The 52511-nt window shown below is 35.8% G+C and carries 47 protein-coding genes, 1 pseudogene and 3 riboswitches; of the genes and pseudogenes, 10 read left to right on the forward strand and 38 right to left on the reverse strand.

What is annotated here, in order from left to right; genetic code table 11:
- Positions 1-94 precede the first annotated feature (94 nt).
- From galE to AB8S09_RS04180, 5 genes are all read right to left on the reverse strand, one after another.
- The gene (gene galE / locus AB8S09_RS04160; RefSeq protein WP_294182548.1) at positions 95-1081 is read right to left on the reverse strand and encodes a UDP-glucose 4-epimerase GalE; all 987 of its coding nucleotides are present in this window, start codon (positions 1079-1081) and stop codon (positions 95-97) included.
- A gap of 79 nt (positions 1082-1160) precedes the next feature.
- A complete protein-coding gene (locus tag AB8S09_RS04165) occupies positions 1161-2240 on the reverse strand; it encodes a polyamine ABC transporter substrate-binding protein (RefSeq protein ID WP_294182546.1) in 1080 nt (359 codons plus the stop codon).
- Positions 2240-3034: an ABC transporter permease gene (locus AB8S09_RS04170; protein ID WP_294182544.1), complete on the reverse strand. Its 795-nt coding sequence runs from the start codon at positions 3032-3034 to the stop codon at positions 2240-2242. Before AB8S09_RS04170 ends, AB8S09_RS04165 begins: the two co-directional genes overlap by 1 nt.
- Positions 3034-3822, reverse strand: coding sequence for an ABC transporter permease (locus tag AB8S09_RS04175; protein ID WP_367112687.1), 789 nt, complete (start codon positions 3820-3822; stop codon positions 3034-3036). The genes AB8S09_RS04170 and AB8S09_RS04175 overlap by 1 nt, the downstream gene beginning before the upstream one ends.
- Before the next feature lie 59 nt (positions 3823-3881).
- Complete coding sequence (locus AB8S09_RS04180) at positions 3882-4991, reverse strand: ABC transporter ATP-binding protein (RefSeq protein ID WP_294182542.1); 1110 nt, start codon at positions 4989-4991, stop codon at positions 3882-3884.
- Positions 4992-5384: 393 nt separating this feature from the next.
- On the opposite strand from AB8S09_RS04180, the gene AB8S09_RS04185 reads away from it, so the two are divergent.
- Entirely contained in the window at positions 5385-5639 is a 255-nt protein-coding gene (locus AB8S09_RS04185; RefSeq protein WP_294182540.1) for a FeoA family protein, read from the forward strand.
- 1 nt (position 5640) lies between these two features.
- A complete protein-coding gene (gene feoB, locus AB8S09_RS04190; protein ID WP_294182538.1) occupies positions 5641-7755 on the forward strand; it encodes a ferrous iron transport protein B in 2115 nt (704 codons plus the stop codon).
- 81 nt (positions 7756-7836) lie between these two features.
- Here feoB and AB8S09_RS04195 read toward each other — a convergent pair whose 3' ends face one another.
- Positions 7837-9309, reverse strand: a complete 1473-nt coding sequence (locus tag AB8S09_RS04195) for an amino acid permease (protein ID WP_369868522.1) — start codon at positions 9307-9309, stop codon at positions 7837-7839.
- 117 nt (positions 9310-9426) lie between these two features.
- Positions 9427-9602, reverse strand: a riboswitch (Lysine riboswitch).
- A gap of 157 nt (positions 9603-9759) precedes the next feature.
- Here AB8S09_RS04195 and rbr point away from each other — a divergent pair.
- Entirely contained in the window at positions 9760-10347 is a 588-nt protein-coding gene (gene rbr / locus AB8S09_RS04200; protein ID WP_294182535.1) for a rubrerythrin, read from the forward strand.
- Between the two features lie 21 nt (positions 10348-10368).
- Here rbr and AB8S09_RS04205 read toward each other — a convergent pair whose 3' ends face one another.
- From AB8S09_RS04205 to AB8S09_RS04220, 4 genes are all read right to left on the reverse strand, one after another.
- Positions 10369-12192: a MutS-related protein gene (locus AB8S09_RS04205; protein ID WP_294182533.1), complete on the reverse strand. Its 1824-nt coding sequence runs from the start codon at positions 12190-12192 to the stop codon at positions 10369-10371.
- Positions 12193-12196: 4 nt separating this feature from the next.
- Positions 12197-12634 (reverse strand): bacteriohemerythrin, encoded by a 438-nt coding sequence (locus AB8S09_RS04210; protein ID WP_294182531.1) that lies wholly within the window; start codon positions 12632-12634, stop codon positions 12197-12199.
- 138 nt (positions 12635-12772) lie between these two features.
- Positions 12773-13132, reverse strand: coding sequence for a phage holin family protein (locus AB8S09_RS04215; protein WP_369868536.1), 360 nt, complete (start codon positions 13130-13132; stop codon positions 12773-12775).
- Positions 13133-13281: 149 nt separating this feature from the next.
- Positions 13282-13482: an alpha/beta-type small acid-soluble spore protein gene (locus AB8S09_RS04220; protein ID WP_294182527.1), complete on the reverse strand. Its 201-nt coding sequence runs from the start codon at positions 13480-13482 to the stop codon at positions 13282-13284.
- 202 nt (positions 13483-13684) lie between these two features.
- On the opposite strand from AB8S09_RS04220, the gene AB8S09_RS04225 reads away from it, so the two are divergent.
- On the forward strand, positions 13685-14536 hold the full coding sequence (locus AB8S09_RS04225) for a PHP domain-containing protein (RefSeq protein WP_294182525.1): 852 nt from the start codon (positions 13685-13687) through the stop codon (positions 14534-14536).
- A 43-nt stretch (positions 14537-14579) separates the two neighbouring features.
- Here AB8S09_RS04225 and AB8S09_RS04230 read toward each other — a convergent pair whose 3' ends face one another.
- The 4 genes from AB8S09_RS04230 to hprK all read right to left on the reverse strand — a co-directional run bounded on the left by AB8S09_RS04230 (position 14580) and on the right by hprK (position 18592).
- On the reverse strand, positions 14580-15980 hold the full coding sequence (locus AB8S09_RS04230; protein ID WP_294182523.1) for an aminopeptidase: 1401 nt from the start codon (positions 15978-15980) through the stop codon (positions 14580-14582).
- A gap of 104 nt (positions 15981-16084) precedes the next feature.
- Positions 16085-17023 carry a magnesium transporter CorA family protein gene (locus AB8S09_RS04235; protein ID WP_294182520.1) on the reverse strand — a complete coding sequence of 313 codons (939 nt, stop codon included), beginning with the start codon at positions 17021-17023 and terminating at the stop codon, positions 16085-16087.
- A 103-nt stretch (positions 17024-17126) separates the two neighbouring features.
- Positions 17127-17678, reverse strand: a complete 552-nt coding sequence (locus tag AB8S09_RS04240; protein ID WP_294182508.1) for a 5-formyltetrahydrofolate cyclo-ligase — start codon at positions 17676-17678, stop codon at positions 17127-17129.
- The gene (gene hprK / locus AB8S09_RS04245) at positions 17669-18592 is read right to left on the reverse strand and encodes an HPr(Ser) kinase/phosphatase (RefSeq protein WP_294182503.1); all 924 of its coding nucleotides are present in this window, start codon (positions 18590-18592) and stop codon (positions 17669-17671) included. Before hprK ends, AB8S09_RS04240 begins: the two co-directional genes overlap by 10 nt.
- A 397-nt stretch (positions 18593-18989) precedes the next feature.
- Between hprK and AB8S09_RS04250 the strand changes: the two genes are divergently transcribed.
- The gene (locus AB8S09_RS04250; protein WP_294182501.1) at positions 18990-19154 is read left to right on the forward strand and encodes an aspartyl-phosphate phosphatase Spo0E family protein; all 165 of its coding nucleotides are present in this window, start codon (positions 18990-18992) and stop codon (positions 19152-19154) included.
- Positions 19155-19219: 65 nt separating this feature from the next.
- Here the strand turns inward: AB8S09_RS04250 and helD are convergent, their stop codons facing one another.
- The gene (helD, locus tag AB8S09_RS04255) at positions 19220-21541 is read right to left on the reverse strand and encodes an RNA polymerase recycling motor HelD (protein WP_294182498.1); all 2322 of its coding nucleotides are present in this window, start codon (positions 21539-21541) and stop codon (positions 19220-19222) included.
- A gap of 84 nt (positions 21542-21625) precedes the next feature.
- Here helD and def point away from each other — a divergent pair, with 84 nt between their 5' ends.
- Entirely contained in the window at positions 21626-22147 is a 522-nt protein-coding gene (gene def, locus AB8S09_RS04260) for a peptide deformylase (RefSeq protein WP_294182496.1), read from the forward strand.
- A gap of 62 nt (positions 22148-22209) precedes the next feature.
- Here the strand turns inward: def and AB8S09_RS04265 are convergent, their stop codons facing one another.
- The 13 genes from AB8S09_RS04265 to AB8S09_RS04325 form a co-directional block, all read right to left on the reverse strand.
- Positions 22210-22515 (reverse strand): CC/Se motif containing family, encoded by a 306-nt coding sequence (locus AB8S09_RS04265; RefSeq protein ID WP_294182492.1) that lies wholly within the window; start codon positions 22513-22515, stop codon positions 22210-22212.
- A 23-nt stretch (positions 22516-22538) separates the two neighbouring features.
- Positions 22539-24248, reverse strand: a complete 1710-nt coding sequence (locus AB8S09_RS04270) for a B12-binding domain-containing radical SAM protein (RefSeq protein WP_369868523.1) — start codon at positions 24246-24248, stop codon at positions 22539-22541.
- Positions 24249-24256: 8 nt separating this feature from the next.
- On the reverse strand, positions 24257-24796 hold the full coding sequence (locus AB8S09_RS04275; protein ID WP_294182487.1) for a class I SAM-dependent methyltransferase: 540 nt from the start codon (positions 24794-24796) through the stop codon (positions 24257-24259).
- Positions 24797-24889: 93 nt separating this feature from the next.
- Complete coding sequence (locus AB8S09_RS04280; protein WP_294182485.1) at positions 24890-25606, reverse strand: zinc dependent phospholipase C family protein; 717 nt, start codon at positions 25604-25606, stop codon at positions 24890-24892.
- 38 nt (positions 25607-25644) lie between these two features.
- Positions 25645-26952 (reverse strand): PQQ-dependent sugar dehydrogenase family protein, encoded by a 1308-nt coding sequence (locus AB8S09_RS04285; protein WP_369868525.1) that lies wholly within the window; start codon positions 26950-26952, stop codon positions 25645-25647.
- 69 nt (positions 26953-27021) lie between these two features.
- Entirely contained in the window at positions 27022-27591 is a 570-nt protein-coding gene (locus tag AB8S09_RS04290; RefSeq protein WP_294182478.1) for a GDSL-type esterase/lipase family protein, read from the reverse strand.
- A 79-nt stretch (positions 27592-27670) separates the two neighbouring features.
- Positions 27671-29158 carry a dihydrolipoyl dehydrogenase gene (gene lpdA / locus AB8S09_RS04295; protein WP_294182477.1) on the reverse strand — a complete coding sequence of 496 codons (1488 nt, stop codon included), beginning with the start codon at positions 29156-29158 and terminating at the stop codon, positions 27671-27673.
- Between the two features lie 40 nt (positions 29159-29198).
- A complete protein-coding gene (locus tag AB8S09_RS04300; protein WP_294182474.1) occupies positions 29199-30386 on the reverse strand; it encodes a dihydrolipoamide acetyltransferase family protein in 1188 nt (395 codons plus the stop codon).
- Positions 30387-30428: 42 nt separating this feature from the next.
- The gene (locus tag AB8S09_RS04305) at positions 30429-31400 is read right to left on the reverse strand and encodes an alpha-ketoacid dehydrogenase subunit beta (protein ID WP_369868526.1); all 972 of its coding nucleotides are present in this window, start codon (positions 31398-31400) and stop codon (positions 30429-30431) included.
- Positions 31401-31405: 5 nt separating this feature from the next.
- On the reverse strand, positions 31406-32341 hold the full coding sequence (locus tag AB8S09_RS04310) for a thiamine pyrophosphate-dependent dehydrogenase E1 component subunit alpha (RefSeq protein WP_369868537.1): 936 nt from the start codon (positions 32339-32341) through the stop codon (positions 31406-31408).
- A gap of 262 nt (positions 32342-32603) precedes the next feature.
- Positions 32604-34547, reverse strand: coding sequence for a sigma-54-dependent Fis family transcriptional regulator (locus AB8S09_RS04315; RefSeq protein ID WP_369868527.1), 1944 nt, complete (start codon positions 34545-34547; stop codon positions 32604-32606).
- Between the two features lie 133 nt (positions 34548-34680).
- Positions 34681-35547, reverse strand: coding sequence for a lipoyl synthase (lipA, locus tag AB8S09_RS04320; protein WP_369868528.1), 867 nt, complete (start codon positions 35545-35547; stop codon positions 34681-34683).
- 33 nt (positions 35548-35580) lie between these two features.
- Positions 35581-35877, reverse strand: coding sequence for a DUF6506 family protein (locus tag AB8S09_RS04325; RefSeq protein ID WP_294182462.1), 297 nt, complete (start codon positions 35875-35877; stop codon positions 35581-35583).
- 427 nt (positions 35878-36304) lie between these two features.
- Here AB8S09_RS04325 and AB8S09_RS04330 point away from each other — a divergent pair, with 427 nt between their 5' ends.
- The 3 genes and pseudogenes from AB8S09_RS04330 (at position 36305) to spoVB (ending at position 38048) form a co-directional block, all read left to right on the forward strand.
- Positions 36305-36481, forward strand: a complete 177-nt coding sequence (locus tag AB8S09_RS04330) for a hypothetical protein (RefSeq protein WP_294182609.1) — start codon at positions 36305-36307, stop codon at positions 36479-36481.
- Positions 36477-36581: pseudogene (locus AB8S09_RS04335) on the forward strand (MerR family transcriptional regulator); the annotation flags it as partial. The gene AB8S09_RS04330 and the pseudogene AB8S09_RS04335, both read left to right, overlap by 5 nt.
- A gap of 135 nt (positions 36582-36716) precedes the next feature.
- Complete coding sequence (gene spoVB / locus AB8S09_RS04340; RefSeq protein ID WP_294182460.1) at positions 36717-38048, forward strand: stage V sporulation protein B; 1332 nt, start codon at positions 36717-36719, stop codon at positions 38046-38048.
- An 8-nt stretch (positions 38049-38056) separates the two neighbouring features.
- Here spoVB and AB8S09_RS04345 read toward each other — a convergent pair whose 3' ends face one another.
- From AB8S09_RS04345 to AB8S09_RS04380, 8 genes are all read right to left on the reverse strand, one after another.
- The gene (locus tag AB8S09_RS04345; protein ID WP_294182458.1) at positions 38057-39664 is read right to left on the reverse strand and encodes a putative polysaccharide biosynthesis protein; all 1608 of its coding nucleotides are present in this window, start codon (positions 39662-39664) and stop codon (positions 38057-38059) included.
- A 24-nt stretch (positions 39665-39688) separates the two neighbouring features.
- A complete protein-coding gene (locus tag AB8S09_RS04350; RefSeq protein ID WP_369868529.1) occupies positions 39689-40648 on the reverse strand; it encodes an RluA family pseudouridine synthase in 960 nt (319 codons plus the stop codon).
- A gap of 141 nt (positions 40649-40789) precedes the next feature.
- A complete protein-coding gene (locus AB8S09_RS04355) occupies positions 40790-41737 on the reverse strand; it encodes a 3'-5' exoribonuclease YhaM family protein (protein ID WP_369868530.1) in 948 nt (315 codons plus the stop codon).
- A gap of 98 nt (positions 41738-41835) precedes the next feature.
- Positions 41836-43008, reverse strand: a complete 1173-nt coding sequence (locus tag AB8S09_RS04360) for a M20 metallopeptidase family protein (RefSeq protein WP_369868531.1) — start codon at positions 43006-43008, stop codon at positions 41836-41838.
- A gap of 32 nt (positions 43009-43040) precedes the next feature.
- The gene (locus tag AB8S09_RS04365; protein ID WP_369868538.1) at positions 43041-45050 is read right to left on the reverse strand and encodes a cell division protein FtsA; all 2010 of its coding nucleotides are present in this window, start codon (positions 45048-45050) and stop codon (positions 43041-43043) included.
- A gap of 209 nt (positions 45051-45259) precedes the next feature.
- Positions 45260-46090, reverse strand: a complete 831-nt coding sequence (locus tag AB8S09_RS04370) for a MetQ/NlpA family ABC transporter substrate-binding protein (protein WP_294182447.1) — start codon at positions 46088-46090, stop codon at positions 45260-45262.
- Between the two features lie 28 nt (positions 46091-46118).
- The gene (locus AB8S09_RS04375; RefSeq protein WP_369868532.1) at positions 46119-46799 is read right to left on the reverse strand and encodes a methionine ABC transporter permease; all 681 of its coding nucleotides are present in this window, start codon (positions 46797-46799) and stop codon (positions 46119-46121) included.
- Between the two features lie 16 nt (positions 46800-46815).
- Positions 46816-47892: a methionine ABC transporter ATP-binding protein gene (locus AB8S09_RS04380; protein ID WP_369868533.1), complete on the reverse strand. Its 1077-nt coding sequence runs from the start codon at positions 47890-47892 to the stop codon at positions 46816-46818.
- Between the two features lie 171 nt (positions 47893-48063).
- A riboswitch (SAM riboswitch) is annotated at positions 48064-48172 on the reverse strand.
- A 143-nt stretch (positions 48173-48315) separates the two neighbouring features.
- Positions 48316-48432: riboswitch (SAM riboswitch) on the forward strand.
- A gap of 68 nt (positions 48433-48500) precedes the next feature.
- On the opposite strand from AB8S09_RS04380, the gene AB8S09_RS04385 reads away from it, so the two are divergent.
- Complete coding sequence (locus AB8S09_RS04385) at positions 48501-49700, forward strand: M20 family metallopeptidase (RefSeq protein ID WP_369868534.1); 1200 nt, start codon at positions 48501-48503, stop codon at positions 49698-49700.
- A gap of 83 nt (positions 49701-49783) precedes the next feature.
- Here the strand turns inward: AB8S09_RS04385 and AB8S09_RS04390 are convergent, their stop codons facing one another.
- Both AB8S09_RS04390 and AB8S09_RS04395 read right to left on the reverse strand, forming a co-directional pair.
- Complete coding sequence (locus tag AB8S09_RS04390; RefSeq protein WP_369868535.1) at positions 49784-51391, reverse strand: gamma-glutamyltransferase family protein; 1608 nt, start codon at positions 51389-51391, stop codon at positions 49784-49786.
- A 91-nt stretch (positions 51392-51482) separates the two neighbouring features.
- A complete protein-coding gene (locus tag AB8S09_RS04395; RefSeq protein WP_294182439.1) occupies positions 51483-52235 on the reverse strand; it encodes a prepilin peptidase in 753 nt (250 codons plus the stop codon).
- Positions 52236-52511 lie beyond the last annotated feature (276 nt).

A 52511-nucleotide genomic window follows, 5' to 3' on the forward strand; every position in this document is an offset into this window, starting at 1 on the left:
ATGCTAAATAAACACGAATTTATTTAACACTTTTCAACTCCTTCCATATTAATTAACATTCCTCGGTTTCAATTCTGGATTTATGTATTTTCAATTATTTTTTATATCCATAAGGGTGGTTTTTATGCCAGTTCCATGCAGTTTCAATAATTGTTTCAAGAGAGTTATACTTTGGATTCCAACCCAGCTCCTCTCTGGCTTTTCTGGAGGAAGCTACCAATACGGCAGGATCTCCAGCCCTCCTTGGTGCAACTTCTGCTTCTATTTTTTCACCAGTTACCTGCCTTGAAGTCTCAATTACTTCTTTTACAGAAAATCCCCTTCCATTTCCAAGGTTATATGTTTTGCTCTCGCCGTCTTCCATTATCTTTTTCAATGCCAGAATATGGGCATCTGCCAAATCGGTAACATGTACGTAGTCTCTTACACAGGTTCCATCCTGGGTATTGTAATCATCTCCAAATACAAATATTTTATCTCTTTTTTTCAAAGCTACCTGAAGTATTATCGGAATCAGATGGGATTCAGGCCTGTGATCCTCTCCAATAACCCCATCTACCTGTGCACCCGCAGCATTAAAGTACCTAAGTGCGGCATATTTTATTCCATATGCCCTGTCGCTCCACTTCAATATCTTTTCAACCGTAAGTTTGGACTCACCATAGGGATTTGTAGGGTCAGTTTGTGCATTCTCTAAAATGGGAATACTCTTTGGCTCCCCGTAGGTGGCCGCCGTTGAAGAAAATACTATGTATTTTACACCGTATTTTTTCATTGTATCTATCAAATTCAAAGTACCCCCTACATTGTTTTGAAAGTACCTTATGGGTTCATTTACACTTTCTCCAACCAGAGAATAGGCTGCAAAATCTATCACCGCCTCAATTTCATTTTCCTTAAAAACCTTATCCAATGAATTTTCTTCTCTCAGATCACCATTATAGACCCTACCGCCCAATATGGCATCTCTGTGACCCTTTTCGAAGTTGTCAAATACTATGACTTCTTTTCCATTTTCCAGCAGCCTTGCCACTATATGGCTGCCTATATATCCTGCTCCACCGCAAACCAGAATCGGCATTATAAAACCTCCTAAAAAATATATAATAATATATATTTTATATCTAAAATCAGTTCATTTCAATTGATATTCCAGTCGTTTACTTCTGCTTGAATTCTGACCATATAAGGTCATAAGTTTTTGTAGCATTTCCCACGTCTCTGAATCTTTCAGCCCTTTTCAGCTCTGAGTCAGGTATAAATACCGCCTTGTTATTGAGATATTTCTTTGACATATATTTTTTAGCTGCTTTGTTTGTATTTATATATTCGTTAGCCGTAGTAGCCTCGTTGCTTATTTTACCGTCCAGCATGAAGTTTATAAATTTTCCCGCATTTTCTTTATGGGGCGCCTTTGACGGTATTATAAAATTATCTTCCTCTGCATTCATTCCCTCTTCAGGGTACACTATCTTGAATTTAGGGTTTGACTTAACTGCTGCCGATGCCTGTGAACCATACATAAATCCTACTGTGGTATCGCCGTTTATAAGGCTGTTATGTGGAGTATCCGCATCGAGAACCTTGACGTTGGGTTTTAATTTAAGCAATTCCTGTTTGGCCTGTGCCAGCTTTTTAGGATCTGTTTCATTCATTGAATATCCTAATTTTTTAAGTGTCATTCCAATTACTATTCTCGGATCATCCACAAGCACCAGTGAATTTTTAAGTGCAGGGTTCCACAGGTCTTTATAACTTTTTATCGGGAAATTCACCTTTTCCGAATTATAAACTATCATTTGACTCCCCAGAGTATACGGTATGGAATACCTATTGCCTTTGTCATAAGGTTGGTTTAAAAACTGCGGATCCACATTTTTGTAGTTAGGTACTTTTGATTTATCTATAGGCTGCATTAATATATTTTTTTGTTTCCCCATGACTTCAATAATGTAGTCGCTACAAATTACTACATCATATTCAGAGCCCTTGGAAGCCTGAAGTTTTGCAAGCATCTCCTCATTGGTGGAAAAATTATTATAATTCACTTTTATACCGGTTTGTTTCTGAAATTCATTTACTACTGAATTAGGTACATAATTGGCCCAGGTAAATAAATTTACTACTTTTTCATCACTGCTGGATGTAGGCTGACTTTGAATACTACAGGCAGACATGGTAAAGGCCAGACAACTGCTTATTATACCCAAAGCTAAAACTTTTAACAATTTTCCTTTCATCAATTAGATTCCTCCTTGATTCTATTTATTTTAATAAATTGCATCATGATCAGAATTCCAAAAGTAATTAAAAGCATCAAAGTGCAAAGTGCATTGATTTCCGGTGACAATCCGAACCTGAGCATGGAAAATATTTTTATAGGTAAAGTAGTGCTTTCCGGACCGGATACAAAAAAGTTTATAATAACATCATCAAAAGACAGGATAAAGGCAATCATAGCTCCCGCCAGTATTCCAGGTAATATAAGCGGAAAAGTGATACTTGTAAATACTTTAAATCTATTTGCCCCAAGATCCATTGCGGCATCTTCAATACTGTGATCGAATCCTGCCAATCTTGACTTTACTATTATATATACGAAAGGCATGCTAAAGGTTGCATGGGATAAAATCAAAGCACCTATGCCAAGAGGCAGTCTTATCTGGGAAAAATACATAAGAAGGGCTATCCCCATGATTACTTCGGGAATAACGATAGTTACATTTAAAAGTCCCTCTACCAAACCCTTCCCTCTAAAACTATATTTATATAGTCCAATGGCACCTGTGGCACCAACTACAGAAGAAATTACCGTGCTTGCAACTGCTATAACCAGACTGTTTTTGAACGCAATTATCACGTTTAAATCCTGAAACAGCTTTCTATACCAGTCCATGGTAATCCCCATCCATGCAGTTCCTGCAGATGATTTATTAAATGAATAGACAACAACTATAAGTATAGGCAAATACAGATATATAAATATCATTCCAATATATATTTTAGAAATCCATCTGAAAATTTTAGATTTCATTAGAAAACCTCCAAGTCAATTTTCTTTCCCAACAATTTTATACCGACACCTACAATAATTAATATACCAACCATCATTGCCACGGATACAGCTGCCCCGAAAGGCCAGTCCCTTGAAACTAAGAATTGATTCTTGATGAGATTTCCTATAAGCATTACCTTACTTCCACCCATGAGATCACATATGTAAAAAAGCCCGAGAGAAGGTATAAAGACCAGAATGCATCCTGCAACTATTCCAGGCATGGTAAGAGGTAGAGTTACCGTTAAAAAAGCCTTAATGGAATTTGCCCCCAGATCTTTAGCTGCATCTATATAGCCTTTATTTACTTTTTCTATGGACGTGTAAAGAGGAAGTACCATAAATGGGAAAAGTGCATATATCATGGCCACAAGTACTGCACCATACGTATACAGCATTTTTAGCGGCTCAGTAATAAGTCCCATTTTGATAAGGACATTATTTATAAGTCCTTCTGTACTCATGAGTATCATCCATGCATAAGTTCTTATAAGAGAGTTCGTCCAAAACGGAATGATTATCAGCATTATAGCAAGCACACGGAACCTCTTTGGTATCTTTGCCACTAAGTAGGCAAAAGGATATCCTAAAATTAGCGTAAACAAAGTGGTTATAAATGCAATGGAAATGGAATCAAGAAAAATTTTGAAGTACAGCGGAGAAAAGATTCTCCTGTAATTATCAAATGAAAATACTACATCGATCCCACCATTTACACCTCTTTGAAGAAAACTTATAAAAATTATATATACAATCGGTACTGCCATAAAAAATATCATCCATATAGAAATTGGAAATATAAAAAAGTTCTTTTCAATTTTTTTAATCAACTTGCCATCACCTTTTCCCGACAGTGATATCCATTGTTTTCTTCAGAGTTTATTATTACTGCATCCTCCGGGTTCCAATATATCCATACTGATTCATTTATTTTCGGTGTTTTCAGAGATCTGTTATAATTGGTTGAAATTATTTTTCTCCCGTCTTCCGACATAAAGATAGTTTTTATACTAGATCCCAGATATACATTTTCCCTGGTCACTGCTTTGATATTAAAATGTTCAACAGCCTTCAGGGAATATTTTACATTTTCTGGTCTGACAAGTACGCATACATTGTCTCCAACTTCCAGCGATCTATTGTCTGCAGCTATCTGCAAATTTCCTGCCTTTAATGTGACCTTATCCTCCCAAATACTGTCCACTGTGGAATCAAATAAATTGGATTCACCTATAAAAGCAGCTACGAACTTGGTCCGTGGTCTTTCGTATATGTCTCTGGAATCGCCCAATTGTTCTATAGAGCCCGCATTCATGACAACTATTCTGTCGGAGATATAAAGAGCCTCTTCCTGATCATGAGTTACATAAATAAAAGTTATCCCCAGCCTCTGCTGGAGAGATTTCAATTCACTCTGCATTTTTTTCCTGAGTTTAAAATCCAATGCACTTAAGGGTTCATCCAATAACAATATTTTGGGATTATTTATAAGCGACCTTGCAATTGCAACTCTCTGCTTTTGCCCGCCGCTTAATTGATCCGGCATTCTTTTCTCATAACCACCGAGCTGTACCAACTCCAGCATTTTAGTCACACGTTCTCTTATTTCCGGTTTTGAAACCTTTTTGACTTTCAAACCGTAAGCTATGTTTTTATAGACATTCATATGGGGAAAAAGAGCATAATTTTGAAATACCGTATTGATATTGAGCTCATAGGGCTCCTTATTTTCTATATGCCTGCCGTTTAGCAATATATTCCCACTAGTGGGTTTTTCCAGACCTGCAATCATTCTCAAAATAGTAGTCTTTCCACATCCGCTTGGACCAAGTATAGTTAAAAATTCACCTTTTCTGATATCCAGGGATATATTTTTTATCACTTTCTGGTTATTAAAAACTTTTACTAGATCAACTAGCCTAAGTATGTTGTCCAATTTTTCCACCTCCAGATTATAATATAATTATTAAGAGATTTTCTCTTATTATTATATTATTTTATTTCCCTAAGTCAAAAAGCTTCTGCCTCTGTACAGAGGCAGAAGCTTTTTTCTGCAGTCCCTACACACCTTGCGGTCATTAAAGCTTCCTTTAACATCAATTCCTAGTTTTTCACTCAAGTTTAACTAAAAATAATAATATCACATTACTATTCTCAAGTCAATTATGTATATGCAGCATTAATTTACATCAATTTAAAATTTATGGAAATTTATAATCACATTTATTTCTATACGTCATAAATTAATATTGAACAAATCTTAATCTAAGCTAATATTTTTAGCTTAGGGAAATAATATTAGAACAGTTACATTAGGGGGAAAATCAATATGGAAAAACTTTGTCATGTAAATGTAGGCAAAACAGTAATTGTAAAACAGCTTTTTTCAAAAAACTTACTTAGAGAGAGAATGATGGCATTGGGCATCACCAAGGGAACTTTAATAAAAGTGGTGTTAAAAGGCCCCGGTGATAATTTGACTTTATATAAAATAAGAGATACTTTAATTGCCCTTAGAAAAGAGGAAGCATCTCTAATAGCAATTCAACAGGTAAATTTTAATCAATGCTGTAAAGGAGAATGATATGGGTTTAACTTTTGAATCTACAAGAAATAAATCTCTCAGAGATACCTTCAACATCAAAATTAGAGAAAAGACCTTTGTAGTAGCACTGGCCGGAAATCCGAACACCGGCAAGAGTACTATATTCAACTCCCTTACCGGCCTTCACCAGCACACTGGCAATTGGCCCGGCAAGACCGTGGTAAATGCCCGGGGAAGCTATAAGTACAAAGACTCGGATTTTTTAGTTGTTGATCTGCCAGGCACTTATTCAATATTTGCATCCTCCAGCGAAGAAATAGTGGCAAGAGATTTCATATGTTTTGGAAATCCCGACGTCATAGCTGTAGTTACAGATGCTACCTGCCTTGAACGAAATCTAAACCTGGTATTTCAAATAATGGAAGTTACAAACAATGTAGTACTGTGTATAAACCTGATAGACGAAGCGAAGAAAAAGGGAATATTTATAGATGGAAAATCCATAGGAGAAAAACTGGGCATACCTGTAATTCTGTCTTCTGCCAGGAATAACATAGGTATAGATGAATTAAAGGAAAGTATCTACAATATTGCATCCAATAAAATAAAAATAAGATATAACCCGATAATATATAAAAACATAGAAGACAAAATAGATAAAATAAAGAAAACCGTGGAAAAAAATTTCTCAAACATAAATTCAAGGTGGCTTTCTATAAGACTTATGGACGGTGATGAAGATTTTCTCAATTCCATGTCAAAATATCTTGACAAAGACAGCCTCCACCATGTAAAAGAATTTACGGACGAATTGTGTGAAAGTATGGACAGAGAAGCTTTAAGAGACTATATAACCGGGGAAAATTACAAATTGGCAGAATTCGTAAAATTGAATTATATTAAAGCATCAAATAAAAATAACAGCAGAAGAATCAACCCTGATCTCATAATCACTTCAAAAAGATTTGGAATACCGATTATGCTGATAATGTTATGCGGGATTCTATGGATAACAATAAAAGGGGCAAATGTACCTTCTGAATTCCTGTCCAGCGTGCTGTTTGGCTTCGAAGATACACTTTCAGGCTGGTTCATCGGGTTAAATGCCCCGAAATGGCTGTATGATATATTGGTCTTGGGAATTTACAGAACCGTAGCTTGGGTTGTATCCGTAATGCTCCCGCCCATGGCAATATTTTTCCCGCTGTTCACATTGCTTGAGGACATCGGATATCTGCCCAGAGTTGCCTTCAATATGGATCATCTTTTTAAAAAAGCCTGTGCCCATGGAAAACAGTGCCTTACCATGTGCATGGGACTTGGATGCAATGCGGCCGGAGTAATAGGCTGCAGAATAATAGACTCCCCCAGGGAAAAACTTGTAGCCACTGTAACAAACAATTTTGTTCCCTGTAACGGAAGGTTTCCCACACTGATAATAATATCTTCCATGTTCTTTGCCGCAAATGCCGGTTCCTCCAAAATAATACCTTCCGTTGTCATAACTCTCATCATATTGTTTGGCATATGTATGACACTGCTCATATCATATTTATTGTCCAAAACTCTATTAAAAGGTGTCTCATCCACATTCACCCTCGAACTTCCACCTTACAGAAAGCCCCAAATCGGAAGGATAATATATACTTCTATAATAGATAGAACCATATTCGTACTTTGGAGGGCAGTAATAGTAGCAGCTCCTGCCGGGGCGGCCATATGGATATTTTCCAATATATACGTTGGAAATATGAATATAATAAACCATATAGTCGTATTTCTGGATCCATTGGGAAAATTCATAGGTATAGACGGATGCATATTGGCGGCTTTTCTATTCGGCCTTCCGGCAAATGAAATAGTGCTTCCCATACTTCTTATGCTGTATCTGTCCACAAATACAATGGTAGATGTTGAAAGCATAGTATCATTAAAACAGGTATTTTTAAACCACGGATGGACATATCTTACAGCCCTAAACACAATGCTCTTCAGTTTGCTTCACTGGCCCTGTGCCACTACTCTTCTCACTATAAAAAAGGAAACTGGAAGCATAAAATGGACATTGCTGTCAGTGCTCATACCGCTGATAACTGCTTTTGCGGTATGCTCATGTACAACACTGATATATAAAAGTATTCATATACTTGTATAATTTAACTACATTAAAAGTCGGGTGGATTTTCTAGACCAGCTGAAAATCCACCCGACTTTTAATGTAATATATACTTAAATCCTATTTTAAATATTTCATCTCTTCTTCAATACTGTCGAAATCCACTTCTTCCGGTTTTATTACGGAAGTGTGATGTTTCTTCTTGTACCAAAGCCACAATCCTATAAACAGTGGAAGACCTATATAGGATGAAATCACTCCGCTCCAGTCTATCTTAGCAGCTCCAAAGTAGGTGATTCCCTGACCTAATATAACTATAATGCACAGCGTAAGAGCTATAACCGGCCCAAGCGGGAATAATTTAGCCTTGTATTTCAGCTTACCAAAATCCCTTTTTTGTACTGTATAGGCTTTTCTAAAACGATAGTGGCAAAGTGCTATCCCGAGCCAGGCTACAAACCCTGCCAGACCTGAAGCTGCCACCAGCCATACATAAACTGTAGATTCTGCATAAAGCCCTGTAAGAAAACAAGCAGATGCCACTATCGTGGTAAGTATCAATGAATTTACCGGTACTCCCCTTGAATTAACCTTTGCCAGCCATGCAGGGGCTTTCTTACCTTTGGCCAGAGAATATAACATCCTAGTAGAAGCATACATTCCAGAATTTCCTGCAGATAACACCGAAGTCAATATAACAGCATTCATAAGAGAAGCTGCACCAGCTATTCCCGCTCTTTTGAATACCAACGTGAAGGGACTTGTTTTAACACCTGCATCCATATAGGGTATTAGAGCCCCGACTACAAATATGGTACCTACATAAAACAAAATTATTCTCCAAAATATAGTATTTATTGCCCTTGGTATATTTTTTTCAGGGTTTTCACTTTCACCTGCTGCTATACCTACAAGTTCAGTACCTTGAAATGAAAAACCCGCAATCAGGAATACCATGAAAATTGATTTAAAGCCTCCAACAAACGGAGCTTCTCCAACGGTAAAATTTTTCAATCCAACCGGTTTCCCGTTGAATATGCCAAATATAGTTGCTATCCCAATTATTAAAAATACGATAACCGTAAAAACTTTGATCCCTGCAAACCAGAATTCAGATTCTCCATAAGCCCTTGCGGACAGTAAATTAAGACCTACAATCAATGCTAGAAAAGATATGCTCCATATAATGGCAGGTGTATTTGGAAACCAGTACTTCATTATGAGAGCTCCAGCTACCATCTCTGCTGCCACGGTTATGGACCAGTTGTACCAGTAATTCCAACCCAGTGCAAAACCTAAAGCCGGATCTACAAATTTTGTGGCATAAGTTTCAAAAGAACCTGAATCCGGCATATATGTGGCCATTTCTCCCAGGCTAGTCATCAAAAAATATACCATGACTCCTATACAGCCATAAGCTATCAGTGCTCCTCCTGGACCTGCCTGTTTTATAGTAGCTCCCAGTGCCAAAAATATGCCTGTTCCTATGGCTCCGCCCATAGCAATCATGTTTAAATGTCGTGCCTTGAGTCCTCTCTTTAGTTTATAAGTATTTTTTTCAGTTAATCTTTTCGCTGTATTTGCATTTTGCATTTTTATTCCTCCCTATGGGTTTCTTAAAATTCCCATAAGTGAATTAACCAAGATGAGCATTAAAAAATACCTTGAGAGTACACCCAAGGCAATTAAACATAAAATATTAATTCCACAATGAATGATAGCTCTCCACAATAAACTCTTGTGACAGTCCTGTACATATTCTATACAAGCCCAGCTATTCAGCCTTAAAGCATCGGTTAAATACTTCGGCAAAATTTCCTTTCAAATTGCTTCAATGTGCTTAACTCCACAATCCTACTCTTAAATTTTGCACCTCTATCCCAGCTATTCACTTACAATAAGTACATTATGAACTAAAAGTAAAGTTTAGTCAACATATTTTAACGATTTTTTAAATTAAATATTGAATATATCTCTGAATTAATATATTATATTATATAGAACAAAGTATTAAATTATATTATTTATCAGGAGGTAATTTTTATGACATCTTTAAAAGGTACAAAAACTGCTGAAAACCTAATGAAAGCTTTTGCAGGAGAATCTCAAGCAAGAAACAGATATACTTATTATTCCTCTATTGCAAAAAAAGAAGGGTATGTTCAGATTTCCAATATATTCTTGGAAACTGCCGGAAACGAAAGAGAACATGCCAAGAGATTCTTTAAATTTCTAGACAGGGATTTGCACTGCGAGGCCGTAGAAATAAACAATGCATCTTATCCGGTCGCACTTGGAGATACCAAGACTGTTTTGAAAGCAGCTGCCAATGGAGAACATGAAGAAGCCTATGAACTATATCCTTCCTTTGCCGATACAGCAGACAAAGAGGGTTTTCCTGCTATAGCAACTGTTTTTAGAAAAATACTGGAAGTTGAAAAACATCATGAGCAGAGATATCTGGCACTGCTTAAGAATGTGGAAAACGGCACTGTGTTTAAGAAAGATAAACCTTGTAAGTGGATATGTACCAACTGCGGATATATTTATGAAGGTACATCTGCCCCCCAGTTTTGTCCTGCCTGTGCTCATCCTCAATCATACTTTCAGCTGTTTGTTGAACAATTTTAATAATACTTATCAGGGGAATCACTATTTAGATGATTCCCCTATATCTATTCCTGCCATTTTCATTAAATAAAGTGCATTCCTTGTAGTCGAAACTCCTCTTCTGAGCTTATAGTCAAATTTAATCTTACCATCTTCATAATACTCTGCAAAATGATAGTTTTTTACCCTGCTGCCGTTCTCTTTCTCCATGTCGGCAAGCTCTAGATCGTGTGTGGATACCATTCCGCATGTTTTACCAGCTGCAAGGTTTTTTATCAAAATTTTAGCCCCCAAATGCCTGTCGATGGAATTTGTCCCCTTAAATATCTCATCTAAGAGAAAGAATACCTGTTCACCCCTCTTACAGGCCTCCACAATTTTTTTTATTCTAAGTATCTCCCCATAAAATGAAGAGATATTTTCTTCTAGGTTATCACTTATTCTCATGCAGGTGTAAATTTTCATTATGGAACAGCTAAATTTTTTTGCACGAACCGGAGCCCCTGCATATGCAAGTACTAAGTTTATGCCTGCAGTTCTGAGGAGAGTGCTCTTTCCCGACATATTGGATCCCGTAATCAATAATATATTGGAGGGCTTTTTCAAGGTTAGATTGTTACACACGGCTCTCCTTCCCAAAAGTGGGTGTGCCATGGAATTCGCCTCAAATACAAGCGGTGTATCCAAGATTTTGGGAATGACCCAGCTGGGATGGTCAAAAGCTATGATTGAAAGGCTGTTTAACATCTCAAATTGACCTACTGTTTCAATCCAGCTATAAATTAGCCCGCCATTTTCCACTCTCCAGTTTTCAAAGGCAAACATGCACTGATAATCCCACAGTAAAAAAATATCAAGAAGTATGTATAAAATATTTCTTCTCTGGGATACATTTTCTGAAATTCTATTTAAATCATGCAGTTTTTTTACAGCATCAATTGATGGTTCACCTTTTTTATAAAGCACTTCTTTTAAGGAATTCAAATAGGTACTCTGAAATTTTTCATTTGATATGAGAGATATGATTTCTCCATATACCACAAGGCTGTTTCTGATTTCAGCCACATTGCCTAAAATATTGAATCTATTTTTTGCACCGGGTATGAGCAGAGCTATCTGCACTGTAACTGCCGCATAGCTTATATAGTTCCCAAACAAATGAAACGCAAAGCTCATGATTATAAATGATATAGTCACAATGGGCATTATTTTGAATAAAATCTTTATATATTTATTTCTGTAAAGTGGATTCTCCATTTTCAATATATCCCTTATTTTCAATATATCTTTTCCACCATTTTTTATAAAAGAAGCTTTCGCCTGGAAATGCTGCCTCCATTTCAATTTATGCTGCAATTCCGACACTGCTTCCTGCCGTTTTCTTACATCTTCTTTACTTCCAATATGTCCTAGAAGTATGTCCTTTAATTTTCTTTCTCCAAAATACGTCTCACAACAGCTTATCCATTGAAACAATGAGTCTTTACCAAATAAATCCAGATCTTCTGAATAGCTGTGATCTCTGTTCCTGAATTCATCACCCCTCTTGTCAAATTTTGTCCAATTATCTCTTATTCTGTTCAATGAATCGTCATTTATACTCCACAGCTTTTTCACAAAACTTATATTTTCCTTCACTTTGTAATGATTCTTTACAACAAATATAAAAAGTATTAGAAAAGCTATAAAAACGCTGCAGCTCATATAATAAAGTTTTTTTGTGTAAAAAACTATAGTAAGAGACATTCCCACAAGAAATATTAAAAACCTCAGTCTGCTTATACAGAGTACATTATTTTTCTGCCTTTTCATGAGATTATAATAATGCTTTTTTCTCCCGGAGTAAATTTTTTCTATGTAATTCAAACCATTACCTCTCTTTCTTCCTCAAAAGCTCACTTGGTTTTAAGCTTTCAAAATAATCTTTAATTTTCAAATCCATACCTAGTATATGATTTGTTATCCAATTATATATGAAATTCAATAGTTTCAATACTGCGTCCTGCTGATTTTCATCAATTTCTTCTAGATCCAGATTTTGAATTTTATTGATGAATCTATCATGTACCCTTTTTTGTTCTTCATATCCCGGGTAATCATACATGCTCATTACTTTTTCTTCATCTTTAAAATGATAGGCGGTATAGTCTTTCAGATCATCGACCAAATCCAGTATTCTATCAAAATAATCCAAGCGGTTTTCATCTGTAGCCAATTTATATATGGAATTCCCTATTCCAAAGAGCTTCTTGTGTTCATCATCTATCCTTTTTATCCCACAGCTGTATTCATCTTTCCAATCAAACATCCTTAAAGTCTGCCTCCTTTAAAAATTAATGTTATAAGCTTGTCCACATCATACTGTAATTATAGCAAATTTTGAAATTACAAACCAGTTGAAAGTTTAACAGCTGCTGGTAATTCACCAGCAGCCTACTTAAAATTGCTACATAACCCTTCCCGGAATAACGGCATCCAATATTCCAATAACTACTGCAGCTAAAATAGCTCCTAATATTGACACTCTCATATTTGGAACCAGAAATTGAGTTATATAGAGAATTATGGCTGCAATTACAAATCCCTTTATTCCTTTTCCAAAAGGAGATGCATCCACTCCCATAAATCTTTCAACTATATAGTCTATTATACTTATAACAACTGCTGCACCCAGATAAGACCATAATCCCGCTATTCTAAAACCAGGTGTCAAAAAAGATGTTATTGCAAGCACGATCAGTGTTAAAATAAATCTCAATATATAACTGCCTACAGTAGATTTTGAATCTTCTGATTTCCTCTTCATATCGTCGGCCATAGAAGTCACTCCTTTTTAATAAAATATTATTTGTGCAAATATAGTTTTACCTAATATGCAAAAAATATTTAAGAATAATAAAATTTTAATTATAAAGCCAGATGAATATCCATCTGGCCTTTAGATATATATTTATTTTATTTTAAGCCCTGTTCATAAGCTTCAATCATTTTCTTGACCATGTTTCCGCCTACTGAGCCTACTTCCCTTGATGTAAGATCTCCATTATATCCTTCTTTTAGGTTTACTCCCACTTCTCTGGCTGACTCCATTTTAAACCTATTTAAAGCCTCTTTAGCTTGGGGAACTAAAACCCTATTCCCTCTGTTGTTTGCCATGATTGAATTCCTCCTAACTTATATATTATTATTTTGTATTACATATATAAGTTTGCTCCATATGAGAATTATTACTCTATAGAATTACATGAAATTGAGATATGTTATGTCATAAATAGAAATTACTTTCAAAATCCAATTTACAATTAAATTTTATTTAGAGTATAATATAGTATAAACTAAAAACAGGCAGGTGATGACATTGTATAAAAAAGGAGATTTTCATTTGCATACAACAGCTTCCGATGGAAGATTATCCCCTGAAAAATTGGTCGAAATGGCTTCCCAAAACAGCATGGATATAATTGCAATAACAGATCATGATACTGTATCCGGCGTCAATGAAGCTTTAGATGCAGGTAAAAAAGCAAAAATTAAAATCATTCCGGGAATAGAATTGTCTACTCTATATCAGAATAAAAGTGTTCACGTATTGGGATATTTTAAAAGTATTTCCGATATATCTTCGGAATTTAAAAATTTTCTAAAAGAAATGAGTATATACAGAGAGAAAAGGGCAAAAAAAATAGTGGATAATTTATATAAATTCTTCAATATAAAATTGGACTATGAAAATATTCTCAAAAATGCCCATAATATCGTGACAAGGCCGCATATAGCACAGGAAATAATAAACGCAGGCTACAATTACAGTTTCAATTATATATTTACAAATTTTATAGGCGATGACTGTCCTGCTTTTGTCCCCAACAAGAAATTGACCACTGAAGAGGGGATAAAACTACTTAAATCCTTAAATTCCCTGGTGGTTTTGGCCCACCCTGTCCTTATAAAAGGTGTCAATATGGATGATCTGCTAAAGCTTCCATTTGACGGTATAGAAGCAATCTATTCCATGAACAGCCCCTCTGATACCAAACTGTTCACAAGATATGCAAAAAAGTACAATAAGATAATAACTGCAGGATCTGATTTTCATGGTATGCCCAGAAAGGGCAGAGATGATCCGGAACATTCCCACGTTATAGGTGAAGTCTATCTGGATGCAAAGGGAATAGAAATATTTTTAAATAAGCTAAACAGTATAAAATAATCCATGCAACTGCCTCTGGCAATTGCACGAATTATTGAGCCTGTTATATTTCATTTAAAAAAGCCGTATACCCTTTTACAGCTTCATATATATCCGCTTTACTTGCCACTTCCCAGGGAGCATGCATGTTTTGAAGTGCTATACCGCAGTCTATAACCTGCATATTGTATTCTGCCAATATATAAGCTATTGTTCCGCCGCCGCCCTGGTCAACTTTTCCAAGTTCTGCAGTTTGCCAGTACACGTCATTCTTTCCCATTACATTTCTAATTTCTGCTATATATTCGGGGTTTGCATCATTACATCCCGATTTGCCCTTGGCACCGGTATACTTGTTAAAAACTATACCTTTCCCCAGATAAGCCGCGTTGTTTTTATCCATGACAGAAGGATAATTTGGATCAAAAGCCGCACTTACATCTGAAGAAAGCATTTTGGAATTGGTCAGAGCTCTTCTGACTTTTAAATCGCTGTATTTGCCGCAGAGGGCTGCAACTTCTGCCACGGTATTTTCAAAAAATCTAGACTGCATTCCAGTAGCTCCTACGCTTCCTATCTCCTCTTTATCTACCAGAAGGGTCACACATGTCTTTTCAGGCTTTTCTACTTTCATCATCGCATCAAAAGATGTATATGCACAAATTTTATCATCATGTCCATAAGCCATGACCATGCTTCTGTCCAGTCCAAGATCTCTCGCTGCCCCTGCAGGAACAACTTCCAATTCTGCAGATACAAAATCTTCTTCTTCAATGCCGTATTTTTCATTCAACAGTTTCAGTATATTTTGCTTCACTCTATTTTTGGCTTCCTTATCCTTGATTGGAATGCTTCCCACCAACAGGTTCAGATCTTCACCCTCCACCACTTTAGAGCCTTTTTTATCCATTTGTTCACCAGCCAGATGTATCAGAAGATCAGATACTCCAAATACAGGATCATCCTTTTTTTCTCCTATCACAACTTTGACTTTGGTGCCGTCTTTCTTCACGACAACTCCGTGAATAGCTAGCGGCAGTGTAACCCATTGATACTTCTTTATCCCGCCGTAATAATGTGTGTCAAATAGAGCTAAATCAGTATCTTCATAAAGCGGGTTCTGTTTTAAATCAAGTCTTGGGGAATCTATGTGCGCCCCAAGTATCCTCATGCCTTTTTCTATATCTTTGTTTCCAATTACGAAGAGTGCTAAAGTCTTTCCTTTGTTATTGGCATAGATCTTATCTCCCGGTTTCAATACAGCCTTTTTATCTATAAGATCCTCTATGTTTTTGTAACCGTTTTTTTCAGCTCTGGATACAAATTCCGATACACATTCCCTCTCAGTCTTACATTTGGATAAAAAGTTTTTGTATTCATCTGATAACTTAAAAAGAGATTCAAAATCTTTTTTTGAATACTTATCCCAGGCATATTTATACTCTTTAATCAAATCCTTTGACACTTAAATCTCCCCTATCTATAATTTATTTATTATCAACTATATTTTATCACAAAACATAGGAATCAACTTATTTTTTGTATTTTTTATTAAAATATTTAAAGATCTCAGAGCCATTTTTTCCTTTTGAATATACATATCAGAATTATAGCTATAAAGGTCATAATTATAATTACATAATGGCACCCGTTTTCCACCTCCATAAACGGTACACCCTTCAAATTAGTGCCATAAATGCTGCTTATAAGATTTAAAGGCAAAAATATAGTCGCTATTACAGTAAATATTTTCATGAGTTCGTTTGTCTTATTGGCTATTTCCGATTCAAAAGCCTCCCTTACCATGGCCAGATCTTGAACCAGGCTTTCGAGGGAAATCATAAGTTTCTCTATCTTCTTACTCAGGCTCACAAAATACTTTAAACTTTCTTTTTCAATGACCAGGTTATCATTTATAGTCAAGCTATCCCCTATATAGATCAGGGGGCTTAGATATTTTCTTATTTTATAGACCTGTCTTCTTAAAGTTATCAGATTGTCTATTTGATCCTGCCTCGGATCTTTCAATATATTTATCTCAATTTTATCTGCCTCCACTTCAAGTGCAGAAATTATATCGTAGTTTTTCATAACTATTCTGTCCAGTATACAGTAAAGAAGTATTGATGGCCTGGGATTGTCTTTCAGCACAAAACAATTTCTCCAGCCATTTATATCCTCTATCAAATTTTCAAGTATGTCAATTCTGTATTTATACACTGTTATTATGTACTTCCTGCTTAAAAAAACGTCCAATTCCCTGGGAGCAACTATTCTCTCCATGTAATTCAATACGTTGAACACTATAAATATATATCCGTTAAAAAAATTTATTTTTGATTCCTGAGAAAGACTCTTGCACTCATCTATGGTATTCTCGTCTACGGTTAAGAAATCATTTAGTTTTTGAACCTCATCTATATGAAGTAGTATCCAATAATGCCCATGTACAGTATCAAAGGATTTGCCAATCTCCTTGAAGTTATTATCTATATCCAGTACCTTCATAAAAAACACCACCAGATATTAGTTTGTTAATTTAATTAAGAAATAATTCACTGCATGAAAAAAAAGGGTGTAAAAAACCCTTTCACCGCCATATTTTTAAAATTCAATCCGAAATAATACCGTCCACAAGTATATCATGTTCTTCTCTGGGAACTTTATCCAAAATCTGAAAGCTGTAGGCCAGAGCTATCTTCTTAGAATCACTTCCTGTCAGTTTGAGAAATCTGTCATAATATCCTCCACCGTATCCAACTCTTCCTCCACTTCTGTCAAAAGCGATACCTGGAACATAACACAGATCTATCGCGGATTCCTTTACCCTTGAATCCATATTTTCCGGCTCAAGTATCCTATATGCACCAATTTTGAGTTCGTCAAAGCGGCGTATTCTTACCGCAGCCATTCCCCTCTCCCTGGATATGGTTTTGGGAACAGAAACATTCTTGCCGTCCTTCAAGGCTCTCTTTATAATCCTGTGGGTATCAACTTCCGTTCCAAAGCTTACAAATATGAATAAATTTCTGGCCTCCCTGTACTCCCTGCTCGACAGAACTTTTTGTGATATTATATCATCCAATGCTTTCCTTTCAATATTGGACAAACTGTTCCTTTTCATCTTGATCTTTTCCCTGATATAGTTCTTGTCTATTTGCATGATCTTCTTTTCTCCATTTCCTGTATTCTTCCGCTTATAACGTCAACAGGACTTATACTTGATATAAGGCTGTATCTGTAATTTGCTGCCGCAGCTTCAATTATAACAGCAAGATTTCTGCCGGGCCTTATGGGAATTTTTATTTTTCTCACCGGAACACTCAGAATATTCATGTACTCCTTATCTATTCCAAGCCTGTCATAATTCTCATCCTCTTTCCACTGCTCCAAACATATTACAAGACTGATCTTTTTGGTTTTAAGCACGGAACTCAACCCATAAAGTGCCGGAATATCAATTATTCCCATGCCTCTAACTTCTATCATGCCGGATGTAATATATGGCGAGGTACCGTGAAGTATTCCATCTATGCGCTTTATATCCACGGCATCATCAGCTACCAGCCTATGTCCCCTCTTTATAAGTTCCAGTGCGGTTTCACTTTTGCCTATGCCACTTTCACCTGTTATAAGTATACCTATTCCATATACGTCAACTAGAACTCCATGGAGTCTCGTTTCAGGTGCAAGTTTATCGTCTAGATAATTCATAAGCTTATTTATAAACCTTGTCGATATATTATCAGTTCTAAGTATCCACCTTTTATTGGAAATCGCACTTTCCAGAAATTCTTTATGCGGTTTTAAATTTCTGGTAATTATGGTACAGGGATTGTAAAATTCAAAATACTTTTCAAGCCTCTTTTTTCTGAGTTCCGGCTGCATTGCATCCAGAAAACTCCATTCAGCTTTACCCACTATCTGAACTCTTTTATTTGCATAATAATTGTAAAATCCGCTAAACTGAAGTCCCGGCCTGTTTATATCACTTTCAGTTATTTTATTCACTTTGTCTCCTCTGGCTATAACTTCTAAATCTAAATCCTTTATAATATCTTTTACCGTTACCGGCATCTTATCACCCCTTGTGATTCATCTCATAAATTAATTATATCAAAAGGCATTGAGGGTATCAATCTCGGACAGATTTGCCTAATTGAACAAACTGCCTATCATAGAGCTTCATATTGACATTTATTATTAAAATTTATTATTTTTATTAAAATATACAAAAAACTTTTAGACATTATTTTGTTTTAGAAAAATTTTCCATAGCATTTTATATCAGTATATACAGACACATTTTTCTTTTTTTCCACATTTTTTCCACAGAATAATCCACACCTTATCTACAGAAATTATGTTTATTTTTGTAATTTGCTGTATTTTAGTGACTAATAAAAGATATGTTTATTTTTTTATTATCTGGTAAAATATAAGAGTAATAAAGTTACCTTGTGGGGGAATAACGATGAAAAATGATTTAGCAAATTTGGATACTAAAATAAATGATCTAAAAGAAACTTTGTATCTATTGATAAAAAATGGCAGCCTTACAGATGAAACAGTAGTTAAGTGCAGTGAGAAACTGGACAAGCTAATTTTAGAATATCAAAAAAGGGATACCGTTAGTTAAATTTTTTAACATAGTTAAAATAAGGGGCCGAAGCCCCCTGTTTTCAAAATGTTTTTTAAATTTTTTCACCTGGCACAGGATTTAATAATATTTGATATTTTACCCGAATAAAATATATATTCCATGTGGAGGGCTCTCGTAAGGGCTACATAAAGTATCTTCTTATCCAATTCACTTTCAGTATAATTTTCTTCGTTACAATTGTATATTACACTGCAGTCAAATTCCAGACCCTTTGTCATATAAGATGGAATTATCATCTTTTCTTCTTCCAATACATTGTCGTTTTCCCTGATTAACTTCCAGCTGTAAGCACTGTATTTCTTTAAATAATTCCTGATTTTTCTACATTGAGTGGAAGTTTTTCCTATAACTGCTATGGTACTCTTACCATTTTCTTGGACTCTCTTTACTATTTTATCCAGTTTTCCACTAAAATCCCTGTTGTTTGTAAATTCAAATATCCTAGGTTTATCACCATGCCTCAAAGTAGGTTTTACAGAGCTGAGATTGTTTTTCTGAAGTCTAAGCACTTTGTTGGCAAATTCCATTATCTCCACTGTAGAACGGTAGCTCTGGGTCAGCTGAAAAAATTTTGTACTTTCCTTAAAAATATTTTTTGAAATGTCATTCCAATCGGATATGCCCCTATAATCATATATGCCTTGGGCAATATCCCCCACTATGGTCATAGAAGCATTTGTGCTTATTTTCCTTAAAACTGCCATTTCAAAATTACTGTAATCCTGTGCTTCATCCACAACAAGATATTTATATTTGAATTTTTTAGGCACTCCCTCTATTTTAAATTTCAAATAGCAGAGAGCTGCCAGATCGTCGCTGTCTACAATATTATTTTCAACATTCAATTTTGTTTCTCTTACCAGGTTGTTCCAGCATGTTTTAGAAAGTCTTTTTGCTATGATCTTTTCAAATACTTCTTCTTCTGTCAGAAAATTTTCATAGAGTCTAGATGTGTCCACCTCAATCCAGCTATGAAAATAATCATCAAAATTTTTTCTGGCCTGGGTCATTATATGTACCCTCTTCCTATCCCTTTTATCATATATGTTTCTAATCTCTTTTCTTTTATCCGGGCCGTCTTTCACAGTTCTTTTCAATCTGGCAATTTGATAATCATAAAGAAAATCTACCTTATTTATGACCTTTCTTATTTTATCGTCTATTTTCAGTTCAAAATATTTTTTTATTTTGTACTTTTTTTGATTGGCAGGCAGATACTTCATATCCTCCGAATACAGCCTGCATATTTCACTTTTGTCAAATAGAATATAATTGTCTACCTTTATATCATCTATGTTTAAATCTTTTTTTTCAATATATTCTATGTACTCGTCTATCAATTCCCTATATAAAATACTTCCCTTTATGCGGCTGTTCAATGTTATGTTCTTGATGGAAGAATACTGCTTGTTTTCAAGTATATCCGACAGCTTCTTACCCTTTGAATATATTTTGCCTTTAATGTGTAATATTTTACTGCACATGCCTTCAAAAGTCATCTGTTTTACCTCATCTATCCCCAAATCCGGGAGTATATCCGATATGTAATTCAGGAAAAGCTTATTTGGTGCTATGATCAAAACATCTTTCCCATTTAACCTGCCCTTATATCTATAAAGCAAATAAGCCAGTCTATATAAGGCTACCGTAGTTTTTCCAGAACCGGCGGCACCTTGAAACATAAGAGTCATGTTCTTTTCAGCTCTTATTATATTGTTTTGCTCTTTTTGAATAGTTGCAACTACATTTTTAAGCCTGTTGTTTACACTCTGGTTTAAATTTATCTTTAGAAATTCATCTACTAGTGGATTCCCCTCTTCCCTATTGGATTTTAGAACTATCTCATTTATGCCCTCGTCAAAGGCATCTTTCAATTCTCCGTTTTCAATCAAAAATTTCCTTTTCAGGCTCAGTTCCCCGTTTACTATGCCAACGGGAGATCTGTAAAAAGTTTTCCCCTCCACGCCACTATAGTATAAATCCGCTATGGGAGCTCTCCAGTCAATTACTTTTTCATCTCCATTTTGTATATCTCCAAGCCCAAATTTACCTATATAAAAAGTTTCCTTTTCATTTTTATATTCTCTAAAATCAATTCTTCCAAAATAAGGTTTTTTTCTGCTCTCTTCATACTTTTCAAGACTTTTATGGGTAATGCCATAAAGTTTTTCTTTTGTATCGAGTTCCTCATTATATTTCCCTTTGGCCTGCTTTCTCAATTTGTCTATAATTATCTCCAATTTTTGATCATTTTGCCTCATATCTTTTATTTCTGATTCTACCCATTTTAAAGTGTCCTTTAAATGTGTCCTTTCTATTTTCATTTCACCAGAATCTATGGACAATATTATCCCTTCTCTCATTCATTATACTCAAAGATAATTTTATATTTAACATTATAGCATTTTTAAAACCGGGAGATCTAAATTGATCCTTTAATGAAATAAATGTATAATTTATTTATCGATGGATACAGGAAGGAGATAATATACTTGGCAGTAAAAGAGATATTACAATTTGGAAATAAATTATTGAAAAGAGTCAGCAGACCGGTAAAAGAAATAAATGATGAAACTTTAAAAGTTGTAGAAGATCTCAAAGACACGCTGGATAATAACCCCGGTGGTGTCGGACTTGCTGCTCCTCAAATAGGAGTACTCAAGAAAATTATAGTCATAGATTTAAAGGAAAAAGATTTCAAGCCTATAATTTTAATAAACCCCAAAATAATCAAAAAAATAGGAAAGCAGGAAAGTGTAGAGGGCTGTTTAAGTTATCCAGGCTACGAGGGGATTGTAATAAGGCCAAAAAAAATCCTGGTAACATATCAGGATATAAAAGGCAGTGAGATGACCTATAAGGTAGATGGTATTTTATCCAACGTATTTTGCCATGAAATAGATCATCTATTTGGCATCTTGTATACAGATAAAGCAAAAAAAATATATAAGGTAAAAGACTCCAACTGAAAATAAAATAGAATTGTCCTGAAATGGGCAATTCTATTTGACGTTCAACTTAAAAAAACAATTCATAGATACTTTACATAGATACCTTTTGAACCAAATCGTTTGCCAATCAAAGGCAATTCTACCTTTTCATATATGAGTACCTCCTCCTCCATTTCAAGTCCTCTTTCCACATATACATTTACACCTTTGTAGCTGTACTTGTTGAATATCTTTCTGCTTCCCTTGAATTCCTCTGAAAATTCTATAATTATATCCCGCACTTCCATAGAACAGCACCCTCCACCTGCAGAAATAGTTTTAACTACAAAATCTCCGCCTTTTTCTTTCGCATAATCAAGAGCCCTGTCATCGATAGTCAGTTTCACGATACCAACTCCTTTACTGTAATTTAAAAGTGATCAAAAAAATACAATTCTCTTTTTCCGTCAAATATCACATATCCGTCTTTTTTCTCTATGCGAGAGTCTCTTAAAAGTTTTTCTATATTTATAGAAAACTTTTCTATATGATAATTTTTTGACAGCACTGTGCCTTTATCCTTTATTTTTTGTTTTAAAAGTTTCTCTTCATTTTTATTTTTATATCTCACAAGAAAATCAGGGAGCCACCTTTTTTTGTTGAATTTAAGATAATCATATTTTATTATTTCATTTAATTCAATGCTTTTTTCATTTAGGAACTGTTTTTCAAATTCTATAAATACCCTGTAATATTCCACAGATGATATATTTCTGCTAAGATATCCATTTTTATAAAAAAACATGCCGAGTTCATAATAAAAATCAAAAGCCGTTTCAAATCTGGCCACAAAATAGTCCACTATATGTATAAATTTTCCAGAATTATAGTATTTATCTACTACCTTTTCCACCCTTTTCAATATAACAAGCTCCCTGTAACTTATGCTGTCAGTTCTCAAGATTTCATAAGGGGCATAGGGGGAATACACCATACCCCAATTTTTTGCCTCCTCCCTCATTGAAGAACCTTTTAAAAGTTTCAGAAAACCAAGCTGAATTTCATCCGGCCTTAAAGAATACACGTCATTGAAGGATTTTTTGAATGATTTAAAATCTTCTCCTGGAAGCCCTGCTATTAAATCGAGATGCTGTCTTACATTGTGATATTTTTCAACCTTTTTAACTTTCTCTTCTATTTCCTTAAATTTAACATACCTGTCTATATTGCTCAAAATCTCATCATTTGTAGTCTGAACTCCTACTTCAAGCTGAATTCTCCCTTTAGGGGCTTTTTGAAGTAGTTCTATTTCATCGCTGGTAAGGACATCTGCTGAAATTTCAAAGTGAAATGTAATATCCGTATCCAAATCTATTATAAATTTCCAGAGTTCAACAGTAAACTCATGATTGCAGTTAAATGTTCTATCTACAAACTTTATAAGACTTATATTTTTTGTTATCAAAAACTCAAGTTCTTTTTTCACTCTTTCGACGTTGAGAAATCTGACACCTTTGATAGTGGAAGAAAGGCAGTATTTGCAGTTAAACGGACATCCTCTGCTGGATTCATAGTAAATTATCTTGTGCCGGAAATCTTCTTCTAGATCATAGGGAAATGCTATTTTATCCCTATCCATTAATTTTCTTGGTTCATTTAAAATTATCCCGTCCTGCCACCTAAAACAAAGGCCCTTTATATTCCTGAGATTTGAAAAAACACTCTCATTTGTCATTTCCTTTGAATTTTGAAAATATTCTATCAGAAATTTTACAAATTCACTGTAAGTTTCTTCTCCTTCCCCTATTATTACATAATCTCCCGCAGTACTTTTCAAAAATTCACGGCTGTCATAGGATACTTCCGGTCCGCCGTACAAAATTTTGATTTTGGGGTTTACAAGTTTAATGAGTACAGCCAGGGATTTGACATACTCTATATTCCATATGTAGCAGGAAAAAGCCACTATATCAGGATTTTCACCCATAATTTCCTCCAGTACCCTTTCCAGTATGTCATTTATGGTAAATTCTCTTATAGTGCAGTTATAATCAAGCTTTTCAGTATAAGCCCTTAAATATCTTATTGCTAAATTGCTGTGAATATATTTTGAATTTAATGCAGTCAATAATATCTTCATATAATATTTTAGTTTGCCTCCAAATCATCATGATTTTTAACCAGCGGATTTTTTTTCCTGGCTTTTATATAATAAATTCCATCTGAATTTCTAGAATCCAGAATTTCAAAATATCCGTCCAGCAGTTTCAAGGTATTCTCCTTAGAACTGTTTTTTAAAATATTAAAATCTCTTATTTTTATCTTTTTAAGCTTTCCGCCCGGTATTGCTATCTTTATATCACCATAGAAAATTTTATTATAGCCCTTGTCTATATCCCATATGTGTAAAAGTCCATTTTTATTTAAATATCTATGTATGTCCATTATAAAATTTTTCTTTTTAAAATTAAAGCACATACGGTCAAAAGAAAAAAGCATTATGCAATTATCATAATAGTTCTCCCTTATGTTTTCCTGTTCATCCTTCCCATTTATATATTCAACATTTATGTCATCGTTAAACTGCTTATATATATTATATACTATACCCTGATTGCTAAGTCCTATGTCCAGTAAACTTCCCTTAAATATCTCGTTTTCCATATTTATAAATATACTTTTATTCAATTAAATCACTGTCCCCCGTAATATTCGGATAAAATACATAATATGTTATTATCTACTGTATATGTTCTGTAAAAGAAAAAAAAATCCTCCAATCTATGGAAGAATTTTAGAATTTTTGATCTCGTTAAAGTATTTTACCATAAACCCTGCCGTAGTTCTCTCAGCTTCTCTTATAATAACCGTGGATATTTTACTATATCTTTCCTCTCTAGATTCTATATTCCTATTTTTTATATAAGTGCTATTTGCCATTATGGCATTATTTTTTATGAAATCATCCACCTTTTCATACACTATAGGTGATTCATTCGTAGTAAAGGAGTAATCCGTCAAAAGCCTGCCTATTATCCAGAGTTCAAATTTTCTATGGCTGTTTAAAAGTTTGTTATTCACATGCTGCGGCACTGTAACATCCTGGACAAGGTGGCAGGATGCTCCAAAGTAGAACAATGCCCTTTGAATTTCTCCGCCTTTTAAAAACTGCATTGATTTGCTGTAATATTTTTTGCATTCTGTAAGTGCATCCGAGAAGCCATATAATCCTCTGCCCCTGGTTATATGATAAAAATGATTTGAACTTTTAAAATCCTGATCCGCCCAGGTGACTCCAATATTCAAAGCTCTTACATATTTTCTAAAAAAATCATACTCTTTCGAATATCCATTGATTTTCAATATCTCTATAGCCTGTATAATTATAAATTTATGCACAGTGCAGTTGGTCTTCATAATCCTCTTCTTAAGTGGGTTTACCGCAAAGAATATACCTTTAACAGCACTTCCATAAGTTTTTTCAATTCCATGTTTCATCCAAAAATAATCTCCTCTTTAAATATAATATTATAATTCTAGGAATTTTGATTTTTTAAAATCAATATAATGCTGAGTATTACTGTTAAAAGTAAGTATAAATAAATATTCCTGCCAATTTCCGTCCCTGCGTTGACCTTACCTCTTTTTATACTATATAGGTAACCTTCTTTCTCGTCAAGTATCATCAGTGATTCATCGCATATCTTCATGCTGGATATTATTGAATTTTTTCCAAGCTCAATTTCTGCCAATGGAGAACCTGCACCGCGGGAACTATAGATCATATTATCCGAATTATCGTAAAAAAATATACAGTCCTTTGATTTCAAGTTTCCACTTGAATCCACAGCTATGGACCCAAGTGTTCCGACATTCTTGTGCTGATACAGCGGAGCCGGCGGATTCGTACTCGGATGATTGTCGAGTACGAATTGCAGCGGTGATCCCTTCACACTTTTAAACTTCGGAGAAATAACAGGGTCTCCGCCGCTGTAGTCCGGCCACCCATACCATATTCCTTTTTTTATCTCATATATGTAATCCGTGTCTCCTACAACAGGCCTGCTGCCTCTATTTTCCATGCCTCCCACGCTGCATATGAGCTTATTTGTGCTGGTAAAATCCATTCCGTTTATATTTCTTATTCCCCAAGCAAAGGTTTCACTGTTTCCATTATTTATATCATAGGTTATAACAGAAGCGTTTCCTGGAAAATGTTTTGGCACTATCTGGCCTTTCAGACTCCTTGTATTGTAGCTTTGAAATGCCCCTCTCCTGTATTTTCCAAAATTGATTCCCCCTAAAGTTATATCCTCCGGAGTTACATCATGGGCATAGAAATTTTCCTTAACCCATTTATTATCATCCCCAACTACAGCAGAATTAGTTGCAGACCCTATGGAAATATATATACAATCTCCATTTATTCTCAGCAGGCTGTCCTTATAGTCACCGTAATTGGGTATATTCTTTAAAAGGACCGTATTTTTACCCTGCTTTAAATTATAACGATATATTTTATCCCCTGAAGAATAATATAGATTATCTTTAGAGTAATCTATACTGTGAATATCCAATACAGGGTCTTTCATTATATCACAGCTCTTTCCGTTCTTCCCTATAACCTGTATTCTGTCCTTATAAGCTATATAATAATTGTTTTTCTCATCTTTGGTGAAATCAACCGAGCCCTCTAATCCACTGTATTTCAAATTGCAGCTCAGAGCATTATCTTTCAGCTCAACCTGAATTTTAGGATGTGTTTTATTGAAGTAAAATTGAATTGTAAAAGCTGCTGCGGATATAAATATAAGTATTGATAAGACTTTTAACAATTTTTTCATAAATATAATACTCTCCCCAAATAAAGATCCTAGAGTATTATATTAAAAAAAATTTACTCATATGAATGTTTAGACCAATGAAAATAAAATAATATCTGTCATTTTTAAATTCCCGGCAGCATTTAAATGCACTCCGTCAATATAATACCTTCTCTGTCCTTCTCCATTTACATCGATAAAATTTGAATAAAAATCTATTATACCGATATTATAACCTCTGGAAAATTTTATTATACCGTCATTTAACTTCTTCAAATTTTCATTTATATTGATAAAGTCAGACATAAATCCCCATTTTTTTCTTGCCCATCCGGTACAAACTGGTATTGACAATCCAAATACAGGTTTTACGCAATTTTGCATAAGCTGAAATGCCATGGAAGCAAGATTTGATGTAATTTGCTTTATGTCCAAGCCCCATAAAAGATCGTTTATCCCGCCCATGATCACGGCTTCATCGGGCCTGTTTAAAATAACATCATTGTAAAGTCGTGAAAGCATGCCATTTGAAGTATCCCCTGATATTCCTTTATTTATAACTTCAATTCCAATTTTATCTTTTAGAACATTAGTCCAGGACTGCTCTCTCTTAATTCCATATCCATAAGTTAGACTGTCCCCTATACATACAAGTTTCATTCATACCATCCCCTATATTAATAATTCTAAGCCTTGATGTTTTTATTAAAGCTTAGAATTATCAAAATTGTATTCAATTTTAATTAATAGAATTAAGCGCTCTTTTTTGAGAAGCCAGCGCAGCTTCTTTAAAAGCTTCGCTTATTGTAGGATGCGGGTGTATTGTAGTAATGATTTCGTCCAATGTAGATTCAAGTCTTATGGCTAGTGCAGCTTCTCCTATAATATCCGTAGCCCTTGGTGCCATGACGTGGGCTCCTAGAATTTCTTCCGTTTTTTTATCCGATAAAATTTTTACTATCCCGTCGGTTTCTTTGGAAATCACAGCTTTGCCGTTGGCTCCCATCGGGAAAATCCCTGTTTTATAGTCAATTCCACTTTCCTTTAATTGTTCCTCGGTAAAACCCACCGAAGCTACTTCAGGTTTTGTATATACACAAGATGGTACAGCCTTATAATCCATTTCAACATTATGACCTGATATATTTTCAGCGGCCACTACACCCTGTTCGGAAGCAACATGGGCAAGCATAATCTTCCCTGTACAATCCCCTATGGCATATATGTTGTCTATATTGGTCTTCATATGATTGTCCACACATATATGACCTTTTCCCGTTTTTATCCCAATTTTCTTCAAATTGAGATCTTCTGTATTCGCCTGCCTTCCTATGGCTACCAACACTTTTTCAGCTTCCACGCTTGCTTCCTTGCCTTTCCTAATAAAGTAAACTTTAAGCCTCCCTTCTGTTTTTTCCACTTTAACCACTCTACATTCGGTATTTAATGAAACACCCTGTTTTCCCAATCCTCTGGCAATCAAACTTGAAATTTGCCTGTCTATAGGCGGCAGAATAAATGGAAGCATTTCTAAGATAGTAACTTTCTTTCCAAGGGAGCTAAAAAGGCTTGCAAATTCCACTCCTATTACTCCGCCCCCTATGATCACAATTGTTTCGGGCAGCGACTTTAAATTAAGTGCGTCAGTACTGTCAAGCACGCCTTCAAGTCCTATTCCGGGTATTAATGGTGCAAATGGTACGGAACCTGTAGAAATCACTGCATCGTCAAAATAAATTTTTTCAATTTCACCTTCTTCTTTTGTAACTAAAATGGAATTCTCAGTTTCCATTTTTGCGGATCCTTTTATTACACTTACCTTATTGTAAGCAAGCAGGCTCTTTACTCCTGAAACAAGCTTTTTTACTATTCTTTTTTTCCTTTTCTGAAGATTTTTCCAGTTTATACTAACTTCACTCACATCAATTCCCATATTCCTGCTATTTTTAATTTCACTGAACAATTCTGCAGAATAAAGTAGTGTCTTTGTAGGTATACATCCTACATTCAAACAAGTTCCACCGAGTTCTGCCTTCTCAATAAGAGTTACCTTATTTCCAAGCTGGGCAGAACGTATGGCGGATATATAACCACCCGGTCCTCCACCTATCACCACCACATTCCTGGGTTTCAGGCCTTCCGTTTTTCCGGTGTTATTTTTCCCATACTCCTTCTTTTCTCCCTGACCTGTCATTTCCAGTTTTGGCATTGCATTAAAGCAGCTCATTTTCAAAAACCTCCCAAATCGAAATTCATTACATTCTGCCTCAAAGTACAAGCAATCCGGGTTTTTCTACATACTGTTTGATTCTCTGCAGAACCCGGGCTGCATAAGCTCCGTCTATGGCCCTGTGATCTGCTGTAAGCGACATACTCATAAGCGGTCTTACAATTATTTGCCCGTTTACCACTACCGGCGTATTCACAATCTTATTAACTCCCAAAATAGCTACCTCGGGCTGATTTATAATAGGGGAAAAAGTATCTATACCGAACATACCTAAATTTGTTATGGTAAAAGTTCCTCCAGTTAAATCATCCGGGACCAATTTATTTTCCCTGGCTTTTTCTACAAGCTCATTGAATTCAGCTGTAATCTGTCTAAGTCCTTTTATATCGCAATTTTTTATTACGGGAACAAGAAGTCCGTCATCCAGGGCAACTGCCACTCCCATATTTACATAGTCTTTTAAAATAAACGCATCCCTCTCTACGGAACAGTTGGCCAGCGGAAATTCTTTAAGCACCTGTGAAACTATCTTTATAAGTAAATCTGTATAGGTAACTTTGAAGATATCTTTAATGCTGTTTTTTAGCCTTTTGAGTTCCGAAGTATCCATAGTCATATTATAAGTGACAGCAGGCGATATACTGGCACTTTTCTTCATCCTCTCCGCAATTACTTTCCTCATATTGGACATCTTTACTGTTTTTTCGCCTCTGTTTGAAGTGTGCTGCATTTCCACTGCTTTAGATGTTTTAGAAGCTTCAAGTATATCTTTTTTCATTATCCTTCCATTTTTCTTTATGCTTGAAGGATCCACATTCAGTTCTTTTGCCAGCTTTGCAGCTGCAGGCGATACTTTAACCCTGTGAGTTTCAATGTCTGCAGTATCAATGTTTTCATCTTCAATTTTTTCTTTGGTACTGGTTTTATGGGCTGCTGCCTTGCTGCCTCCAGCTTCCGCCTGTTTTAAAAGCCCTGAAATGTCTTCATCTTTACCGGCTATTATTGCAACCGGCGTAAGACATTTAACAGTTTCGCCTTCATTAACAAGTACTTTTCTGAGCACACCGTCCTCTTTGGCTTCTATTTCATTTGTAAGTTTGTCAGTCTCAACTTCAAAGAGAATTTCACCTTCTTTTACCGTCTCCCCTTCATTCCTATGCCAGTTTACCAAAGTTCCCTCTTTCATAGTCATCCCAAGCTTTGGCATTACTTCAATACAACTCATTAAAAAAACCTCCTAAAATCTGAATTACATATTCAAATATCCCTATAACGTTTTCTTTACAGCAGCCGATATTTTATTTGAATTAGGCAGTACATAATTTTCAAGTTTAGGCGAAAATGGTATCGGAACATTATAATTTCCAATTCTCACTACAGGTGCATCCAGATAATCAAACATCTCTTCACTTATCACTGCGGATATTTCTCCGCCAAAACCACCTCTCTTAGCTTCTTCGGTTACAACTACCACCCTGTTGGTCTTTTTCACTGAATCAAACACTGTATCTTTATCAAAAGGGAAAAGAGTTCTCGGATCTATCACCTCTGCATCAACACCTTCCTTTAAAAGGTCTTGAGCTGCGGACAGGGCCTCATCGACCATTCTTCCTGTGGCTATTATGGTGACATCTTTTCCTTCTTTTTTTATATCCGCAGTTCCAAAAGGTATTGGATCTGCATTTTCATCTACTTCACCTTTTTTAGGATAAAGACCTTTGTGTTCAATAAATACAACAGGATTGTCATCGTCTATCGAGGTAAGCATCAATCCGTATGCATCTGCCGCTGTAGTCGGATAAACCACTTTCAGACCGGGTACATGCGTAACCCAGGCTTCAAGACACTGCGAGTGCTGGGCTGCTCCCTGAAATCCAGCTCCACATGGTACTCTCACTACCATGGGCAAATTTATTTTGCCGCCAAACATGTACCTTAATTTTGCTGCCTGATTTGCGAGCATATCCATTCCAACGGTCATAAAATCCATGAACATAAGCTCTGCAATGGGTCTTAGCCCTGTAGCAGCCGATCCGATTGCACATCCTAAAATGGCACCTTCAGAAATGGGTGTATCTCTAACTCTCATCTCTCCAAATTCTTCATGCATACCTTTACTTACGCCGAAACATCCTCCAAAAGGGCCCACATCTTCACCAAAGAGCAGTACATTCTTGTTCTGTCGCATCCTGGTGCACATAGCATCTTTTATTGCCTGTGAAAAACTTATTCTTGACATATCTATCAAACCTCCTCTTTTATATCGCTGTATACGTCTTCAAATACAGAATCCAGTTCCGGCTCAGGGCTGTTCATGGCAAAATCAACTGCTTCCTTAATCTGAGCATCGACAGATTTTTTCATCTGCTGAATTTCCCTGTCACTTAAAACGCCTTTTTCCTGAATATATTTTTCAAAACGCGGAATAGGATCCTTTTTAAGCCATGCCTCTTGTTGACTTTTTGGTTTATACGGTGCAGAATCTCCTTCAAAATGTCCTCTCTGCCTGTAGGTCTTACATTCTATTAAAGTTGGTCCTTCACCTCTCTTAGCCCTTTCTATGGCTTTTCGGGAAGCAGCATAAACTGCTACAGCATCATTTCCGTCTACTGTAATTCCCGGTATATTGTAAGCTTTTGCCCTTACAGATATATCTTTTATATTCTGGTGTCTTTTCTGCGAAGTTGATATCCCATATCCATTATTTTCACAGACATAGACAATAGGCAGCTTCCATACACTTGCCATATTAAGCGATTCATGGAATGTACCCTGATTTGTGGAGTCATCCCCAAAGAAACATACACATACCTGATCCGTTCCCCTGTATTGAGCACTCATTCCCGCACCCAAGGCTATATCCTGACCTGCACCTACTATACCGTTTGCACCAAGTATTCCCTTTGTAGCGTCGGCAATATGCATTGAGCCTCCTTTCCCCTTGCAATATCCGGTGGCTTTTCCAAAGAGTTCGGCAGCCATGTACTTAAGTTCTCCCCCTTTGGCTATTATATGGCCATGACCTCTGTGAGTACTTGTTATATAGTCGGCATCGGTTAGATTTTCGCAAACTGCAGAGGATATTGCCTCCTCTCCTATATATAGATGCACAAAACCTGGAATTTTTCCCTCTGCGAAATTGTCTTTCGCCATGTTTTCAAATGCCCTTATCTTTAACATTTTGTCATAGATATCTATAAGCTCAGTATCTTCTACATTTGACCTTTTCTCTATTTTTTCCAAAATAATCCCTCCCCATAAGATTAAACACATATGAAAATTCAGCATTTCTTCTTTCAGTCTATTTATTCACGAAGCAATATTCATGCCAAGTGTAAAGTTCAGTACTAGAGACCTAATTTTGCCAAATATTCAAAGAACATTTTTCATAACGGGAATTATTTCTTTCCCATTTTGGGAATGAAAAATAAAATCTCTATTATCATTTCAAATTATATTTCTTGATTTTTCTATATAGTGTTGATTTACCCATATCAATCAGCTTGCTTGCATCTATTACATTACCATTGCACTGCTGCAGTGCTTTAACGATAAGTTCTTTTTCCACCTGTTCTGCAGTTTTTATTCCACGTTTCGATTTATCTTCAAGGATTATATAATCCTCGTCATTTTTAACACTTTCCACTATATATTCAGGTATTAGGGAAGCTGTTATAATTCCATTCTTGGATAGATAATATGCTCTTTGAACCACATTTTCAAGTTCCCTTACATTCCCGGGCCAGTTGTAGTTTTTTATGATATCTATAAACTCTCTATCCACGTGTTTCACCTGTATTTCGTTTTTCTTACTCAACCTGTTTAAAAAGAAATCTACAAACATTTCTATATCTTCTCTCCGCTCTCTTAACGGAATTAGCCTCAGATTAAACACGTTTAACCTAAAATACAAATCGCTTCTAAAATTTCTTGCATTTATCTCTTTTATAAGGTCCCTATTAGTGGCTGCCACAATTCTAACATTCAGATTTCTCTCATATTTTCCACCAATCCTGGCAACAGTATGATTGTCCAAAACCCTCAGAAGTTTCGATTGAATTTCAAGAGGTAATTCTCCAATTTCATCTAAAAATATAGTGCCCCCGTTTGCAAGTTCAAACTTACCGGGATTTCCCTCCTTGGATGCCCCTGTAAAAGCGCCTTTTTCATAACCGAACAGTTCACTTTCTACAAGATCTTTCGGGAGTGCCGCACAGTTTATGGCCACAAAAGGTCCCCTACATCTTCTACTACCATTGTGAATAGAATGGGCAAACAATTCTTTTCCCGTCCCGCTTTCACCTGTTATCAATACTGTACATTCATTTTGGGCTATTCTCTTTCCATCTTCAATTATGTTCATCATTTTATGATTGCGGGTGAGTATACTGTTAAAATCATATTTAGAAGAAAAACCTGCTATTTTGTTTACCACCCCCCGCATGGTATCTGCCTCTTGTACAACAATTACAAAACCAGTATAATCTTCGCCCATAAGGACAGGGGTCACACTCACATTACATTCTATTCTTCTGTTTTTTATATAAAGACTTACCTCTCTATAGGCAATCTTTCCACTGCCGCCCAGCTCATACATATCTCTGGTTATATCTTTAAGCAGAATTTTCATGTTAAGTTCATACATCTCATTCTTATCAATTCCAAATATGCTGCATATCTTTTCATTAAAATATTTGACTTTGAGCTTATTGTCCAATACCAGCATGCCCTCTTTTATTGAATTAAATGCCACTTCCGTCCATTTTCTGTGCTCACTTATGGCAAACCTCTCCTGTATGGTATGAGAGGCCTCAACCACTATACCAAGGGTATGTGAATGAAAAGTTACGAGACTCCCTGAAAGATCAATACATCCTATTATTTTTCCCCTGCTGTTGTGTATCGGTGCCGCAGAACATGTCCACTTGTGTTGCTCTTTACAATAGTGTTCCGCACCTAGTGTCCAAACAGGTTTATCCAGATAAATACAGGTTCCTATAGCATTGGTACCCACGTCTTCCTCTTTCCATCTGCGCCCTTCCAAGAAATCTAAATTCCTGTTTGCAGTCATTATTCTTTCATTTCCCAAAATTTTTAATATGACTGCATTTTCGTCCGTCAATATAATTGAATAATTGGTATCCTTTAAAATCTCATATAAGTTCAACATCACAGGCAGACAAACTCTTATAAACTCTTTTTTTTCCTCAAGTACGGCATCAAATTCGCTTTTAGAAAGAATATTGGCTTTGTTGCTGTTTTCACCAACTCCGTAATTCTTGCATCTTACCCATGAATCCATGATATCTGGCCTGACATCTTCTGGTATTTCATTGTACTCTATAAACCTACGGCGTTTCTCCTTAATTTTATCTATATAGCCCATAATCCTTCCCCCTAAATTCTATACGAGATATAACACACTCCTGTATATATTATACAATACATATATTTGTTAATTCAAAAAATTAAAAAAACAGAACCGGCTTTTTAGGCCGGTGTCTAGCTTGCGGAAATTATTAATTTTTTAAATTATTGAGCATTTTCATACCTTCAAAGGCCCTATAGGAACTTCTTATATAAGGTCCTGAAAAAACCACTTTAAACCCCTTTTGCAGTGCTATTTCTCTGTATCTTGCAAATTTTTCAGGCGGGATGTATTCTAGAACAGGTAAATGCTTTCTGGATGGCCTGAGATACTGGCTTATTGTCAGCATGTCGCAATTGACTTTAATCAAATCATCCATTACTTTTACAACCTGAGCTTCAGTTTCCCCCAGTCCCAACATTATGCCGCATTTGGTGTATATATCTTTATTGAAAATTTTTACCTGTCTCAGCAATTCGATAGATCTATCATAAACTGCCATAGGTCTGACTTTATCGTACAGAGATCTTACTGTTTCAATATTATGGTTCAGCACATCCGGTCCGGCATCAAGTATTTTTCTCAAAGCATCCCAGTTGCCATTTAAGTCGGGTATCAGAAGTTCTATAGTGGACTGTGGATTTTCCTCTCTTATGGCTTTTATAACCTTTACAAAATGCCCCGCACCACCGTCTTTTAAATCGTCTCTTGTAACAGAAGTTACAACTGTATGTTTAAGTCCAAGTTTTTTACTGGCAATGGCTACGTTCTTAGGTTCTTCATAATCAAGCTTTTCCGGTTTTCCCTTATCCACAGCACAAAATCTGCAGTTTCTAGTACAGGTGTTTCCCATAACCATAAAAGTAGCCGTCTTGTTCTTGAAACATCTCCCTATGTTGGGACAATTTGCACTTTCACAAACCGTATGAAGTGAAAGCTTATCTAGCATATTTTCCATTTTATCCAACACACCTGAATCCGGTGCTCTCATTTTTAACCATTCAGGTCTCGAATTCAATAAAACTCCTCCCTTCTTTTATCCAATCTCCAACTAGAAAATTTCATCTCCACTTTTATTCTCAAGTCCCGGATGGATATCAAACCTTACCACCCCTACAGGTATTTTATTTCTTACGGCATTTTTCACTCTGGCGGTACCGTCTATTCCAAAACCACCGCATAATTCTATTGCCGAAACATTATCTACAGCTAATCTCACGCTCACTTTACAAGCATCATCATAGCTTGAAACACCTATGCTGATAAGTTCCATCTCAGGTGTTTTTATAATAGCTTTATGAATTTTAGGATTGGCCTCTGGTGCCAAAAAAATAAATGCAGCTTTCATTATACAATCAATCCTCCTGTGTTTTTTATTGATTTTTAAAGCATAAATTGATCCAGTGTTACAAGTACTGAAATGTTTCTAAAAAATCCTCTGGAATCCAATTATGGGAAAAAAACTATTTCAAAATGGGAATTTAAAAGCAATTGCAGCACACTCATTGACATTTACGCTACGTAATAGTTTATACTTTAATTAATCTCAAAATATAAGTATGGGATTTAGCTATCAAGCATTAGGAAAGGTGAGATTATGGAAATTAATATTTTGGACACATACAAACTTTATTGTGATATGATGTCCTTACCAAACAAAGATAGGTCGGCATTTTTCAATGAAAAATTTCTTGAGCTGTTCGCGCCCATATTTAAAAAAACTATGATGCCGCGCAATCCAGAAGCAATGTCTTGTTTACCCTTAACAACTGCAGATGACATTGCCAATTGATATGCTTAATCAGCTTAAGGCTGTGAATGCTTGGGGTGAAGCTAGACAAGCAATTGAAAATGCTGTAAATCACCTGCAAAAAGGTGGTATTAAAATGCCGAAAAAAATTACATTGGGCATTTTCTTAGGTGATCCCCAAAAGCTTTTGCAAAGTGGTTGAAAAAACTATTGCTGCCTCGAAAGGAGAAATCATAATGAGCGATAAGGAAAAATTTGAAGGTTTCAAACAAAAAAGGATTGAAGAAAATGAACGACGGTTTTGAAATGAATCAAAATCGTCGTTTCCCTTTGGAAAAATGAAATATGGGAATTGGAATGAAAATATCAAAATAAAAAGAATATACTTCAGAAGCCTGTCATAGTTATACAATATAATCCATAAGTCAGGAGTTTTTATGAAGAGAGAAAGATTTTTAAAAAGTACACTTATTTTAATATGTTCGAATTTGATAACTTCAGTGTTTGCATTTGTATTTTCAATAATATTGTCCAGAAAACTTGGAGCTGAGGGCATGGGACTCTATGGAATCATAATGCCGATATACGATCTGTTCATATGCCTTATTTCGGGGGGTATGGTAACTGCAATCTCAAAAGTGGCTGCGGTATATTTCGGCAAAGATGATTTCAATAATCTGAATCGCTCCATAGACATATCGCTTACTTTTAATTCACTGCTGGCCACCTTTGTAGTCTGCATGATATTTATAAACGCCCCATACATAAGTACAAATATAATAAAAGATACCAGAGCTGTCCATGCTATTCAGGTTATGTGCCCTGCTATTTTTTTTATATCATTATCCTCCATACTAAAGGGATATTTTTATGGAATATCCGAAATGAAAATACCGGCTTTTATAGATATATCTGAAAAATTTCTACGAATTATAATAATAACTTTGCTTATAAATTTATTTTCACTAAAAAATGTGAGCGGAACTGTAACTGCAGCCTATATAACCCTGACTCTGGGAGAGTTTATAAGTTTTACCGTATTATATGTTATGTACAAGGTAAAAAAGAAAAAATTTGGATTTAGCCTGTCAAACACAGAAGACAAATTACAACTTTTGTTTGACATACTCGTTATATCATTTCCCCTCTGTTTGAACGGTTTTTTATCCACATCACTTTCAGCCCTCTCAACTTTGATAGTTCCAAGAAGATTGGTGGCATCGGGAATAGAATATGATGCAGCTCTCAGTATGATAGGAAAATTTAACGGAATGTCCATGAATATAATATACTTTCCAGTCACAATCATAACTTCCATGTCCATAGTTCTCATACCGGACTTATCAGAAAAAATGAGCAAAAAAGACTATTGGGCAATAGAAAGGAGAATATCTCAAATTATAAAAATAGCTTTGATTCTAGGTATACTAACTATGGTAACCTGTATTGCCCTCTCAGATTATCTGGGGGAATTGTTCTATAAAAGATATGATTTAAAAGATTACATAAGATTTGCTGCACTATCCGCGCCGGTTATATTTGTGTCCACATCCACTTTTGGAATTTTAAATGGAATAGGCAAGCAGAATATAATACTCAGAAATTCTCTCATATCCTCGGTTATGGACGTCATACTGGTATATTTTCTGACGGGCATACCCCAGATAAATATATACGGGTGCGGTATAAGCCTGATGCTCACTTCACTGACTACACTGGTATTAAATATGCATGAGCTCATAAAGGACAATTTCTATGGAAATCCTTAGAAATTTCCCTATTTCACCTTGGCCAGTATAAATCCCGGTATCAATTTTCTAACTCTGTAAGGCAGCGACTGAAGATCTTTTTTGTTTATTCCGCCAATTAAAGCCAGAATATACATATATGTAATGACACCAACTGCTACAGACGACACAGTTGAAATTGCATTTAAAATATAGGCAATTTTGATAAATCCCAGTATAAAATGTACCAGGACATAATTGACATATACTATAATTCCCATGGTAACTGAAGCCGCCAGAGGTTTAACAGCATGCCCTATCATTTCGATTTTAACATTTAAAGATCTTTTTATAATCCTATGATTCAAAATTATGGGGACGGCAAATCCTACGGTACTGCCTACCACAGCACCCAATATGTTGATTTCAGGTACTGCAATCAAAAAATAGTTTGTAGTTATTTTTATACATATGCCTAATATAGAATACAAGGTAGCCGTATAAAGTTTACCTATACTCTGTAAAATTGTAGTCTGGATCTGCATGAGCGACATCAATACAAGTACAACTGAACCCCATGCCATAATATAAGATCCGCCTCTGAATTTAAGCAGTTTAAAAATAGGATCACTTAAAACAGAAAATCCCACTGCGCAGGGGATTGCAATCAGGAAACAAAGCCTGAAAGAATAATTTATATTGTCTCTTACCCTTTTGTTATTTTTCACAGCAAAAGCCGCTGATATTGCAGGAAGTATAGCTGCGGAAAGAGAAGATATTATGGTTATAGGCACATTCATAAGCTGCTGATATTTTGTAAGATATCCATAGAGTATGGTAGAATTCACATCACTCAATCCACCGGCCATAAGTCTTACTTTTGTATTCCACACGTCAACAAGATTTCCAGCATAGGTCATTCCAACACATATCGTTATTGGAACACCATAGTTTATAATCTTTTTCATCAATTTTTTGGTGCTCAGCCTTTTTACTCTTTGGACTTCTATTTTTCTATACAATACGGATGTCCTGTTTTTTTCATAGCAAAACATCAGGAAACTTGCGGAAGCCAGCGCGCCAAGGGAAGTACCTATGGGGCCGCCTACACACCCTACTTCCACTCCATACCTCATGAGATAGCTTGCAAATATCAGGGCGAATATTGTATTTACCACCTGTTCTATAATCTGGGATACGGCTGTAGGTGTCATATTTCCCCTGCCTTGAAAATATCCCCTGTAAGTTGAGGCAACGGAAGTAAACAGTATAGCCGGAGCCAGGCTCAAAAGTGACAGATATATTTTTTTATAACCCATTGCCCTGGCCAGAGGAGATGCAAAAACCATAAGCAGTACAGACATTACCATGCCTATTACCATGAGCATAGCTCTTGCTATTCTAAATCCCTTTACTGCATCCTTGTAATCTCCCACCGCATCCAGCTCGGATATGAGTTTGGATATAGCTACTGGTATTCCGGAATTTGTAAGTACAAAAACAAAAGTATATATTTGATAGGATGCCCCGTAAAGGCCGTAGCCTTCATCCCCGATTATTCTCATCAAAAGCGGTATGTATACTATGGATAAAACTTTTACCAGCATTCCCCCTGCTGAAAGTATGGCAAACCCTCTAGCAGTTGATTGTTCCTTCATAATCTAAAACTCCCTACACCAAATCTAAAATTTATTAAACAAGTTATTCTTGATTTTTCTAAATACAGGCGGAAGACTTTCTGATATTGTCTTGTTCTCCATATACTTTAGATGTTTAGGACAATTTCTGAAATTTAATTTATACGCATAAAGATATTGATATTTCAATCCATACTTATTGTAAAAAAAGCTGTTCACTTCAGATATCCCATATTTTGAGTCCCCTATTATAGGATTGCCCAAATGCGCCAGATGCGCCCTGAGCTGGTGACTCCTTCCTGTAATAAGTTCCAGTTCTATAAAAGAAAAAGTACCACAGCTCTGGATAACTTTTATATCCATGGAAATTTTTTTAGTATTTTTTCTGGGAACGTCATATACAACAGACATATTATTCTTTATGTCCTTTAAAATATATCCTTCATATATTCCTTCTTTTATTTTTCCCTTTACCACGGCTTCATAATATTTTTTTATATCCCTGTTTTTTATCATTTCATTCAGCAATTTTAAAGTGTCGTAGTTCTTACCATATATAACTATACCAGAGGTATTTCTGTCCAACCTGTTGCAGGGTGAGGGAGTGAAGGTAATTTCCTTTTGCGGATCGTATTCACCTCTGTCATACAAATATGAAAGTACATAGTCGGTTAAAGTTGGATCCTTTGAGTTTCCATCTGAATGTACCAAAATTCCGGGATGTTTTTCAACTAGAAGTATGTTTCTATCTTCATAGGTTATCTTTAAAAGATCACTTCCCAATCTTCTAAGCTTAGTATCTTTGTGCTTGGAAATTATATACTTGGTCTCCACTACATCTCCCTTGAGCAGTGAATAATTTTCTTTGGACTTCCTGCCATTTACCCTAATGTCACCTTTTCTTATAGATTTATATATTCCGCTTAAAGGTACATCCTTTAACCACTTTCTCAAAAATTTATCCAATCTCTGGCCAGCTTCGTTGTTCCCAATTTCAACTTTCATAATTATCTCTCCAGTATTTTTCATGTTGTATTAACTTTGATATATTTTACATCTATCTACATATTGTTATGTACATCGACAATTTTACATAAGTACTACCTAATTATATACTACTATTATTGGTTAAATCAACATAAAACATTACAATTCGTTTTTATATAACTGTATATTTCCAAGAAAAAATTGTTTATCACTGAATTTCCCCTTAGATACTCCCTTCAGTGTATCTTCGAACTGATATACGCTTGCATCCATCTCATCCAGATAATGTAATATCTCTGCTTCCAAAGTCATAGGTTTTTTAGGTGATCCATTTTCTTCAAGTCCATGGTGTGAAACTATCATGTGTTTCAAAAGCAGCTCTATTTCTTCAGGTGTCTGGAGTTCTTTTGCCGCATCGTGAACCATGATTACACCTTCCACAATATGACCCAATAATTTGCCCTCTTTGGAATAATCATCCACTACACCTAGTTTATTGGAGTCAAGTTCCCTGACCTTTCCAATATCATGCAGTATGACACCTGAAATCAACAGTTCCCTGTTTATATAGGTATGGTACACAGAAGCAATACTCTGTGCATTCTTAAACATCCTGTAAGTATGGTACAGCAATCCTCCTCTAATTGCATGATGTACTTTTTTGGCTGCAGGATAATATACCAGTTTATCCTTATTATCCATTAAAATTTTCTGTACTATCTTTTTTAGATCACTGTTGTGAAAATTCTCAGTTTCCTGAATGAAGGCATCAAACATGGCCATTGAATCCACAGGTGCACTTTTGACAAAATCCCCCACATTGACATTGTCTTTCTCCAATACCGGTCGGCAATTTGTTATATTCAGCTGTAAATTATCCTTATAATTCCTGACAAATGCCCTAACCTTGATTATTTTACCGGGCCTGACATCTTCATCAAGTTCTTTTATGGACGTGGACCACATGATTCCATGTATATTATTTTCACCATCACTTAACAGAAATTTGATATATGAATCATTATTCCTGGTCACATCTTCAGTCATTTCTTTTACAAGTAAAAAAATATCAAGAGAAACATTTGCCGTTAAATCTTTTATCTTCATTTTTTAATTTTACCTCCATAGTCACAATATTTTAATATTCAACAATACAAAAACCATCAAGTCCTTGAACATTTCATCTTGATGGCTCAACAATCAAACTATTTTAAGAAGTCATAAGCCGCCCTGCACTGCACCGCAACCCCGATAGGCAAGCAATCTTCATCTATATCAAACAGATTTCCGTGCGCAGGATGTATTATACCTTTCTCCCTGTTCCCGCATCCCAGGTAATAAAATGCAGATGGCCTTTCCATTGAAAAATAGGCAAAACTTTCCACTCCCATACTCGGATTTTGAAGTATCTTTACATGTCCATCTCCCACTATCTGCCTGGCTGCCTTCAGTATGTCACCTGCAGCTTCGTCATCGTTGTAAAGGCACGGATAACTTTCTTCTATATTTATTTCACAGTTTCCTCTCATGGAGTTCACAATCCCCTTTGTAACTTCTATAAGTCTTTTTTTCACGTAAGATCTGTGTTCACTCTTCATGGTCCTTATGATTCCAGAAAGTGTGGCTTCATCGGGAATTATATTTTGTGCTGTTCCTCCATGAATGGAACCTACTGTAAGTACAGCCGGATCCACGGGGGGAAGTTCTCTGCTTACGATTTCCTGGAGGGCCAAAACCACGTGGCTTGCTATAACTACAGGATCAATTCCCATATTTGGTCTTGCACCATGAGCTCCCAGACCCTTTATCTTTATGGTGAATGGATTTGAAGCTGCATTTACCACTCCAAATTTCAAACCTATATCTCCAACTTCTATATTTTCCTCCACATGGAGGCCTATTACCCTGTCTACTTTCGGATCTTCAAGTATGCCTTCCTTTATCATTATTTTTGCACCGCCTGTAGTTTCCTCGGCCGGTTCAAAGAACAATTTAACATTTCCCTTAAGTTCGTCTTTTACATCATTTAAAATTTTTGCCGCTCCAAGTAAAATGGTGGTATGGGCATCATGTCCGCAAGCATGCATCCTGCCCTTTACCTGTGAATGATAGCTGCAATTTTTCCTGTCCTGCAGGGGTAGGGCATCCATATCAGCCCTTATGCCTATGGTTTTATTTCCATTTCCCCTTATTATGGCACATATTCCCGTACCTGCGGTCTCCCTATATTCTATATTCCAGGATTTCAAAAATTCCTTTATTTTTCGGGAAGTTCTCTTTTCCTCATACCCCAGTTCGGGATACATATGAAGATCCCTCCTGACATCAACAAGCTTCTCCTTCATAGATTTTGCAATTTTTAAAAAATCTTTATCCATATAATCAATATTTACCTCCAATGAATTTGGAATTATTCCCATCCTACTTCTATTACGTCCCCATCTGAGAGGGCGTCATAATAACCTGCATTTTCACCATTCAGGCGCAAAAATAGCTTTCCCCTTACTCTAGTTAAATCAAATTCTATATGGTTAAATATATCTACAAATATATATTTCCTTTTTCCTGTGAGTACCACGTTTTTCCCATTTGCAACTACAGTTATCTCATTAGCAGCAGCTTTTAAGTTTTCACTTTCTGTTTTCGGTTCTTCCTTTTTAGACGGAGAATTTTCAGTTACCCTGTAGATCCTGTCCCCTTCATTTATTATATAGTTTTTGTCTAATTTTTCGCCGTTCAAATAATATATTAAATTATCTTCATCGTCATTATCCGAAAAATATTTTTCATAATCTCCGAGGGTTTTGGGAAATGCTATGTTTACATTATCCCCTTCATTTATATAACTGTCAATCTTAACTTTATTTCCGTCTATATATGCCAGGGGTTCTAAATTTTCTATTATGTCGTTTACAAAAAAACTTATGGAATAAACTTTTTGTACATAGTCTGTAATTTTAGGTGCAGCTTTCTTACCATTTACTGCATACTTTATTTCTATGTTGTCTCCTTCTTTAACCTTATCATCCATGGTCTTTTTCAAGCCGTTTATAGTTACCTCGGCATTGGAAGCCAGGGTTCCAAAAGCCACCCTTTTAATATCGTTTAGTACAAATCTTATATTTTGACCGTTTTTACCTATAAGATTACCGGGATCTACACCGGCCTGCAGCATGACGTCCATTACAGTATGGTTATGGGAATTAAACAGACTCACTACATTTCCATTCAGAATAACATCTACAAATCCATGTCCCAATCTCCTTATAGAAACCAAAGCTATACCCAAAACCGTCACCCCTGCACTTCCAAGAGAATTGTCCCTGCAGACGCAGTCCTGTACCGAATGTCTGTCCTTTATTGCAATTCTGTTAAGCGGCAGATTCAATTTTTCAGCTATAAAATCTTTCAACTTGGGAGTATGCGCTCCTCCTCCTACCAGAAAAACCGCACTGGTCGACCTTCCTCCATTCAATTCCACAATGCTTTCACCAATTTCATCTGCTATTTTCTTTACGGCAGGACTTATCAGCTTCACTACATCTTTGGAAGCAATTCTATTTTCCATTCCTAGAACATCTGTATAAGTTATATCCTTCACTTTACCACATTGCTTCTTTATTTTTTCACCTTTATTGAAATCCACCATATATTTTTGCGATATTATTTCAGTAATTTCATCGCCGGCCTGAGGTACCATGCCATATGCACTCACGGTATTCTTGTCGCTTATAGCTATATCAGAAGTTCCCGCCCCAACATCAACCAAAGCCAGATTCAAAAGTCTCAAATTTTGGGGTAAGGCAGCTTCCATAGCCGCTATAGGCTCCAAAGTCAAATTCACCACCTGAAGTCCCACTTTTTCCATGACGGAATATAAACTGTCAATTACGGAACGTGGTAAAAATGTAGCTATAATCTCCGCCGATATTTTTTCCCCTCTCTGATACATAAGATTCCCTATGAGGTAGTTATTCAGATAATACCCCTTTACACTGTATCCAACACAATACAGCCTTCCTTTCGTATCTTCATTCACCTTTTTTTCTGCAGATTTTACTGCAGTCAATTCCAGACTTCTTATAGTATTTCTGTCTATTTCCTTATTATAGTCAATTTTCATTTCTTCCTTTACGGACACAGTTCTCAAAAATCTTCCTGCAGCAGCTATTGACACATTTTCCAATTTTATATGTAAATCCTTTTCTATTTTATTTTTCACTGCATTTACCGCGTTAGCCACAAGACTTACATCGTGTATCTGTCCGTCAATCATGGCTCTTTTTTCATGTTCCACATAGTATTCGGATATTACAACGAATTTTTTATCTTTAACTATACCTGCAGTGCCTATTACAGATCTCGTCCCTATATCTAGTGCAAAGACCACGTCCTCTGGGTTTAACTCTTTCAAATCCATAATGTTTACCTCTTTTTTCATAGTTTAAGGTGTCATAATATTGGCGGGAACATACTCCTCCGCCTAAAATTATTATAAATAATTATAAAATATTTGTAAAATATAAGTCACCGATATGTATAGGCGCACGAAAGTGATTATTGGATTTATATTAGGATAAAGAAAACGCCGGCCATGATTATATGCCGGCGGATCAATATTAGTTATTTCTAAAAGACAGGAACTTCTGCACCTTTGTAGGTTTCTTTTATAAGCTGCTTTATCTCATCAGTCTGATAAGCTTTGACTACTTTTTTATAAGTAGCATTATTTTTGTCCTTGTCTCTAGCTACAATTACATTTATATATGGTTTTGCATTTTTACTTGATACATTCTCCAGATAAATTGAGTCCTTGACAGGATTAAGCTTGGCATCTATGGCTACACCGCTGTTTATTATGGCTGCATCAACATCTTGAAGCGTTCTTGGAATCTGAGTTGCAGCAAGTTCTACAAATTGAATTTTCTTTGGATTTTCCGCCACATCCTGAATTTTAGGCAATAGTCCAACTCCTGATTTCAATTTTATCAAGCCTGCATTCTGAAGCAAGTTCAGCCCTCTGCCTTCATTTGTAGGATCGTTGGGGATAGCTATTTTTGCACCTTCCTTGATATTTTTAAGAGATTTTATTTTCTTTGAATATACGCCGAGTGGTGCGAGTACAGTTTCACCTATAGAACTGATTTTCAGATTGTGTTGAGATTTAAATTTATTGAGGTACGCATAGTGCTGAAATGAATTCAAATCAATTTCTCCTTCGGAAAGTGCCATATTAGGACGTACATAATCTGTAAAACTTACAATTTGCAGATCAATATTTTCCTTTGCCAGATTTTGTTTGACCTTATCCCAGATTTTATGATCATCACCGGTTATACCTATTTTAACCACCTGCTTTTTATTACTGCCAGTAGCCTGTCCTGTGCTGCTTGAACCGCAGCCTGCCAAAACTCCCAAAGATAATACAATTGTTAAAAATAATCCTAAAAATTTTTTCATTGTTAAAGACCTCCCTTAGTTCATAAACTTAATGTGTTGTCAATCTTGATAAAGTATCTCCTATGAATTGAATGACATTTACAATAATCAAAAGCACAATTATAGTAGCTACCATGACATCTGTTTGAAAATACTGGTATCCATAACGTATAGCAAAATCACCAAGACCTCCCCCTCCTACAGTACCGGCCATAGCGGACAGACCGATAAGGCTTATAACTGTTATTGTAAGGGAATGAATAATTCCAGGTAATCCTTCGAGGAGCATTACCCTGAATATTATTTCAAAAGGACCTGAACCCATTGACTGTGCTGCTTCAATTACTCCATTATCCACCTCAAGCAGTGACGATTCAATTTGTCTGGCAATGAAAGGCGTACACCCGAATATAAGTGGTACTAAAGCACCTTTTGTGCCTATGGTAGTTCCTGCCAAAAGCCTTGTGAGGGGAATTATGGCCGCAAGAAGGATAATAAATGGTATGGACCTGAAGATATTTACTATCTTGCCAAGTATACTGTTGACAACTTTATTCTCCAATATGCCCCCTTCTCTTGTCACAACCAATGTTATTCCCATTATTGTCCCGACTATTGTCGATATAATTCCCGAAATGGCCACCATGTAAAATGTTTCAAATATTGCTTTTATCATTTCAGGATATAGATTTACTAGATTTGGCGCTATTTTTGCTAGAAATTCACTCATTTTATCACCTCAAAGATTAATTGTTGCCAACTTTCAATTTGACATTGTCCTTTTTTTCATCCAGGTATTCCACCTTTATATTATTTTCTTCTAGATATCTTATCGAGCTGTCTATTCCCTCAGTTGTGCCGTTTAATTCCACAACCAGATTTCCTATGGGAACATTTTGGATAATCTCTATATTTCCAAATAGTATACTGGCGTCTACCTTAAACTTTCGGGAAACTTTTGAAATAAAGGCTTGGGCAGTTCTCTGGCCTGTAAAAGATATTTTAACTATGCTTTCCCCCTCGGTTATCTGTTTTAATTTTCCCAAAGAATTTTCTTTCCTGAGAAAATCATATATTTTGTCATAATGGAACAGAGAAGATATAAATTTTTTAGTTATAGGAGCTTTGGGGTTCGTAAACACATCTATTATATTTCCCTGTTCCACTATTTCACCAGAGTCTATAACAGCCACTCTCTGGCATATTTCTTTTACTACCTCCATCTGGTGAGTTATAACTACTATGGTCAATTTCAATCTATCATTGATACTTTTTAAAAGCTTTAAAATCGATTGAGTTGTCTGCGGATCCAGAGCCGATGTGGCCTCATCACATAAAAGCACTTCTGGATCATTGGCCAGGGACCTTGCAACCCCGACTCTCTGCTTTTGTCCACCGCTTAACTGTGATGGATACATCTTTATCTTGTCACTTAATTCAACCAATTTCAAAAGGTTATTTACCTTTTTTTGTATGTCTTTTTTGCTAAATCCCTTTCCCTTCAGCGGATAGGCTACATTTTCAAATACAGTTCTATTTTTCATCAAATTGAAATTTTGAAATATCATTCCTATTTTTTCTCTACTCTTTCTCAGATCCCTGGAGGATAAATGAGTGAGATTTTTCCCATTTACAATCACCTCTCCGGAAGTTGGTTTTTCCAACAGATTTATACAGCGAATCAAGGTACTCTTTCCTGCCCCACTATATCCTATAATTCCAAAGATCTCACCCGCCTTAACATGCAGGTTGATATTTTTTAAAGCCTGAACCTTACCGGTTTTATTCTTATAAACTTTGTTGATATTCTTTAGCCATATCATTCTTTTCACTCCTTTAGAAACAGTAATTTCATATATCAAGATGCATTTGTATTACCGAATGAATATTACCAATATTTTTAAAATAATAGCTTTTGAATAAAATAATATATCCCCTTCCAAAAGAAGGGGATATATGGAATAAAAAAACCCTCGGAAGGGTTTTTATACCTTTCCTCATCTTTCAGAACAACGTTCTGCTGGATTTAGCACCATCACATAACAGACATATGTGGTTGCTGAAACTTCAACGGGCCAGTCCCTCAGTTTCTCTCGATAAGGATATGTTAAATTTTTGTGACTTACCTTATATGCTAGATTATACAACTTATTTTCATTATGTCAATATCTAATTCAAAATAAATTTTTTTGTTGACAAAATTCATTTAAAGCTCTATTATGATTATTGATAAATTTAATAAAAAATTCTTATCCAGAGAGGTGGAGGGACAGGCCCATTGAAACCTCGGCAACAGACTTTGTTTTAAAAAGATACTGTGCCAATTCCAGCAGGTTTGTTTTTACAAACTTGAAAGATGAGAAGGGAATCATCCATCTCTTCTTTATCTCAAAGAAGATTTTTTTATGTTCAAAAAAGAGGAGGATTATTCATGAAAACAGGATATATCAAGGATTACCAAAAGGATATAATAAATGAAATTGAAAACAAGAGGGATGTCTATATAGATATGAGCCATCAAATACACGACCATCCTGAAATAGGAAATCAGGAAATCTTTTCTTCCGGATTACTTGTAGATACTTTGGAAAAAGAGGGCTTTTTTGTAAAAAAAGCTTTAGCCGGACATCCAACTTCTTTCATAGCGAGAAAAAAATCTCGTAAAGGTCCTGGTACGGTTATTGGACTTCTAGCAGAATATGACGCGCTTCCCAACTTAGGACATGCTTGCGGTCATAATATCATAGCTTCAGCAAGTACAGCTGCAGCTATATCGCTGTCGAAACTTATAGATAAAATTGGTGGAGAAATTGTGGTATTTGGCACTCCTGCCGAAGAAGGCGGTGAAAACGGCAGTGCAAAGGCAAGCTTTGTAAAGCATAATCTATTTGAAGGCGTAGATGCATGCATGATGATTCATCCTTCCAATAACAATTATGGAACAGTTAAATCCCTGGCAAATGATCCAATTCAGTTTGAATTTAAAGGAAAAGCCGCACATGCAGCAGCTTGTCCTGAAAAAGGGATAAATGCCTTAGACGGGGTAATCCAGTTGTTTAATGGAATAAATGCTTTAAGACAGCACGTTACAAGCGACGTGAGAATACACGGCATTATAACCGACGGCGGATCTGCACCAAACATTGTCCCAGACTATGCTAAAGCTAAGTTTTTCATACGTGCCTCCAAACGGAGTAGCTGCAATCAAGTAACAGAAAGAATTAAAAATGTCGCCAGAGGAGCAGCTCTTATCACAGGCGCTAAAGTCAACATAAGCTTTTTTCAAAATAAAATAGACAATTTTCTAGTCAATAATACGTTTGATAAAATATTTGAAGAAAATTTAAACCTGATCGGGGAAAACTTTATAGACGAAATTCCCGAAGGGCTTGCCTCGACAGATGCAGGCAATGTAAGCCATGTAGTTCCCACTATTCATCCACATATAAAAATAGGCAGCAGCAAATTAGCGGCTCACACTCCTCAATTCAGGGAAGCTGCCATATCAAAACAGGGAGACGAAGCTCTTATAATTGGAGCCAAGGCATTGGCATTAACAGGTCTCACTCTTCTTACAGATAAAGGCAGGTTGAATGAAATAAAAGATGAATTTAACAGGCAGCATTCTTAAAAATATTTACAACTTTTACACTTCGGAGATAGATCTGTACAAAAACAAATCTGTCTCCACAATTTATTTTGGCATCAAATTGTTTACCAGGAGTATATAACGCCGTCGCCTCTCCAATCTGTGCCTCCGAATAGAACTCCAGCTTCATTTCTGAATATTATCTGTCCTCTCCCAAATACATCGGTATTAATTTCATAATTTACATAATGACCTTTTTCATATAAACTTTCTGCCAGATATGGTTGAAACTGCTTCTCAAGTTTTACATTTTTCCCCGAAGTCCAGAACCACCTTGGAGAGTCTAATGCAGCTTGAAGATTCAATCCAAAATCAATAATATCCATCAGAACCTGGATATGTCCCTGAGGCTGCATAAATGCCCCCATAACCCCAAAAGGCCCTACCGGTTTATTATCCTTCATCAAAAATCCTGGAATTATGGTATGGTATGGTTTCTTCCCAGGTTCAAGAGAATTTATATGATTGTGATCAAGCGAAAAACTATTTCCTCTATTGTGCAGGGCAATGCCTGTCCCAGGTACAACCAATCCGGAACCGAAACCCATGTAATTGCTCTGTATATAAGAAACCATATTTCCCTCACCATCTGCAGTGGCGATGTAAACAGTTCCTCCATCCATATTTTTGTATATCTTCGGCATAAAAGCAGTTTTCCCTATTTGCTTTCTTCTTTCCTCCGCGTAGGACTCTGACAATAAATCTTCTATATTGTTTTTCATCTTTTTCGCATCTGTGATATACTTTAAAGAATCTTCAAAAGATAATTTTACGGCCTCAATTTGCTTGTGACAAGTATCAGCAGAATCTTTTCCCTCAAATTTAAATCCCTTTAATATGTTAAGTGCCATCAAAACAGTTATTCCCTGAGCATTGGGAGGCATTTCATATACATCATATCCCCTATAATCTGTACTTATAGGTTCTACCCATTCAGGATGAAATTTTTCCAGATCTTCTTTTCTTATATATCCTCCGGTATTTTTTGAAAATTCATCTATTTTTTCCGCCAGTTCACCTCTATAAAAATCTTCTCCCAGTGTCTCGGCTATAATTTTTAAAGTTTTTCCGTGATCCTTTAAGGTCACAATTTCTCCTATTCTCGGTGCCCTTCCTTCAGGTGCAAAAGTTTCAAACCAATATTTAAATTTATCCTCTTTTAGATAGTGTTTAAATTCCCTGTAGGATTTCTCCCAAAGGCGTCCAACAGTTGGAGTTACAGGATAACCTTTTTCCGAATATTCTATGGCAGGTGTCAAGAGATTCTTAAAAGAAAGTTTTCCAAACCTTTTCCACAGTGCCGACCATGCAGCGGGGATTCCGGGGACATTTACAGTTTCCCATCCGAATCTCGGCATCTGTTTATATCCTTTTTTTCTTAATATGTCTATAGATATATTTCTTGGAGACGGGCCGCTGGAATTTAAGCCATAAAGTTTCCCCCTGTAACATACTATTGCAAAAGCATCTCCCCCGATTCCATTGGAAGTCGGTTCACATACAGTGGATGCAGCTGCTGTGGCCACGGCGGCATCCACTGCATTTCCCCCATTTTTTAAAATTTCAAATCCGGCTTCTGCTGCAAAGTTCTGTGAAGTGGCCACCATGCCATTTTTCCCATAGGACATAGCTGTAGACGTTTTATATGGGTTGTATAAATGATTGAATTCCATAATTTCCCCCTCTTAAAAATTTTTTGTCAATTCTGAAAATTATGTTTATATTATAACAATATTTTATTATTTAAGCAATTCGTGATGTTCCCTAAATAACATAAAGGTTTACTATATTTCTTCCCAAGAATATAGCAATGATTGAAGATATTGAAATAAACGGCCCAAAAGGTATATAATCCTTTTTTGATTTTTTACCTGATAAAATTAAAATTAAGCCTACAATTGAACCCAGCATAAAAGACAAAAAGATCGCTGCAAAAGACAATTTAAGCCCTAAGAACAACCCACAAAAAAGACATATTTCCATGTCACCCCATCCCATTCCACCTCTTGTGACAAATATTATAATTGTAAAAAATAGACCGCTTAATATTCCACCATATATAAAACTTTTTATTTCAAGACCCATATGCCAGTACAATAAAATAAACGCAAGTGCAAAAACAATACCTGTAACGATTGTGCTGAAATAAACATCCGTAGTGTTGAAATCTATTACACTCACAACGATTAAAATACCTGTAAACACGGCATATCTAGCAAATTCAATGCTCAATCCAAACTTCACATACAGCATCAGATATAAAAATGCTGTGGCAAATTCTATTATGGGATATCCTGCAGATATTTTTTCACCACAATACCTGCATTTCCCCCTCAGTACAATATAACTTACGATTGGCACCAAGTCAAACCACTTTATTTCCGTACTGCAGTTTGTACAGTGTGAAGACGGATATACAACGGACTCTCCTTTTGGTATCCTATAAATACATACATTTAAAAAGCTTCCAATTACAGTTCCAAAAATAAAAACAGCAACAGCATAATAAATATTCATATATGTTCCCCAATCTGCCATATGACCTAATAATATACATATCTTTTCGCATTATAGACAATTTTTACCGTTAATATTCAAATATATTTATTGATAAATGATATTTTTAAATTTGATCAAAAAGATAGGCTGCTTGAAGCAGTCTATCTTAAGAAATGCCTTATCAAAATATTATTTGCTGTCAGTCTTTGCTTTAACCTCGACATCATCTTCCTGTATCTTGAACTTGCCCGTCTCCTCATTCAACTTCTCTACAATCTTGTTAAGCTCCGATGC

This window comes from Clostridium lapidicellarium (assembly GCF_041224415.1).
Classification (GTDB): Bacteria; Bacillota; Clostridia; order Clostridiales; family Clostridiaceae; genus Clostridium_B; species Clostridium_B lapidicellarium.

Excerpts from the sequence above, each read along its gene's own strand:
- galE (WP_294182548.1), bottom strand. The coding sequence starts at position 1,081 with ATGCCGATTCTGGTTTGCGGTGGAGCAGGATATATAGGCAGCCATATA.
- AB8S09_RS04165 (WP_294182546.1), bottom strand. The coding sequence starts at position 2,240 with ATGAAAGGAAAATTGTTAAAAGTTTTAGCTTTGGGTATAATAAGCAGT.
- AB8S09_RS04170 (WP_294182544.1), bottom strand. The coding sequence starts at position 3,034 with ATGAAATCTAAAATTTTCAGATGGATTTCTAAAATATATATTGGAATG.
- AB8S09_RS04175 (WP_367112687.1), bottom strand. The coding sequence starts at position 3,822 with ATGGCAGTACCGATTGTATATATAATTTTTATAAGTTTTCTTCAAAGA.
- AB8S09_RS04185 (WP_294182540.1), top strand. The coding sequence starts at position 5,385 with ATGGAAAAACTTTGTCATGTAAATGTAGGCAAAACAGTAATTGTAAAA.
- feoB (WP_294182538.1), top strand. The coding sequence starts at position 5,641 with ATGGGTTTAACTTTTGAATCTACAAGAAATAAATCTCTCAGAGATACC.
- AB8S09_RS04195 (WP_369868522.1), bottom strand. The coding sequence starts at position 9,309 with ATGCAAAATGCAAATACAGCGAAAAGATTAACTGAAAAAAATACTTAT.
- rbr (WP_294182535.1), top strand. The coding sequence starts at position 9,760 with ATGACATCTTTAAAAGGTACAAAAACTGCTGAAAACCTAATGAAAGCT.
- AB8S09_RS04210 (WP_294182531.1), bottom strand. The coding sequence starts at position 12,634 with ATGTTTGATTGGAAAGATGAATACAGCTGTGGGATAAAAAGGATAGAT.
- AB8S09_RS04215 (WP_369868536.1), bottom strand. The coding sequence starts at position 13,132 with ATGAAGAGGAAATCAGAAGATTCAAAATCTACTGTAGGCAGTTATATA.
- AB8S09_RS04220 (WP_294182527.1), bottom strand. The coding sequence starts at position 13,482 with ATGGCAAACAACAGAGGGAATAGGGTTTTAGTTCCCCAAGCTAAAGAG.
- AB8S09_RS04235 (WP_294182520.1), bottom strand. The coding sequence starts at position 17,023 with ATGAAGGTACTGGATATAGATAATAACTTCAAGGAGATTGGCAAATCC.
- AB8S09_RS04240 (WP_294182508.1), bottom strand. The coding sequence starts at position 17,678 with ATGCAAATAGACAAGAACTATATCAGGGAAAAGATCAAGATGAAAAGG.
- hprK (WP_294182503.1), bottom strand. The coding sequence starts at position 18,592 with ATGCCGGTAACGGTAAAAGATATTATAAAGGATTTAGATTTAGAAGTT.
- AB8S09_RS04250 (WP_294182501.1), top strand. The coding sequence starts at position 18,990 with ATGAAAAATGATTTAGCAAATTTGGATACTAAAATAAATGATCTAAAA.
- helD (WP_294182498.1), bottom strand. The coding sequence starts at position 21,541 with ATGAGAGAAGGGATAATATTGTCCATAGATTCTGGTGAAATGAAAATA.
- def (WP_294182496.1), top strand. The coding sequence starts at position 21,626 with ATGTATAATTTATTTATCGATGGATACAGGAAGGAGATAATATACTTG.
- AB8S09_RS04270 (WP_369868523.1), bottom strand. The coding sequence starts at position 24,248 with ATGAAGATATTATTGACTGCATTAAATTCAAAATATATTCACAGCAAT.
- AB8S09_RS04280 (WP_294182485.1), bottom strand. The coding sequence starts at position 25,606 with ATGAAACATGGAATTGAAAAAACTTATGGAAGTGCTGTTAAAGGTATA.
- AB8S09_RS04285 (WP_369868525.1), bottom strand. The coding sequence starts at position 26,952 with ATGAAAAAATTGTTAAAAGTCTTATCAATACTTATATTTATATCCGCA.
- AB8S09_RS04290 (WP_294182478.1), bottom strand. The coding sequence starts at position 27,591 with ATGAAACTTGTATGTATAGGGGACAGTCTAACTTATGGATATGGAATT.
- lpdA (WP_294182477.1), bottom strand. The coding sequence starts at position 29,158 with ATGAGCTGCTTTAATGCAATGCCAAAACTGGAAATGACAGGTCAGGGA.
- AB8S09_RS04300 (WP_294182474.1), bottom strand. The coding sequence starts at position 30,386 with ATGAGTTGTATTGAAGTAATGCCAAAGCTTGGGATGACTATGAAAGAG.
- AB8S09_RS04305 (WP_369868526.1), bottom strand. The coding sequence starts at position 31,400 with ATGTCAAGAATAAGTTTTTCACAGGCAATAAAAGATGCTATGTGCACC.
- AB8S09_RS04310 (WP_369868537.1), bottom strand. The coding sequence starts at position 32,341 with ATGTTAAAGATAAGGGCATTTGAAAACATGGCGAAAGACAATTTCGCA.
- AB8S09_RS04315 (WP_369868527.1), bottom strand. The coding sequence starts at position 34,547 with ATGGGCTATATAGATAAAATTAAGGAGAAACGCCGTAGGTTTATAGAG.
- AB8S09_RS04325 (WP_294182462.1), bottom strand. The coding sequence starts at position 35,877 with ATGAAAGCTGCATTTATTTTTTTGGCACCAGAGGCCAATCCTAAAATT.
- AB8S09_RS04330 (WP_294182609.1), top strand. The coding sequence starts at position 36,305 with ATGACATTGCCAATTGATATGCTTAATCAGCTTAAGGCTGTGAATGCT.
- spoVB (WP_294182460.1), top strand. The coding sequence starts at position 36,717 with ATGAAGAGAGAAAGATTTTTAAAAAGTACACTTATTTTAATATGTTCG.
- AB8S09_RS04345 (WP_294182458.1), bottom strand. The coding sequence starts at position 39,664 with ATGAAGGAACAATCAACTGCTAGAGGGTTTGCCATACTTTCAGCAGGG.
- AB8S09_RS04350 (WP_369868529.1), bottom strand. The coding sequence starts at position 40,648 with ATGAAAGTTGAAATTGGGAACAACGAAGCTGGCCAGAGATTGGATAAA.
- AB8S09_RS04355 (WP_369868530.1), bottom strand. The coding sequence starts at position 41,737 with ATGAAGATAAAAGATTTAACGGCAAATGTTTCTCTTGATATTTTTTTA.
- AB8S09_RS04360 (WP_369868531.1), bottom strand. The coding sequence starts at position 43,008 with ATGGATAAAGATTTTTTAAAAATTGCAAAATCTATGAAGGAGAAGCTT.
- AB8S09_RS04365 (WP_369868538.1), bottom strand. The coding sequence starts at position 45,050 with ATGGATTTGAAAGAGTTAAACCCAGAGGACGTGGTCTTTGCACTAGAT.
- AB8S09_RS04370 (WP_294182447.1), bottom strand. The coding sequence starts at position 46,090 with ATGAAAAAATTTTTAGGATTATTTTTAACAATTGTATTATCTTTGGGA.
- AB8S09_RS04375 (WP_369868532.1), bottom strand. The coding sequence starts at position 46,799 with ATGAGTGAATTTCTAGCAAAAATAGCGCCAAATCTAGTAAATCTATAT.
- AB8S09_RS04380 (WP_369868533.1), bottom strand. The coding sequence starts at position 47,892 with ATGATATGGCTAAAGAATATCAACAAAGTTTATAAGAATAAAACCGGT.
- AB8S09_RS04385 (WP_369868534.1), top strand. The coding sequence starts at position 48,501 with ATGAAAACAGGATATATCAAGGATTACCAAAAGGATATAATAAATGAA.
- AB8S09_RS04390 (WP_369868535.1), bottom strand. The coding sequence starts at position 51,391 with ATGGAATTCAATCATTTATACAACCCATATAAAACGTCTACAGCTATG.
- AB8S09_RS04395 (WP_294182439.1), bottom strand. The coding sequence starts at position 52,235 with ATGAATATTTATTATGCTGTTGCTGTTTTTATTTTTGGAACTGTAATT.